The following is a 57,671-nucleotide window of genomic DNA, read 5'->3' as shown; positions in this document are numbered from 1 at the left end:
CCCCTTCACTGATTAATTTTTGCCGTTGTTCAAGGTGTTTACTTGTCCCTTCTGGAAAAGAGATTTTACCTTGGCTATTTACAACACGATGCCATGGAATAATTGAATCACTGGGCATTTCTTTTAATAAGCGGCCAACCAATCTGGCATTTTGCGGGTAACCCGCAAGCGTAGCAACTTGCCCATAACTTGCTACTTTACCTGAAGGGATAGAGGCTATTATTGTAAAAATTAACTCTTCTTTAGTTGCCTGTTGCATGGGCTTGCTCCGTATATTCTTTACTTACCTCACTAAAGGCTTGCCAAATTGATCTTGCAACTGGACCATGATGCACTGAATGTTGCCTAAACACGCGAATTTCTGCGCCAAACTGGTGCTCTCTATCCGTAATTTTTATTTGCTGTAACAAACCTGATTCTATTTCAGCCTGACAGTGTTGCAGACTTATCATTGCCCAACCAGCACCCGAGAGTAAAAACGACTTAACACTGGTAATATCATCTATTTTCATTAAAGCTGAGCCAAGGTTGTAAGATAGCCTGTCAGAGTCAAAACTCAGATCACTTTCAAACATAGCCAGACATGGGTAATTTTGTATCTCGGCAAAACTAATCTCTCTTGGCACGACATGAGGAGCACTCACTATACCAATATCAAACTTACCTATCGGTAAACTTTCGAGGTCCCCTGTTGCATGAAACAAATCAAACCATGGCCCAATGCCTAAATCTGCCTGCAAGCTATTAACTTGTTCTAAAGACACAAATCGTTTTCCTGAAGAAATACTAAACTCAGTACTTGCAAAGCACTTAAAGGTTTCGCTTATCACTTGATTATAACTATGCTGATGACACAGCTGCTCGTAGCAAATTCTGTAACTGGCTTCATTACCCAGCGCAAGTTCTTTTGCTAAAGAAGCCAACTCACTGTTTGCATTGAGTAATTGACGTGCTTCGCGATAAAAAATGCGCCCTTTCTCTGTTAAACATAAGCGATACTGATTTCGGTCTAACAATTCAAAACCAAGCTCTGACTCAAGCTTCTTTATAGCAAGCGTCAATGCAGGTTGTGTTTTGTGTAATGTCACAGCTGCTTGGCTTAAACTAGAGCTTTGCACGATTGCATCTAAAATTGTTAATTGATTTAAATTCATTAATCACCAAAACCATTAAAAAAACTAATGATGTTTCTAAAATTTAATAATTTTTATTTTATATCTTTGCAGCGTATCCTGCATCAAATTTATGCTTTCATATCTATGGAGAAGACAATGAGATTGGCATCCGCCGTATTAATGAGCAGCGTGTTTTTGTTACTTACGGCATGTACAGAGCAAGCAGCACAAAGTGACGTTGAACAAGTTGTTCGCCCTGTTAAACTTTTCAATATAAACAGTAACTCAGATCAAGCAATCCGCAGCTTCCCCGCTGAAGTTGTGGCTAACCAAGGCTCTTATCTTGCTTTTAGAGTTAACGGAGAGTTACTTGAGTTCCCAGCACTTGCAGGTCAACATGTTGAAAAAGGAGAGCTTTTAGCCAAACTCGATCCAGAAGATTTCGAACTTCAGTATGAAGAGCGTAAAGCACGTTTTGAACTTGCTGAATCGCAACTTGAACGTGTACAGAAATTATTTGACCGCTCCATTGCCAGCCAGTCAGAGTTAGATCAAGCCACTGCCAATAAACAAGTGGCAGAATCTGCAATGAAAATTGCCAAAACCAACCTAGATAACAGTGAATTACGCGCTCCGTTTGCAGGCACTGTCGCAAAAGTATTTGTGAAAAACTTTGAGAATATCCAAGCTAAACAAAATATTCTACGACTTGAAACCCGCGACTTAATGGATGTGGTCATTCAAATACCTGAAAAGCTCATCGCTCGTATAGATAAAGACGTGCAATACCAGCCAGAAGTCGTCTTTGATGGTTATCCAGATAAATCTTATCAGCTGACAATAAAAGAGTTTGATACCCAAGCCGACCCGACTACGCTAACCTATAAAGTAGTATTTTCGTTACCTGTGCCAGAAGATTTTAACCTACTTGCGGGTATGACAGGTCGTGTAGATATTGATTTAAGCAAAATCACTAGCTCACAATCAGCCTACACATTACTGCCAGTTGAAGCGGTATTCTCTGAGCCTACAGAACCTGAAGGAAAGAATAGTTATGTATGGGTTTATGATGAAAATAGCGGCCAAGTACATAAACGAGCTGTTAAAGTCGGGCAATTACACCGCGATGGAATTGAAGTACTTTCAGGCATTGAAAAAGGCCAAACAGTTGTCGCGGCAGGCGTTCACTTTTTAGAAGAAGGTATGAAAGTTCGTCCATGGCAAAAAGAGCGAGGCTTATAATGAGTTTTGCAGCACTGGCCATTGAACGTAAAGTCGTAAGCTGGATGTTTGCCCTGTTTCTGCTAATTGGTGGCACAGTGGCCTATTTTGGCTTAGGACAGCTTGAAGACCCTGAGTTCACTTTAAAAAAAGCGATGGTGATCACCGTATACCCGGGCGCCTCTCCCCAGCAAGTTGAAGAAGAGGTCACCTTCCCTATAGAAAATGCCATTCAACAACTCCCCTATGTTGATTATGTAACAAGTATTTCATCTCCTGGTAAGTCGCAAATAACCGTTGAGATGAAAAGTAGTTATCGCAAACAAGACCTACGTCAAATTTGGGATGAACTGCGCCGAAAAATTAATGATCAAGCATCGTCAATGCCTTCTGGGGTATACCCTAGCAAGATCATGGATGATTTTGGGGATGTATACGGTGTAATGTACGCCGTAACCGGTGACGGCTATTCTTATGATGAACTCAAAGATTACGTTGATTATTTAAAGCGCGAACTGGTACTGGTCGAGGGTGTGAGCAAAGTCACCATAGGCGGTGAGCAACAAGCCCAAGTAATGGTTGAAATCTCTACGCGTAAACTTGCCCAGCTGGGTATTTCACCAAACCGTATTTACCAACTGTTACAGACTCAAAATAGCGTCTCTAATGCGGGTAAAGTACGTGTCGGTGATGAATCAATTCGTTTACACCCGACGGGTGAATTCAAGGATGTTAAAGAGCTTGAAAGCCTGCTTATTTCAAAGCCAGGTGAAAACGAACTTATTTACCTAGGTGATGTAGCAACCGTGTTTCGTGAATATGCCGAAGTCCCCACCAACATCATTCGCTACAATCAACAACAGGCTTTATTGGTAGGCGTGTCTTTCAGCTCAGGCGTTAACGTTGTTGATGTAGGCATGAACATTGATGAGCACTTAGCTTCTCTAGAATACCAACGCCCCCATGGTATGGAAATTAACAGTGTATATAATCAACCTGCTGAAGTTGAAAAGTCTGTCAGTGGCTTTATTATCAGCTTACTTGAAGCTGTTGCCATTGTAATTGTCGTGCTGCTGCTCTTTATGGGCTTTAAAAGTGGTGTGTTAATTGGCGTTATTTTGCTTTTGACCGTACTAGGTACTTTCATATTCATGAAGTTATTTGCCATCGATTTGCAGCGTATTTCACTGGGTGCGTTAATCATTGCGCTCGGTATGTTGGTTGATAATGCAATTGTTGTCACCGAAGGCATACTCATCAACCTAAAGCGCGGGCAAACAAAACTACAAGCCGCAACCAATATTGTTAATCAAACAAAATGGCCTTTGTTAGGTGCAACGGTTATTGCGATTACTGCATTTGCTCCGATTGGTTTAAGCTCAGATGCAAGTGGTGAATTTGCCGGAAGCCTTTTCTGGGTACTCTTTATTTCATTATTACTTAGTTGGATTACCGCAATTACACTTACTCCTTTCTTTGCTGATTTAATGTTTAAACAAGCGAAAGAGAAAGAACCGCACCATGACGAAGACCCCTACCAAGGCGTGATTTTTAATGTGTATAAAAGTGTTCTTCACACCTCTATGCGTTATCGGAAAACCACCCTTCTGGTTATGGTTGTGATGTTAGTCAGTGCGGTGTTTGGTTTTAAGTTTATAAAGCAATCATTCTTCCCAGCATCAAACACACCGATGTTTTATGTTGATTACTGGCAAACACAAGGTACTGATATACGCAGTACGATAGACGGTGTTGCTAAGCTTGAAAAATTCTTACAAGCAGACCCGCTAGTTGAGGAAATCACCACCACGGTAGGCCAAGGCGCACCGCGCTTTATGTTGACCTACGCACCTGAAAAATCATACCCAGCCTATGGGCAATTGATTATTCGCGTAACAGATCGAGAAGCCGTTACAACCATGATCGAGAAGGTGCGAGATTATCAACACAAACATGTGCTTGACGCCCAACTAAAAGTTAAGCGTATGGAAATTGGCCCGTCGACTGACGCTAAGATTGAAGCGCGTTTTTCGGGTGCTGATCCTGTCATACTTCGTCAATTGGCTAAGCAGGCTAAAGATATACTGCATCAAGATGCAGGTGCATTTAATATTCGTGATGATTGGCGAGCACGTTCGAAACTTATCCGCCCACAGTTTAACGAGCAAAAAGCGCGTCGCTTGGGTATTGCCAAATCTGATCTAGACCAGCTACTACTCACCAGCTTATCAGGCAAGCAAGTTGGTGTTTATAAAGATGGCACACAAATGCTACCTATCATTGCTCGCTCACCTGCGGAAGAGCGTTTAAACGTTGAGAGCTTACGTGACTTACAAATTTACAGCCCTGTACTAGGTGTATTTGTGCCAGTGACACAGGTGGTTGATGACTTTGTGGTTGAGTGGGAAGACAGCCTCATCATGCGTCGCGATCGCAAACGAACTATTACAGTCATGGCTGATCATGATGTTATTGGCGATGAAACCCCAGCCAAGCTGTTCGCCCGTGTCCGTAAAGATATAGAAGCTATTGATTTACCACGTGGTTATGAGCTGCAATGGGGTGGTGAATATGAATCATCAACAGACGCCCAAAAAGCAATCTTTGGCTCATTGCCGCTTGGCTATCTAGCTATGTTTGCCATTACTGTATTGTTATTCAACTCAGTGAAGCAGCCTCTCGTCATTTGGGCAACCGTGCCGCTTGCCATTGTTGGTGTCAGCGCAGGCTTATTGCTAATGAATGCGGCTTTTAGCTTTATGGCTCTACTGGGCTTACTCAGCTTAAGCGGTATGTTAATTAAAAATGGTATCGTCTTGGTTGATCAAATAAATATTGAACTAGATAGTGGCAAAGAACCATACAAAGCGGTATTCGATTCAGGCGTGAGTCGTGTTCGTCCTGTTGCTATGGCTGCAATCACCACCATTTTAGGGATGATCCCACTGTTATTTGATGTGTTCTTCCAATCAATGGCTGTAACCATTATGTTTGGTCTAGGTTTTGCGACAATACTCACGCTTATCGTCGTGCCTGTTCTGTACACTATGCTGTTCAAAATCAAGGTGCCTAAACAGCGTCATAGCAGCTAGATACGCTCGCTTTAAGTATCCCTTGAAAAGTCGTTTTCAAGGGATACTCTACTCTACAAACTAATAGTATTTATAACCAATTAACTGCTCTATACGATAAGCAATCGCTATTAATTCTTTCTCACTTAATGAGCCACCTGTAACTGATAGCCCAACAGGCATATGATGCACTTTCCCCATGGGCAGAGTTAAGTGAGGGTACCCCGAAACAGCAGGATAACTAGAAAAGCTGCCAGTAAAGTGATCGCCATTAATGCGATCTATTGACCAAGCAGGGGTTAGAGTAACGGTAATAATGGCATCAAGGTCATGCTCCTTGAGCATTTTATCTAGACCGTCTTCTCTGGTCGCTTGGTGAACATTTTGCAATGCCTTTATGTAACTTGGGTCAGTTAACTTGGCTTTTTTCTGAGACTTCTCAAAGATCTCTTGTTGGAAATAAGGCATTTCGTGGGCTGCGTGTGTTTGATTAAATTCGATTAATTTTTTCAGTGTCAGTGTATTGTACTCATTTGGTAATTGAGCGAGGTAGTCGTTTAACGTCGCTTTGAATTCATACAGCAATACATCATAGCTATCTTGATAAAAATTAGCATAAGGCTCTGTCGATAAGCCTTCGACTAATACAGCTCCCTCTTTTTCAAGTACCTTTTTAGTCTTATTGAAAAGTAACTCAACGTGCTCATGAGCGAGTGGCGCAGCATAAAGCACGCCTAAGCGTTTTCCTTTTAGAGAATGTTTTGAAGTTTCAGGCATATAGTCATCGTTCATGCGCTCTTTGGCTATTTTTGTTGCAGCGTCTTTATCATCAACACCTTGCATCACTGAAAGTAAAATAGCTGCATCAATAACCGAACGCGTCATAGGGCCTGCGGTATCTTGCGTATGTGAAATTGGCACAATACCAGTGCGACTTAACAAACCCACTGTGGGCTTGATGCCAACGATCCCATTTGCAGAAGACGGACAAGTAATTGAGCCATTGGTTTCAGTGCCAATCGCTGCCACGCTTAAAAATGCTGCAACAGCTGCACCAGAGCCAGAACTAGAGCCACATGTAGAGCGATTTAAATCATGAGGATTACGTGTTTGGCCACCAATCGCACTCCACCCAGACGATGAACGCTCAGAACGCATATTAGCCCATTCGCTTAAGTTTGTTTTACCTAAAATAATGGCACCTGCATTTCTAAGCTTGGCGATAATCGGCGCATCTCTATGTGTAAAGTTATCTTTTAATGCCAACGAGCCTGCCGTTGTCGCCATCTCTTTAGTTTCAATGTTATCTTTTATTAACAGAGGTATGCCGTGTAGAGGACCACGTGTTTTCCCTTTGCTTAACTCTTCATCCAGTTGCTTTGCAATAGCTAAAGCGTTTGGATTCATTGCAATCACTGCATTGAGTTGCGGATTAAGTGTCTCTACTTGCTGAATAAAAAACTGTGTTAATTCAGTTGAAGTTAGCTGATTAGCTTTCATCGCTTGAATGAGTTGTGGAATAGTACTTTGTTGAACAATTTCTTTTATCGCTTGAGACTTTTGCTCTGTAACGGATGTGTTTTCGTTTGCTGATAATTTAAAACTCAAACACATTGTCATTAAAGATACGCCCAATGTTAACTTTACGAGCATGCGCCTAAACGTGTTTTTTCCTGTGTACATTTTTTGCCCCTTTTTTATAATTTTTATAGGGTTGTTCTGGCAATTACTGCTGCATTGTTCTACTTCTACGCAAGAGCAATCTACAACTTTTAACGCAGTGAGCGTCAAATTAACCCTCTAAAATGATTAAGTATTTTTGCAGATTAGTATCAGTACCGATTTATAGTCTACCCTGATTAGAATGAAGGGCGCTAGTTTTAAGGCTTTAAATATCGAAAAGTAAATAACGAATGGGTGTGGGCTGTTATGCTAAAATATGCTGAATTGGGGCAATGCTAGAGACACCCAGCATTGCTCCATTTTTAGTAGGCTTAAACCTTAAAGAAACTTATAAGTTTAACCATAGCTTGTGTTTGATTTTCAAGTAGTCGCGTTTGTTTGCTGATATCACTTAAGCTCGATGCGTTATCATCCGCAAGCGCCTTTATTTTCACAACATTCGCATCGACTTCTGCGGCAACAGATGACTGCTCTTCAGCCCCCACCGCAACTTGATTATTGGCCTCAACGATATCGTTAATCGAATACACAATTTTCTCAAGTGATGCGGTCGAATCATTTGTTAAAGCTGCAACCATTTGCCCTTTTTCATTTGATGTTTTCATAACATCAACGACATTGTCAGCACCAAGCTTGATTGCTTCGATAATGTTGGTGATCTCGCTAATAGAGTCTTGAGTGCGCTGTGCCAGCGTGCGTACCTCGTCAGCAACCACGGCAAAACCACGCCCCTGCTCACCGGCACGGGCCGCTTCAATGGCTGCATTCAAGGCAAGTAGATTGGTTTGATCTGCTATATTGCGGATCACATCTAATATCCCTTCAATGTTAGCTGTATTTGAGCTTAAGCTTGTTACTACTTCCATCGCATTTAATAACGCATCCGCAAGCTCACTCATTGCAACATCGGTTTGACCCACCACTGCTTTAGACTGTTCTACGCCCTCTTCTGCATTGTGGCTTGTTTGTGAGGCGCCACTTGCACTTTGTGCAATTTGTAACGCGGCTGCAGCCATTTCGTTTATAGCAGTTGCGACCATGTCTGTTTCGAGTTGCTGTTGAGAAACAGAATCTGTTGCGCCCGATACTGAATTCGTTATTTGACAACTTGATGCTTCTATTTCTTTGGTGACTTGAACAACTTGATCTACAACATTACGTAACGCATTCGCCGATTCGCTTAACGCGCTATTTAACTGGCTAAACTCATCGCTGCCTGTAACCTGAATAGTTTGGCTCAAATCACCCTTCGCTATATGAGATGCAAAATCAATAGACAGATTTAACGGCCCCATAATACTGCGAATAATCCACCAGCCAACGGAAATCGCAATGGCAAACGCAATCATCACAACTATAGCCATTATTAACTGCACGGCGTTTTCTCGCTCACTGGCAATCACTTGTTCTTCTTCAACAAGTTTTGATGCTGCCTCTGAAGCGCTGTTAGCAACACGTAACATCTCAGCTTGAATAGCATTTAATTCATCGTAAGTAGCAACCGTCGATTTAAACACTTGATAATAGTGAGTTATATCATCTAATAAGTCATTGAGTAAGGCTTGTGTACTGGCAGCAAGCATTATTTTCTTTAAACTATTAACATTACTTTTAAGTTGGCTAATTTGATTAGAAATATCACTCTCTAGTTGCTGAGTAGGCGCAGTATTATAACGCCACACATTGACACGAATTTCCGCAAAATCGTCCCGTACTTGCTTGGCTTTTAAAAAACGACCAAACTCCGAAAAATCTGATTGATTGGTTGAAAAGTATTGCTCAATGCTGTTTAGCGTCTCGTCTATGCCATTGATGACAGAATGAGCTGCTTGATTAACCTCATCGCGCGCATTGATTTGTTTTTTCTTAGCAGATACGAAACGTTCAAACAATTGCGTGAAATCGTTAATTCCCTGTTTTATTGTATTGACTTGAGTCACACTCTGCTCAACTGCCATTTGGCTTTTAGCCGCATTCAATGTGCTAATTGCTTCTTGCGCTTCGCTCAATACTTTTTTGGTGAAATCAGGGTTTTCCTGAATCATATAATCAGCTTGAGCCAATCGTGATGTATATAAACTTGCATCAGCAAATGTGAGATTTAACATGATGTCTGTTTGTGTTGCTTGAGATTTTAATGAAAATGAAGCGTACACCCCCAACCCCAACATTAAAAACAGCACAGCGGCAAACATTGCATAAAGTTTTTGTTTAATAGTCAATTTTTCGTATCCATCAATAAATTCAGTACGAAAATATTATAAACAAAGATTGATAAAAAAATGACAAAAATTTCAATAAAACTATGTTTTCATTAGAAAATAGCCCAAAAAAGGAACTCGCATATTAGCCAGCAGCAGACCCTTTATTTATAAAAACCATATAATCATTTCCAGCTATATTCATCCCATAAAACTAAGCAACTGATAATAATGCTCTTTTAAATGATCTCGCTCTGAGAAGTTTATTTTTTATTCGAAAATCGAGTACCTAATAAGAAATTACGACCACAACATTTACTTTTTTGAAATTTATGTTAAAAATTAACAGGTGAATATAAAAACAATGTTACTTAGTATCGCATTTTTTTTCACAGACAGGCATAGTCTGTAGTTATGCCTAAAATCGTTACCGTGCAACAAAGTAAATATAATAAAAATCAAAGGACTATAAACATGTCGGCATTTCAGAACAACATAACTACTTACTGTAATAAGCGCACCAAGCTTAGCCTTGCCGTTTCTACCGCTCTATTGAGCCTGAGCTCATTGTCTGTTTTTGCGCAAAACGCGCCACAAAATGACAGCGATGTCATTAATGAAAAAGATGAGCAAATGGAAGTAATAGAGGTTTCTGGTATCAAGGGAAGCATTTTTAGTGCGCAAAACCTTAAACGTTACGCAGATACAGTTAAAGATGTCATAACCGCGTCGGATATTGGCGCGCTACCTGACAAATCGGTTACAGAAGCATTACAGCGTGTTCCTGGGGTAACCATCGAACGATTTGCGTCTTCAGACGATCCTAAACATTATGCTGATGAAGGAACTGGCGTACTTGTTCGTGGCCTAGACCGTGTTCGTTCTGAGGTCAATGGCAGAGATGCATTTAGCGCGAACTCTTCTGGCGGGCTAAGCTATGAAGACTTTCCTGCGGAGTTATTAGGCGCAGTGGAAGTTGTAAAAAATCAAACCGCCGACCTAACAGCAGGTGGTGTTGCAGGTACCGTAAACCTCATTACCAGAAAACCTTTTGATTCTACAGATCAGTTAATATCATTTAATGCCAAAGCAAATTATGGCGATTTTAGAGAAGAAACCACGCCCTCTTTCTCTGCGCTATTTTCAGATAACTGGGAAACACAGGCAGGTAAATTTGGTTTCTTAATTGCGGCTTCATCGAGTGAATATAAAACCCGTGGTGACGGTGTTGGCTTAGGAAACTACCACTCTCGTGGTGACTCATTTGTGCCGACTCTTGACCAATGGGGTGGTATTACGGGGGTTGATCCAAATTCACCCGTAGATGGCCCTGCACTGCCAGGACAACCTGCTGGTAGCACGTGGCATGTACCGGTAGCTATTCATATGAGCACAGCAGAAAATGATCGCAAAAGAAAAGGCTTAACAACCTCTTTTCAATGGGCAAATAGTGATGACACAATTATTGCAACCGCTGAGCATATTCGTTCAAAAGCTTCTTTAGAATGGAATGAAAGACAATTGGGTCAGGCCGCACAAGGTTTTAAAGGCTTCATGGGATCTTCTCAAAACTGGCAAGATGATAGCGAGAATGGCTACCCGCTCACAGTAGACGATAACTTTGTTACGTCGGGAATTGTACTTGGTGTTAGCCCTGAAACCCCATTCTTTTACCGTAGTCGCTGGAACCATAATGAAAATACCGTTGAAGACACTTCATTTAATTTAAAGCTCAAACCGACAGACAGATTAAGCATGGAGTTTGACTATCAGCACGTCGATTCTGAAAAAGTAGTTCATAACTACAGTATGTCGGCACAAACTCGCGGTAATCATGTTCATGCGGTACTTCCTTATTACCTTGATACACGAGGCTCAAGACCAAGCGTTGAATTTTTAAGTAATAATATTTTAACTGCGGGCTGGTCACCCAATGAAGATTGGGACGGACCCGTTCCGAATACTTTTCTAGGAAGTGGTATGGAGCAAGAAGAGCACAATACCGCTAAAGCAAACAGCTATAAATTAGATTTTAAATACGAACTTGATGGCAGCTTTACCAGTGTGCAAGCTGGTGCCTATTACTCAGATAAAGACCTAACGGTACGCGATACTGCTTATGAAGGCTGGTCGGCAATCGGCACGCCATGGATACAAGCAGACCGAAATGCTGCAGCAGCTATTAACCGCCCCGAACTGTTCGAGCGTGTTGATTTCTCAGACTACTATCATGGCCAAGTACTGCAAGGCGATGTGAATAGCTTCCTTTTCCCTAGTATGGATCTGGTAAAAAATTACGCTGACTCACTTCGTCAAGGCTGCCAAGATGGTTGGCATAATGCTACCAATAGCGCAGCTAATAACGGTGTTTGCAGTGGTACCTATGTGCCTTATGAAGACAAACCTAACCGTGTTGAAGGTCCGTTTGCAGCTCATAATATTAGCTCAACCAATGAAAAACGTAGCGAGTTTTATGTGCGTGCAGACTTTGATTTTCTCGTTCAAGACCTACCAGTTGTGGGTAATGTAGGCCTGCGTTACGTGAACTACCAATTAGAGTCAACCGGTGCATTTGTACAACCCATGGAAATAAAGCGTGGCGAGCCTGGCACCTCACTAAATGAAGTGATGCAACAACCTGAATATAAACGCTACTACGATATTGCAACTGGGGAGTCTACTTTAAGTACTGTCGAAGGCACTGATTACAGTACTGTTCTACCAAGTTTTAACTTTAGCGTGGCATTAACAGATGATGTGGTTATTCGTTTTGGTGCCTCTAAAGCACTTTACTTTCCCAACCTGATTGATACCCGAAATATAAACATCGTAAACCTTGATTATACTCGCCGCTTACAAACCCCTGGCGCTGATTATGACGAAGTTAATAATCCTGTTGTAGCTTTGGATGATATTGAACTGACAGCCCTATCTGGTAACCCCAATTTAAAACCTGAAAAGTCAATCAATACAGACCTTTCTGCTGAGTGGTATTTTGCCCCTGCCGGTTACGTTACTGTTGGTTTATTCCATAAACGACTTGACGACATAATTCGCAGCCGTGCATTTGATTTAAATGCAAACTTCAATGGTGAAGACTATGCAATTTCGGCCTACGGACCAGCCAATACAGGTTCAGGTACTATTCGTGGTGCTGAATTCGCTTACTCTCAATTTTACGATATGTTGCCGGGTGCATGGAGCGGACTTGGTTTACAATTTAACTACACCTACATCGACCAAAACGGCTTAGAAGATCCCAATGAAGTATCGACCGGCACACTCGGGTTTGATGAAAACGGTAACCCAATCACTGACAACCGAAATACATTCCGTGTATTTAGTGGTTTGCCACTTCAAGGCTATTCAGACCAAAACATGAATATTGTCGGTATGTACGAGTACGAAAACATTTCGTTTCGTCTAGCTTATACTTGGCGCTCAGAATACCTGTTGACCTTAAGAGAGTCAGAAGAGTACGTGCCAGCCTATGTAAAACCAGCAGGCATGATGGATGCGAGTATTTACTACACGCTGAATGAACATTGGAAAATTGGTTTCGAAGCAAGTAATTTACTCGACACAGAAACTAAAACAGAATATCAAATGGACCAAGCAGGCACCCGCACAGATGCCCTAAGCTTTACGACTGACCGTATGTACGCACTTAGCGTACGAGCTACTTTTTAATTAATGTTAGCCCATCTGGTATTGATTAGATGGGCTTTTAAATTGTAAATGTCCACCTAACTTTATTTGCCGCTAAAAAATAGTTAGAAATTTTTTAGTTAGTTCTGAATTCGAAGCTAAATACGCTTTATGTTATTAGCTATTTTTTAAGACTCAATGTGCCTGCTCGTTTAGTACTACTTCGCTTTGTTTGCGTGTTTTTTGCAGAATGAGTTTTCGTTTGTTTTGAGTCTGTACGCGCTTTTTTTACGTATTTCGAAAAGTCGCGCTTTTTATCGTTTTCTGCACGAGGTTTTGGCGAAGGTTTGGTTTGCTGTTTGTTTTCATCTATGGAACGTTCTTCAGTTTTACCTGAATTTGCAATGGAGTTATTAATTTCAGCCATTTCTTTTTCTGTCAGGTGACGCCATTGGCCTACTTTCAAGCCTTTTAACGTCACATTCATGATGCGCGTGCGTTTTAGAGTCACAACTTCATAGCCTAGGTATTCACACATGCGGCGAATTTGGCGGTTGAGCCCTTGTGTCAATACAATAGTGAATTGCTGAGGGCCAGTTTGTTTGACTTTACATTTCTTTGTCACCGTATCGAGGATGGGAATACCATTTGCCATTTTATTTACAAATTGGCGGTTTAACGGTTTATCAACGGTGACGACGTATTCTTTTTCGTGATTATTACCCGCACGCAAAATCTTATTAACGATGTCACCTTCGTTAGTTAGAAATATTAACCCTTCGGATGGACGATCTAAACGACCAATAGGAAAAATTCGCTCAGGATAGTTTACTGCTTTTACAATATTACTTTGAATTTTACGTTCTGTGGTGCAAGTTATCCCCACAGGTTTGTTGTAAGCGATATAAACAAGTTTAGGCTTTGCTTTGAGTGCTTTGCCATCGATAAGTACGTCGTCGGATTCACTGACTTTAACGCCCATTTCAGGTAAGTTACCGTTAACAGTTACGCGACCTTCTTCAATATATTTATCGGCCTCGCGACGTGAACAGAACCCTGTTTCACTGATAAATTTATTTAATCGCTTTAACTGTGTCATAACGTACTTCTATTGGAATGGTAAAGCCGCTAGTTTATACCAGAATGCTTAGGCAAACCAGACGCAATAGAGGCCGTCTAAAAAGCGGATTCATCAATAGCCACATCGGCGCTTTTTTGCAGCAATAAGGAATGCAGCCGCCCAAAATCGAGCTGATAGGCAGTATTATTTGAACCGCTGAGCAAAAATGCGTCAAAGGGAACCGTAGACCAATCTTCGATGTCTCTTATCCAATTGTAATCGTTTACGTTTTGGTTGGTGATCACACCTAATAAAAACTTTATAGAATTATTATTCGTCCAATATGAGTGACCATTGTGATGATCGACCAGACTTATTAATGCCCATGCCCCCATCATAAAATGCCCACCGGCACTTGCGGTTAATCGTCCTTGTTCAATCAGTCTTAAGTTATCATCAAGCCAGTCCATGCCACCAATAAAGTACTGTTTATTATTTTTCTCTTTAACAGCATCCAGTGCACCAAGCGCCATTAAGTCAGAAGCACACCAAATAACGTTGGTTTGAGGGTAGCGATGTAGTAGCCTGCGCACTTTATCGGTAGCTTCAGTTTTGTTCCAATTAGCATACACCACCTGCTCTAGCTCAACTTGCTGATCTTTTAAAAAGTGCTTTAAGCCGTTACTACGTGTGTCAGATTCGGTGCCATAGTGGCCATTAATAGCAACAAAATGCGCTGTTTGACCTGCATTTTCAGCACTGTCTAGCAGGGCTTTGCCAAGTTGCTCTCCGGCTTTAAAGTTGTCGTGATACACTTCGCCTAACCAATATTTAAAATGCTGTTTTGGCTCACCGACTTGCTCTCTCTCAGCCCCTAGAATAGTTTCTTCTAGGGTAATAAACTTAACTTTGTGTTTTTCTAACAAGCTCATCGACTGCTCAGCGCCACCTGGATAGTTAATTAAGACAACATAATCAGGTGTCGCATTGTATTTGAGGTATTGCTTGAGTTCTTCCAGTTGAATATGGCGATTCGCCCCGCCATAGATAATATCCAAATCGACATTAGTTTGCTTTGCAGCCGCCTGCATTACGTCGGTCACTTTTTGCCAAAATGGTTCTTCTTTAATGGATGGATTTACAAATAACACATTAAATTGCTCGACTGCGCAAAGTGGCATTGTGCATAACATTAGTAAGCTAATTATCCAAAACCGCATAACATCCCCGAACAATTTTCTTTAAGTTAAGTGTAGTACACACAGTGGCGACTATGACGATAATTTACGCCATACATATTCACATGGACCATGCTTAAATAAACGTAAATATAAGGCACTAAAGCTCAGTTGAAGCAGGGCAATAAAAACGCTCAGTAGCCAATAATCAATCCGATTAAAGGTAACTACCCAGGAAGGAAATACAATTCGAAAGCACAACAAAAAGATCACTGTTTGCATTAAATATAAGGTCAATGACATACGACCTGCATTTTGTAAGGCCGTATATTTATTTTTATTATTTCCGACAAGCTTCACAATTAAATGAATATAGAGTAAAGCAGTACTAAGGGCTGCAAACCAGTTAAATGGCTCAGCTAAAGCATATGTTAAAACGCTTGTGCTAGGCTCAACTATTAACCTCAAAAGCGTAAATCCAACGGCAGCTGGTAAAATAAAGTTAAGCTGTTTTGTCGTTAAACCGTTTACAAAAATGCCTTGTTTATAGAGTGCAACACCAATAAGCATAATACCCGCTGCCATCCATAATGTTATAAGCGGGAGCGCTATTAGCATCACAACAAACATGAGTATGTTACTCATAAACCCAGAAAAAAATGATGAATGCCAGTCTTGGTAAGCCTCTACAAAAGTATCTGATTCACGTGTTAAAGGGCTCATGTCAGGTTCAATAAAAGCCAGCAAAAATGAAATGGCTGCGCCAAGCGCTAAAAATCCAATGCCTTGTTTTAGTTGTTGATTATAGGGTTGGTCAATAAACTTTAATGTTAACCAACCTGCACACGCATAAATTAATAGAATATCGCCAGCCCAAAGTAAAAGACCATGTGCTAGACCAATAAAGGCAAGTATTTTTAAACGATTATATTGTTTATCACGTAACTGAGGATGCTGCCGTTGAATAACTAAGCCTGCGCCAAATAACAGGCAAAAGAGTGTTCTGAATCGCCCATCAATAAAAATGAGATCGGCTGTATGAATTATATTATCAGATAAAGGTGGTTGTGGACTTGGCACATATCCATATTCAAAAACACCGAAAAAATAGGCATTCATGAACATCAGGCCAAGTACCGCGATACCCCGTAAAACATCCATATTTATATTGCGCATAAATCACTTATAAGTTTTGCCGACAGCTATCGCTCCAATTTACCGCATTTTCATAGATTTTGGGAAGATCTGCACTATCAATATTAATATAGACAACAGCTTGCTCTAATGCCCACCAACTGCCTGATTCGTAAGCTTTAACAGTCTCAAGTATATAGTAGAGAATGTTCTTTTCCTGCATCAATGCCGCATGGATATCATCAGGAAAAGGTAGTCTATCAAGCAGCTTTTCCATCGGTTGGTCAAGTATAGCATCCAGCAAAGAAAACAAACCTGTTAGAAACGCTTCGCCAGTGTGTTCTTTAGCGACTTGCAAGGCTATTAACTCACAAAAGCGTGCCCTAACAACACAAAGCCGAGTTAACTCGGCTGGTTTTGATTGCGCACTATGGGCGGTAATTATAAGACTTACAAACTTTTTCAGTCGTTCATTACCCAAATAAACAAGTGCCTGTTTCAAAGACCCTATTTTGCTTTTTATTGGAAAAACACCACTGTTGATCAGTCGCAATAGTTTATAGGCAAGGGCTGTATCAAGAGAAAACAAACCTGCCACTTCGTTAATATCGGGTGAAGGTCGCATAACTTCAGCGTAAATCGACAACACTAAGGCGTAGTTATAGTTAATGTCACGCTGCTGAATCATGGTTGGTTTTGCAAAAAAATAGCCTTGGAAAAAATCAAAGCCCATTTCATAGGCTTTTTTGTAATCTTCTTCTGTTTCCAGCTTTTCAGCGAGTAGTTTTATTTTTTTGTGCTTTTTTAGCTTATTGACGACAGGAGAAATCTCTTCGAAAGGCGTTTGTTTTACATCAAACTTTATTAATCGTACTAATTTTAAAAAACGATCCCATTCTGGTTGATAAACGAAATCATCCAGAGCAAGCTTAAAGTTATTATGAAAAAGTTCACGACAAAAAGCGTAGTTTTCGTCTGTTGGCTCCATGGTTTCCAACAGTTCGATAACAACATCTTGGTTAGGCAAAAAAGCGCATAAATCCAGTTTCAAAGACTCTGGACCAATATTAATTAACGCTTTTTTCCCCGATGTAATATGACGTGTACCTAAGTTGAGCTGGTTTTCCATAATAAGTCGTGCTGTCGCAGTACTTTCAGCAACATTCGGAAAACAGTTTTTCTCACTATCACGAAATAGTAACTCATAGGCGACAACTTGTTGACGACGATTAAAGACAGCTTGCCTAGCAACAAATACAGCCACTTTACCTACTTTTTATTTATTATGTAACACTAAGTAATTAATAACTGAAATTGAAACAAAAGTCACCCTATTCCCAATAATAGTCCATTTTTTATTGATATAAGTCCGATAAATAATTTGTGGCGACTTGCTGCCAAGTAAAACGAGCACTTTTCGCTCGCTCGCAAATTGTACACCACAGCTCAGAATCTGTTTCCCTTAACGCTAATACCTCACTAAAACGATTAATGAGTGCACTACTTTGCTCGCTAAGATTAGCGCCTTCAAAACTAAAACCATTTTCTGAATCAACGACTGTATCTTTAAGCCCCCCCACACTATGAACAAGACATGGTTGGCCTGCTCGCATCGCTAGCATCTGGCTTATACCACATGGTTCAAACGAGCTAGGCATTAAGAATAAATCGCCTAACTGGTATAGGTATTCGCCTGTTAAGTGTGCATACCCTTTTAAATATAATAAGTTAACATTTCGTGCCATCGCCGCGGTCATTAATTGCTCAAGCGAGTCATCACCGGAGCCCAATATAATCATATAGCCATGGTATGTACTTAAACGAGCACACAATTCATCAATAACACGATGTTGATTATAAGGTTGCCGCAACAGCAAGGCTTTTTGATCCGTTAAACGGCCGACACTGGTTACTAATGGGCCTGAAAAGGGACGTGTTTTAAACTGTAAAAGCCGTTGATGCGCAATGTAGTGGGTTGAGTCAAGTATCGGACTTTTTGCCATCCATTGAAACAATGCCAACTCGGCATGCTGATACAGGCTAGCCAGTGTGCAATTATCTGGCTCTGCGACTGAGTATTCACAGCCATTGAGTATGCCAACTACTCGCCCTTCTTTATTAGCCGCCTGTAAGTCTTGCTCTAATCCTTCGCCACCAAAAAAACCATTGTCAGCATCGCTTGCTTTAAGGACCTCTTGGCAATAAGTTGGAGACACCAAGTGAACTTTATCAACTAAATTAATCGCTGTGCGCATCGGGTTAAAACAATCTGGGTAGCGAGGATCACACAATGTTTGACCATCGTAGCCTAAACTTGGAAACCATGCTTCTAAGCTCGAGCTATCCCCCTTAAATGGGCGAATACCTTGTAGGGCTAAATTATGAACCGTGTAGGCTAAAAAGAGGTTTGAAAACCGATTAAATCGCTTATCTGTTTTTAATAACAATGCAACACACGCACTATGCCAATCATGTAGGTGTAATACATCTGGGGTATTAATAACCCCTTGTAATAAGGCCTCACAGACTGCCGCATTGAACAGAGCAAACTTACTGGCATCTGTTGCAAATGGGCGGCCTATTTCATCATTACAATACACAGCACCGTGATGTCGGCTAAATTCCCAATGCGAAATAACAAGTTGCTTTATGCCCTGTTCCGACTGAGCTAGCTGCCACACTTCTAATTGCTCTATTTTGCCTGCAAATGAAACCGATATACTGCCTAAGTGCTGACGCTCCAAATAATGAAAACCATAATCAGGTATAACAACATCAACGGTTAAGCCTTTTTCAATCAAAGCCTTTGGGCAATCTCTCACAACATCAGCAACGCCACCTACTTTGGCATTGGGTAACGCATCATTCTCTGCAGCCACCATCAACACATGCATGTTTGCAGTACTCCTTTTGAATATGTTTAAATCATGCAGCCACGGCAATACGCGCTAACTGCATGAGCACGGCATTAAGCAAGACGTTTGTTATCCTGCTCTTGTTGCTTTAGTTTCTTGGCAAGTTCATGCAACATGTCGCGGGTAACAAGCACAATGCCTTTTTTGGATACCCTAAAGCCATTTTCTTTGTCGACCTTATGATCGTAGCCAATTTCCAGTCCTGCCGGAATTTCACAGCTACGGTCGATAATTGCGCGTTTAATTCGACAATTACGCTGAATTTTTGCACCGGGTAGAATCACCGACTGTTCTATTTCACAATAAGAGTGTACATGCACATTCGAAAACAGCAGTGACTTTCTCACTAACGAGCCCGAAATAATACACCCACCTGAAACAGTGGAATCCACTGCCATACCGCGCCTGTCATCATTATCGAAAATAAATTTAGCAGGTGGAAGTTGCTCTTGGTATGTCCAAATAGGCCAACTTGGGTCATATAAATCAAGTTGCGGTTCAGGCATTACTAGCTCCATATTGGCTTCCCAAAACGAGTCTAGGGTGCCAACATCGCGCCAATACGGCTGACCTTCAAAGCCTGGATCTCTAAATGGATACGCATACACATTATGCTCTTCGATTATGGCAGGAATAATATCGTGGCCAAAGTCTCTGCCAGAGCCTTCTGTTTCAGCATCTTTTTTTAGCTGTTCAAACAAAAACTCGGTATTGAAAACATAATTCCCCATTGATGCCAAACATGTGCCAGGTTTGCCAGGTACAGAGCTCGGGTTTGCTGGCTTTTCATCAAAGCGGCGAACCCGTTTAGTATCATCAACTGTCATCACACCAAAAGTATTTGCGGCTTCTTCACAAGGTACTTCAATGCAGCATACTGTCATATCAGCCCCTGTTTCCACGTGCTTAGCTAACAGGCCGCCATAGTCCATACGGTAAACATGATCCCCAGACAAAATCATTACATACTTAGGTAGTTCATGGCGAATAATATCCATATTCTGAAAAACAGCATCCGCAGTACCACAATACCACTCATCACCATAACGCTGAGATGCAGGCAGTATTTCAACTGATTCTCCCAGCTCTTTCTTAAAGTGCCCCCAAGCACGATTTACATGACGAATTAATGAGTGTGATTTGTACTGAGTAGCAATCCCCACTCGACGAATTCCTGAGTTTATACAGTTGGACAATGGGAAGTCGATAATTCGATGCTTACCACCAAAGTACACAGCCGGTTTCGCTCGCCAATCTGTTAATTCGTGTAAACGTGAACCTCGCCCACCCGCTAAAATTAGGGCATACGTTTCTCTTGTTAAACTACTTATATATCGATTTGCATAACTTGGCATAACTCTCTCCGTCTTAAGTTAGCTACTTTTTTCTGTGTGTTGCTGTGTGCGAGTATCCAAAAGTGGTTCCAAATGCCATATGTCGTCACTGTATTGGCTTATGGTTCTATCGCTCGAAAACATACCACTGGCGGCCGTATTCAAAATGCTCATTTTGGTCCAATGTGATGTGTCTAAATAGGCTTGCTCAACATGTTCTTGCGCTTGTACAAAGCTGGCAAAATCATGGGCGACTAACCAAGGATCGTGTGGGCTTTTAATCGCGGCAATGATGTCGTCAAATAAATTGGGTTCAAAAAGATTAAAATGCCCACTTTCAATGAGCTGCATCACCTTATATAAGCTGTCAGTTTGTTGAATAATTTGCTCAGGGTTATAATGGGCTTTAATATCGTCAATTTGTTCTGCGCGGGCACCAAATAAGAAAAAGTTGTCTGCACCAACCGCATCTCGAATCTCAATGTTTGCACCATCTAATGTGCCAATGGTCAGTGCACCATTCATCATGAATTTCATATTACCCGTGCCTGATGCTTCTTTACCTGCTGTTGAAATTTGCTCTGATAAATCCGTTGCAGGGCAAATAGTTTCCATTGCGGTGACATTATAATTAGGCAAAAACGCAACACGTAAGTAGGGCTGAGCGAGTGGATCTTTATTGATAACCTCAGCGACGTTATTAATTAACTTAATGATCTTCTTCGCCATGTAATAGCCAGGTGCTGCTTTGCCACCAAGTAACACACAGCGTGGCACAATATTGTCTGTGTGGCCTTGACGAATTCGATCATATAAATGAATGATATGCAGTACATTCAAAAGCTGGCGTTTGTATTCATGAATACGCTTAACTTGCACATCGAACATCATTGAAGAATCAAACTCAACACCACAGCGGGCTTTAACTAAATCAACTAAACGCTGTTTGTTAGTGCATTTAACTGCTTGCCATTGTTTGTGGAAGGCTTCATCGTCGTAATAACGACGTAGCAGGCTAATTTTGCTGAAATCAGCAACCCAATCATCACCGATTTTGCTGGTAATTAATGTGCTTAACGCAGGGTTACAATGAGCAAGCCAGCGACGAGGAGTTACACCATTTGTCTTGTTATTGAATTTGTTAGGCCATAACTGATAAAAGTCATTAAATAAGCCAGCTTTCAATAGTTCAGTATGCAGGGCTGCTACACCATTGACGGAGTAGCTACCAACAATCGCTAAATACGCCATACGAATTTGCGGCTCGCCACCTTCTTCAATTAACGACAAAGCTTGTTGCTTGCCAACATCGCCTGGCCACGCTTGTGCAACCTCAGCTAGAAAACGAGCATTAATCTCATAAATAATTTCTAAAACACGGGGCAGTAAACGAGAAAATAATGACACCGACCACTTTTCAAGTGCTTCAGGTAACAGTGTATGGTTTGTGTATGCCATTGTTTTTGTGGTAATTAGCCACGCTTCATCCCAATCAAGCTCATAATCATCGACAAGTAGTCTCATGAGCTCTGCTACAGCGATACTAGGGTGAGTGTCGTTTAACTGAAATACATGATGATCGGCAAAGTCAGAAAAGTCTTCACCGTACTGATTAACCCAAATATCAATGATGTCTTGAATACTGGCCGATGATAAAAAGTATTGTTGACGTAAACGCAGCTCTTTACCGTTTTCGCTACTATCGTTGGGATATAGCACCATGGTAATTTGCTCTGCTAAGTTCTTACGTGCCACAGCCTCAGAGTAACTGCCTGCATTGAACTCACTTAAATCAAACTCATCGGTGGCTTCTGACTTCCACAAACGCAAGGTGTTAACTATGTCATTTTTATAGCCAGGAATTGGCACATCATAAGGTACGGCGAGTACGTCTTGGGTATCAAGCCACTGACGATGTACTCGTCCTTGTTTATCTGTATAGCTGTCTAGGTGACCAAAAAATTTAACCCGTTTTGACTGCTCTGGTGCGCTTAATTCCCACGGATGGCCTTCGCGTAGCCAGTTATCTGGTTGCTCAACTTGATGACCATTTTCAAGTGCCTGATTAAACATACCGTATTCGTAACGGATACCATAACCAATAACAGGCAGAGCAAGACTGGCGCAGCTATCCAAAAAACACGCTGCAAGACGCCCTAAGCCACCATTGCCAAGCCCTGCATCGTGTTCAGCTTCTGCAACTTGTTCAAGTTCAGTACAATATTGCTGCAATGCTTTTTCAACTTGCTCATCTAAATCAAGATTCAAAATTGCATTGCCAAGTGCCCGTCCCATTAAAAACTCCAGTGATAAATAGGCAGTTTTTCGACGCTTTTGTTCATGTATTTGCTGCTTAGTTACACGGCAGCGAGCCACCAGCCTGTCACGTATTGTTAATGCTAACGCATGATATAAATACAGTTGTGACTTGCCGACTTTGTCACGCCCTAAGGTGTAGTAAAAATGGCGTGATAAATCATCCTCTAAGGTGCTTTCATCAATAATTGGCGCGTCTTGCCACCCTTTTACAACACATGCTTGCTCAGCATTTTTAGTCATGACTTTAGTCCTCTGAATTGGCGGTAAAAACCCAGCTACTCATTGCAGCTATTTGTTGTTTCATATCTTCATTGGCGGATATTGGATGAATACTGCTAACAGCGAGCTGCCACTTCGCTTTTTCTAAATGAGGAAGTTGACAGCTAACAGCCTCAGACCCTGCATTTAGAATGATTAAGAGTGCTTGGTGTGTATGTTTATCGGTTAAGCTATACATTAGGAACTGACGCTCAGCTTCATGCCAGTCGTCCTGTTGCATTGCGTTACCCTCTTCGGTAAACCATGCGACGTCATACCGCGTGTCATCATCGTGCACAAAGAAACGGTGCTTAAAGACACTAAATTGTTTGCGTAAACGCAGCACATCATCAATGAATCGAGTCAATGGGTGGCTTAATTGAGAATCTTTCCAAGCAAGCCAACTGGTGCGGTTATTTTGGCAATACGCATTATTATTACCGCCCTGTGAGTGAGCCATTTCACTGCCCGACGCAAGCATAGGCACGCCTTTGGAAAGCAATAAAGTTAGCAACATATTTTTTTGTTGTTGTAATCGTAATGAGCTTACTTTTGCATCGTTAGTAAAGCCTTCAACTCCACAGTTAAATGAATAATTAGCACTATGACCATCACGATTTTGTTCGCCATTAGCTTCATTATGCTTTTGTTCGTAACTGACTAAATCTGCCAGCGTAAATCCGTCATGGCTAGTGATAAAGTTAATACTGTTTAAAGGGCCTCGTAAGTTATGCTCAAATAGATCGAAAGAACCATGTAAGCGTTTTGCAAGTTCACCAATTAAGCCTGGCTCTTGTTTCCAAAAACGTCGAACGGTATCGCGGTATTGATCATTCCACTCACGCCAAGGCGCAGGGAAAGCACCAAGTTGATAGCCTCCAGGCCCAATATCCCAAGGCTCAGCAATTAACTTTACTTTATTAAGTACAGGGTCTTGGTTTATTGCCTGTAAAAATGAATGGGCTTGATTAAAACCGTTTGGGTTGCGCCCTAAGATAGTCGCAAGATCAAATCGAAAACCATCCACGCCCATTATTTCAACCCAATAGCGTAAACTGTCGAGTACCAATTGCAATGTGCGTGGAGAGTCAATGTTGAGCGTATTGCCACACCCCGTGTCATTAATATAATGTGATGGTTTTTCAGGCACTGTTCGGTAATAGCCTAGATTATCTAAGCCTCGCAGTGATAACAAAGGACCATCCGTGCCAGCCTCGGCAGTATGGTTGTAAACAACATCTAAAATAACTTCAATGTCTGCTTTATGAAGGGTTGCCACCATATCTTGAAATTCACTGACATCATCTTTAACCAAGTAATCTTTATGGGGAGTGAAAAAGTTTAAGGTGTTATAACCCCAATAATTTTGTAACCCTTTGGCAGTAAGAAACTGTTCACTGATAAAAGCTTGCACAGGCAATAACTCCAAGCAAGTTATGCCCAACGTACGTAAATGCTCAATGAAACGAGGATGGCTCAAGCCTAAAAACTTTCCTTGTAATGGCTTTGGAATGTCTGGGTGTCTACATGTTGCCCCTTTAACATGGCACTCATAAATCACGGTTTTGCCCCAGCTGTGATTTGGTCTTTTACCCGAATATGGCTTAACTTCTCCGACACGCGACTTAGGCATATCAATGGCATTATTCACTTCACTTAAGGTGCCTACCGGCATTTGCCCATAGTGGCGTTCACTCCAAGTAAATTCACCGTAAAAGTCCTGCGCATATGGGTCTAACAGGAGTTTGTGTTTATTAAAAAACACTCCTTTATCAGGTGCATATTCACCATCGGCACGAAAGCCATATAACGCTCCTTTTTTTAATGGGCTGACCAAAAGTGTCCACACACCTCCTTCGTTCATATTCATCGGTAGCGTTAATACTTCCGAGTGACCACTACTATCAAACAAGCACAGTGAGATATGCTTTGCCTGTGGCGCATAGACGGCAAAGTTAACCCCCTCTTCAACAACGGATGACCCCAGAGGCTGCGTAAAGCCGATTTCCAACCGCACACTATGACTCATGATTCACCTTTTTAAGGTAAATTGTGGCAAGGCCAGGTAAAGAAATACTCAAACTTTGTTTAAAGCCGTGACTTAGCGTCGTTTGCGTACTTATTGTTTGATTTGCCATGCCTGTCACTTCTACACCTGAGCCAAAATAATCTTGCTTATCGGTGTTAAAAACAACCTGATAATCACCCGCTTTAGGTACACCAACGATGAAGTCATGATAGACCTGCGGGGTTAAATTGCTGATCACAATTACAAAATCATCGGCTTGTTTTGCATAGCGAATGAAACTAAAAATACTTTGCTTTGCATTGTTGCTATCGAGCCAAGCAAACCCAGCAGGGCTGGTGTCTTGTTCGTACAGTGCGGGCGTATTGCGATAGAGATCATTTAACTCTTTAATGGTTTGCTGCACACCACAATGACTAATATGCTCAAGTAAGTGCCAATCTAACGATTGATCGTGATTCCACTCGTTACGTTGCGCTATTTCAGCCCCCATAAAAAGGAGCTTTTTGCCTGGATGCGCCCACATAAACGCATAATAGGCTCTTAAATTAGCGAATTTTTGCCAATCATCGCCGGGCATTTTTTCAATAAGCGACCTTTTGCCATGTACAACCTCATCGTGACTGAGAGGCAAAATATAATTTTCACTGTAAGCATAAACCATTGAGAAAGTCATTTCGTGGTGGTGATGCGCACGGTATAGTGGGTCTCGCTGCATGTAGTGCAGACTGTCATTCATCCAGCCCATATTCCATTTGTAGCCAAATCCTAAGCCATCATGATCAACTTGGCGTGTAACACCAGGCCATGCTGTTGACTCTTCTGCCACCATCATGATGCCTGGATTGTTTGCGTAGCAGCGCATATTCACTTGCTTTAAACACTCAATGGCCCCGAGATTTTCACGGCCGCCATATTGATTAGCAACCCACTGCCCTTCTTCTCGGCTGTAATCTAAGTAAAGCATTGACGCCACAGCATCAACACGCAGGCCATCAATACCAAATTCATGCAGCCAATACATCGCATTCGCAATCAAAAAACTGCGTACTTCAGCCCGATCATAGTTGTAGATATAGGTATTCCAATCAGGGTGAAACCCCTGACGAATGTCTGCGTGTTCATAAAGGTGAGTGCCATCAAAACAATGCAAACCATGCGGGTCACTTGGAAAATGCCCAGGCACCCAATCTAATATAATTCCTAAGTTTGCTTGATGACATTGATTAACAAAATAAACAAAATCTTCAAAGCTACCGTAACGGCTTGTTGGCGCAAATAAACCTACCGGTTGATAACCCCATGAACCATCAAATGGGTATTCGCTAATTGGCATTAACTGTAAGTGGGTAAAACCAAGTTCTTTGGTGTAAGGGATCAGACAATCGGCAAGCTCTCGCCATGTTAGATATCGATTATTATCTTGTCGCTGCCAAGAGCCTACATGCACTTCATATATACTTATTGGCGCATCAATGCTATTGCGCTTGGCGCGATTAGCCAGTGCGTGCTTGTCAAGGTGTACCTCTGCCTTGCTACACTGTAAAACAGAAGCAGTGCCAGGCGCCTGTTGCATTTTAAATGCAAATGGGTCCGCTTTTTCAAGCACTTCACCACTAAGAGTGGTAATCGCAAACTTATAACATTGGTCTACTTTTAGTGCAGGAATAAATAACTCCCACACACCACTTGCAGGATGAAACCGCATAAAATGGCGGCTGCGTTGCCAATAATTAAAATCCCCAATGACTGAGACACTCGCGGCGTTAGGTGCCCACACTACAAAACGGACTCCTTGTACACCCTGCTGATCTGTAAAATGAGCACCAAAGTGTTTATAAGCATGCTCAAGGCTGCCCTCATTGAACAAATACATTGCCTGTTCGTCGAGTGTGCTTACAAAGCTATATTCATCGTACTGTTGCTCGCACCCTTGCTCATAGTTGACGTCAAGTTTGTACTCAGGAGCAGACTCTGTATGGATTGTCGCAACAAACAAATCACTTTGCCCTTGCCTGTGTGCTGGTACAATGAGTGAATCGAGCACAACGGATACTGTTTTTGCTCCTGGTAAAAAGCAACGTACTTCATAACTTTCACTATTCACTTTATGTGGCCCTAAAAAGCTGAATGGATCTTTAAAGCAGCCAGCAGTTAAAGCCGTGATCTGTGCCTGATAAATCAGTGGTTGTTCAATGTGCTCTTGGCGGACACGACTTTGCATTTATTGCTTCCTTATGGAGATTAAATTGGCTAACAATGATGCTTTAGAATCGATAATATGCTTTGCCGAACGTGACAATAAACGCCGCCAATTTGGGTATTCTTGATCAGTGCCAGGGATGTTTACGGGCAATACTTGCTCGTCTAAATCATCTATTTGAATGGTAAATAACTGTGCAGGAGCCTTAGCAAGACATGTCGCTAATGCTTCATACACTTCTTGTGCCTGTGCATTAGGGCTTAACTCCTTCGCACTTTGACGATAAATAAAATGCAACATCCTTTGTTTTTCAATGTCTCGCGCTGCGATAAGTTCATAGCTCTCGGCCTCATTTATCAATCCATATTGCTGTTTTACAGTGATATCATAACCAGTCCACCAACCAGAAAATGGCGGGACATCATGATTGGCAATCATTAATAAACTGTGCTGCGAAAAATGTTCAGCCAAGAGGAATTCCCCATCCTGATCTTTTTCAAAATAAAACAAACCATTTGAATAAATAGCACTTGCTTCAAGTGCCTCTCTTACTTCATTAGGGACAACCCCTAAATCTTCACCAATTACGACACACTGATTAAGATGAGATTCTATTTTTAAAATGGCAAGAAGATGTTCAAATGGGTAATAAACATAACAACCATCTTGCTGTCCTTGGTTCTCAAAACACCACCATAATCTGCGTATAGCCATAACATGGTCAATTCTCAGTCCGCCTACATCTTCCATATTGGCGCGAATTAAAGAACGGTAAAATGCAAAGTGATCTGTACTGAGTTTTTGTGGGTCTAATGCAGGTAGCCCCCAATTTTGGCCTCGCTCTGCCCAAGGATCCGGTGGTGCACCAACATAAGCACCATGAGAAAATAACGTATATTGACTTTTAAACTCACTGCCATCTCCAGCGCAGCCCACTGCCAAGTCGTTTATTAAACCAATATCCATATAGCAATCAGCAGCTAGTTGTTGGCAAAAGTTTAGCTGAGAGTGCGCAAGCCACTGTAAGTAACTTGCGTATCGGCTATCTTCTGCATCCAGTGTTGCTAGGCTTTGGCTATGTACGTTACAAAACTCGTCGAATTGGGCTTTACGTTCGTCCGATGCGGTATTGCAAAAGTGTGCGTATAAGCAATCGAACACGTTATATTTAAAATCAGTGACTAGGGTGTAATCTATGAACTGTTCTGAGTTGATTGGCAGCTCAGCCAATAATTTTTCAAGCTTAGTATTGTGCTTTGCGTCCTCACATAGAGACACCGCTATATACAGCGGGTTTAACAAAGCACGGCTGTTTGGGCTGTATGGGCTTGCCCGCTCTGGGGCGTGTTCAAAAAGTAAATGTAGTGGGTTGAGTAAAATATAATCCATCCCATGGCTGGCCGCATCACGAATAAGGGAAGCCAAGTCAGCAAAATCACCAATACCAAAGCCTGCATGATTCACTAAACTGTAGAGCTGAATAGATAAACCCAAACGTTTTTTATCTTCAACTTGAAAACATGTTTGAGGGGTTATCCAAAGTTGACTACGACTGTGTTGATCTGCCACAGATATATACGCATCATGATAACCAATAGGCATAGGCGGCACAGGTAGCGCGACCTCGATATAACGAACACCATTTAAACCATAGTCACCTAATACATCTAAACCTACAAAGCTTTCTCTGTTAGCGGTTATTCCGAGTGACGGGATTGATAGCTCACAATGATGCTCAAGTAAGCGCTCATCTATACGCACTTTTAACAGTCGGTTTTCAGCGCTGACAAGGCTTACCGGCGGCAATAAATTGAGCCAATTACCTGCATCAAGCGTAAAGTTTAGCTGTTCAATTGTATTTATGTCGTCAGTATGAATACCGCAGCAACGTAAGGCACAAGCGCGAGTATTCTCATCGAAAACAACATGCTCGCCTGTGTACTTTGTATACTCGTAGCCAATACCATAAAGATAAAATAACTGCGAAAGTGACTGCATTAATGCACCTATTAAGCGCGTTGAGTGTTTACAACACTATTTTCAGTACCAAAAACATTAGGAGTATAAGCGTCAGCTTGATGGTCGTTATCCCAAACATGACCATTGATGAGGTAACGAAAGTGAAATTGTTTATCGAGCGGTAAACGCTGCTTGCACTTGAAAACCTGTTCTTTTTTGTTGTATTTCATTGGCACTGGCTGCCAATCTGTAAACTCTGCAACTAATTGCACATTTTCAGCGTCTGGGTGCTGAAATTCAAAAGTAACTTCGGTTTCGTCTTTGGTTTTAAAAAAACGTTTACTTAACATAGTGGGCTCCAATTCAACCAGATGGTTAATTAATCCTTGCCACAGTGCCGTGTTCAACTACTCAACAGTCGGGGCTGTGTATTACATGCGCTAAAAACTGCCTAAAAGAACATGTACCTTACTCAGTAAATCAAATCTTTGTTTACGCATTATGACAGTGCAAAATATTTGTGCACGCACCATAAAAGTGCATAAAACAAACAAAAACATGATTAATCAAACTTCTAACCTTAAGTCAGCAATAAACGAACCAATTTGAAAGTTAAATTCTCATTTACTCTAAATACTGAACTTGAGTCATTTCTCAGTAAAAAGTAGTTAATAAGTAAGTGTTGGTAAAGTGAATTAAATTGAAGTTAATCGTGTAGTAAAAAGTATTTTTAAGAGATTAAAGACCTGATTATTGCACTCAACAAATACAACTTTTTACTTACTTAACAGATTAACATTCTAATTACATTACAAAAGGTTTGTCTATTTTAGTGACAAGCCATATACTGAAAAAATTAACTTACGGGTTGGTAAACAATATAATAGTGCCCAGGACGGTAGTGAATAATGGCCAATGCTCTTCGTATAGTATGCAGTTGTATGATAACCATAGTAGCTTTTTTTTATGGTTTAAACATTTTATTAGTTAAACAGGTTAACGATCTTTCTTATCAACCAAATACAACTATGCTTTCCACTTTCGCAATCCCCCCATCAGGTATAGCACCGGCCCCTTGGTACAACATTCTTTTAACTGGCCAATACACAGTCACTCATAACAAGCAAAATTACGTTGTCGTTGAAGCCGATACAAAAACAGTCACGGCTATTGAGACAAAGCAGCTCATTACTTCTACTTTGATGGCGCCTATTAATGTTATCATTTTGTTGCTGTTAATTATTGCTATCACCTGGTTGGTCAGCCTAAGACGTCAAAGCGATAGCATGAAACAGACGATTAAAGAACTTAACGTTCAAACTTCAGCCCTACTCTCCAACCTAAACCTTACTAACACACATTCAGCTTCGCAATCTACACTTTGTAATTTACAAGCAAATGTTCACGCTTTGAGCGCGCACATTACCACTTACACCCGTGAATCTCAGGCGAGTATTTGCCAAGACAAATTGACCCTACTGATAGACCGCCATGCATATTTAGAGCATTTAGCCAGACAACTAAGTGTTGCAGAGATAGATAAACTCAATTGTGCGCTTTTATTTATCGATTTAGATGGTTTTAAGCAGGTAAATGATTCATTTGGCCACAGCTTTGGCGATGAAGTACTTATTCAGGTAGCTGCTCGCTTAACGGGTGTGCTTCGCCATCACAAGCTCAACAATATTTCTGCCACCAGCCAGCTTGAACAAAACTTAGCTCGTTTGGGAGGAGATGAATTTTCTATCTTTATTAATCACCTGACCTCAAAAGAGCAAGCACTTGAAATTGCTAAAAATGTTTTAAAAGAAATCGAGAGGGATTTTGTACTCGGTAATAAGCTGATTAAGATCAGCGCAAGCATAGGCATTGCAACTTACCCTGACAGTGCAGCGACACCTCACACATTACTGCAAATGGCTGATGTGGCGATGTATCGTGCCAAAACTGATGGCCGTGGTATTTTTAAAGTGTATTCCCCTGAAATGGGCAATAAAATGCGTCGCTATCATTACTTACTTGAGGAAATGCGCCTTGCAATTGCCTCTGAAAACTTTCATTTATTCTTTCAACCGATTGTAGATGTTGACGATTGCGCAATCGATTATTTTGAAGCTTTGGTACGCTGGGAACATCCAGTTGAGGGCGCTATTTCTCCTGTTGAGTTTATTCCTATTGCTGAAGAATCGAATCTTATTTTAGAACTCGGCGATTGGATCATGCTTGAGTCATGTCGGCAGATGGCTGCATGGTATAACGCGGGGATGAAGAAAGTGAAAATATCGGTGAATATTTCTGGCATTCAGTTAAAACACCGGGCAATTTATGATTGGGTAATGGCCAAACTTTCTAAAACAGGACTGCCAGCAACTGCTATTATGTTGGAAATAACAGAGTCGACATTAATCACCGCAAGTAAAAAAATTATAAACGACCTAGAGAAATTACGCCGTGAGGGTATCACTATCGCCATCGATGACTTTGGTACTGGTTTTAGCTCTTTAAGTACCCTTGCTGACTTACCGATTGATGTAATAAAACTGGACAGACTGTTTATTGCGCAAGCCAATGACAACCCAAAATATAATAAGATACTTCACTCTGTCAGTGAGTTAGGCCATAAACTAGGTTTAAAAATTGTGGCCGAAGGCGTTGAAGAGCTTGCACAATTTGAACTAGTTAAATCAATGGGTATTAGAAGTGTGCAGGGTTACCTTGTTAGCCAGCCCGAATCATCTTTTAATGTAGGCCACAAAGTACTCCACGATAACGTCAATTTTATTGCAACAACAGGCACAAGTGTTTGGAATATACAGAGACAACATTAATAAGCTATAATCACATTTAATATCTAAATCCCAATCCCTTGTTAATGTTGAAAAAAAGTCTATTAATTACACTAACCCTGAGCGTGACGCTCGCCGGTATTTTTATCGGTACATCAATTTATACTTTATACAGTAAAAAACGCTTATCTGTTGATCCTAAAGTCAAGGAAATATCAGGGATAGAATTTGATAAAAAGCATCGCCTTTGGGCAATTAACGATAGTGGCGACCAGCCAAAACTGTATCGTTTAAATGAGGATGGCTCAATCGCAAAAGAAGTGTTAGTCACCAATGCCAAAAACATTGATTGGGAAGATATGACTCAAAATAGGTTCGGGCATTTCTTTTTAGGGGATTTTGGCAATAATAACAATGACCGAAAATGGCTAACCATTTATAAAATAGAAAACCCTATTGATATAAAGGGTAATACAACACAAGCTGAAATCATAAAATTCACCTACCCTGAAATGGATGGCAGCCCAATCCTCCCCAATAAACGTAACTTTGACTTAGAAGCATTTGTTGCTTTTAACCATCATTTGTATTTATTTACCAAAAACCGTACCGAGCCATTCGATGGCATTACCAATGTTTATAAAGTAGGCGACCATGCCGCAAATTTCGATGCCGAATTAATTGACTCATTCAAAACCTGCACGACGATGGAAAAGTTATGCTGGGTCACATCTGCCGCGTTAAGCCCTGACAGAAGTAAACTTGTTTTACTTGATTCGACTAGCATCTGGTTATTTGAAAACTTTAAAGGCGATAAGTTCTTCTCAGGTGATGTGTCACGTATAGACTTAGGTATCGTCACTCAAAAAGAAGCTATCACATTTTACGATGACAACACCATCGTGTTTACCGATGAAGAATTTAAAGGTATCGGTGGCAATGCATATGTTATACAACTTGATGAAGTCGAAAAGAAAGTCATTCGCAAAGCACCTCAAGCAGATACAAATTAAATATCTATAGCCAAAAACTGAATGAGTAATTTCTGAACCGAGTAAAAACAACCTTGATCCAAATTAAGGGTTAACGTTTAAATTTCGTCTCTAAAATCACTGACGATGTAGTACGCTCAACCCCATCTAAGTTACCAATATCATCTAAAAGGTGGCTCAGCTTTTCAAGGTTTTGTGCTTGCACAACTGCAATCAAATCAAACTCACCGCTAATTGCGTAGAGCTGCGAAATGGCATCAATTTGCTTCAACTCAAGATTGGTTTTAGTGGTCAATTTTTGTTTTACTTTAATTGAAACGTGCGCCGATACCATTTGGCTCAAATAGGCATCACCATAGTCAACACTGTAGCCTTTGATCACACCTGTTTCTTCTAGTTTTAACATTCGGCTTTGCACTGTTGAGCGCGATAAGTTAAGCGCCCTGGCTAGGTCAGAGATACTGGCGCGGGCATTTGTTCTTAGTATAGATAATAGCTTTTCGTCTTGTGGCGTTATCACTTTGACTACTCTTTTCGTTAATTTGCTTTTTATTTTAGTCATTTTTCACAAAATAGCACTGCAAATTTAAGTTTCTAACCCAGATAATAGTAAAAATAGATAAGAAAAATAATCTCATCGTGCTTAATTAGGCAGGAACGGCTTAACTGACCTATTTTTTGCAATTTAACTTTTTTCATACTAAGCCATATTTAGGTGCAACAAATGCAAGTAACAAGAGAACTTTTCAACGACGTAATGGTACCAAACTATAACCCATCTGAGGTTATCCCTGTTCGCGGAAAAGGCTCACGTGTTTGGGATCAAAACGGTAAAGAATTTATTGATTTTGCAGGTGGTATTGCCGTTAACTGTTTAGGTCATTGTCACCCTGCTCTTGTCAATGCGCTTAAAGAGCAAGGTGAAAAAATTTGGCACTTATCAAACGTAATGACAAACGAGCCTGCACTTCGCTTAGCTAAAAAGTTAACGGACGCTACATTTGCAGATAAAGTGTACTTTGCAAACTCAGGTGCAGAGGCTAACGAAGCGGCATTAAAATTAGCGCGTCGCTGGGCATTAGATGTACACGGCGAGCAAAAAAACCAAATCATCGCGTTTAACAAAGGTTTCCACGGTCGTACATTTTTCACTGTTACTGTAGGTGGTCAAGCTGCTTACTCTGATGGCTTTGGCCCTAAACCTGCTGCCGTTGATCACTGTGACTATAACGATTTAGCTGCGTTTGAAGCACTTATCAGCGACAACACATGTGCCGTAATGATGGAGCCATTACAAGGTGAAGGCGGTATCATTTCACCAACAAACGAGTTTATTAAAGGTGTTCGCGCGTTATGTGACAAACACAATGCTTTACTTATTTTTGATGAAGTACAAACAGGTGTTGGTCGTACCGGCGATTTATACGCATACCAAGGTTTAGGTGTAACTCCAGATATTCTTACTACAGCAAAAGCGTTAGGCGGTGGTTTCCCAATCGGTGCGATGATCACAACGGCGAGCATTGCAGAGCATTTAAAAGTAGGCACACATGGTTCAACTTACGGTGGTAACCCGCTTGCATGTGCTGTAGCTGAAGCGGCTTTTGATACTGTCAATACTGAAGAAGTACTCGCAGGTGTTAAAGAGCGTGAACAGCTTTTACGCGACGGCTTTGCTGCAATTAACGACAAATACGATGTATTTAGTGAAGTACGTGGTAAAGGTCTATTATTAGGTGCGGTACTTAACAGCAAATTTGAAGGCCGTGCACGTGACTTCCTAGTAGCAAGCACAAAACACGGTTTAATGAGCCTTGTTGCGGGTACAAATGTTGTGCGCTTTACGCCATCTTTAGTTATCCCTCTTGAGGATATTAAAGAAGGTTTAGCTCGCTTTGAAAAAGCGGTTGCAGACGTTGTAAACGGTTAATTCTAGTTGGCGTGCTGCTAAACCAGTGCGCCATCGGAGAGCAATGAATGCAAGTATTACGTCCTATCACAGCAAATGATTTTGCCGCGTTAAAGCAAATAGCGATGGAGTCTGGTCATGGGTTTACCTCATTACCTGTTGATGACACCTTGCTACAAGAAAAAATCGATCGCGCCGAGCAAAGTTTTGCAAAAAACATCAATAAACCACAAGACGAAACCTATTTATTTGTTTTAGAAGACAGTAAAACGGGTGACGTTATCGGCACTACAGCGATTGAAGCCGCTGTAGGTATGTCGGTGCCTTTGTATCATTACCATCTTGGAAAAACTGTTCACCATTCACGTACTCTCAACGTGTATAACACCGTTGATATTCTGAGTATGTGTAATGACTACACAGGCTGCTCTGAGATTTGTACCTTGTTCTTACGTGAACAAAACCGCAAAGGCTTAACAGGTCGCTTTTTATCGCGTTCGCGCTTTCTATTTATGGCGCAGCACAGCGAACGTTTTGCTGATACCATCATCGCAGAAATGCGTGGCGTAAGTGATGAAAAAGGCCATTCACCTTTTTGGCAATGGTTGCAAGAGCACTTTTTTAGCATTGAGTTTCCACAAGCTGATCACCTAGTCGGTTTAGGCGATAAAGTATTTATCAGCGAATTAATGCCTAAATACCCAATCTACGCCAACTTACTGAGCAAAAAAGCGCAAGCTGTGATTGGTAAGGTTCATGAAAAAACAAAGCCTGCACTTAAACTGTTAGAAAAAGAAGGGTTTGAGCACCGTGGGTATGTCGACCTTTTCGATGCAGGGCCCACTGTTGAAGCAAAACTTGGCAATATTCGCAGTGTTCGTGAGTCACAAGTGTGTCCTATCACCATCGGTGAGCTTGCACACATTAATGAGAAAAGCTCAGATACATTAGCTATTTGTAATCAAGGCGTGAATGACTTTAGAGCAACATTCACCAAACATGCTCATTATAACCACGCTAAGCACACGCTAATCATCAGCCAAGAAGTGGCAGATGCACTTAAATTAAAACAAGGGGATGCAGCACGGTTCTTCCGTTTGTAACCACTTAAGGAGTTTAAAATGAGTGTCACAACTCAACTTATCGATAACCAATGGCAAGCTGGCCTTGGTCATGATTTTAGTTCTATCAACCCAAGTAATGGCGAGGTTGTGTGGCAGGGTAAAACAGCCACGGCTGGGCAAGTAGCTGATGCAATTAAAGCAGCTCGTAGTGCGCAGCTAGGCTGGGCTGATATGACCCTTGAAGAGCGTATTGTTATTCTTGAAAACTTTGCAGCAGAGCTTAAAGAGCATAGCGAAGAGTTTGCAACAATTATCGCCCGTGAAACAGGTAAACCACTTTGGGAAACACGTACCGAAGTAGGCGCAATGACAGGTAAGATTGCCATTTCTATTAGAGCCTATCACGAACGTACGGGTACCACAGAAAACCCAATGCCTGGGGCGAAAGCGTTTATACGTCACAAGCCACATGGTGTTGTTGCAGTGTTTGGTCCTTATAACTTCCCAGGTCACTTACCGAATGGTCATATTGTGCCTGCTATTTTAGCGGGTAATACGGTTGTATTTAAACCATCAGAACTCACCCCTCATGTTGCAGAGTTTACCTTAAAACTTTGGCTAAAAGCCGGCTTACCTGCCGGTGTCATTAACCTTGTACAAGGTGAAGTCGACACAGGTATTGCACTCGCTTCTCACCAAGATATAGATGGCTTATTCTTCACGGGTAGCTCAAATACAGGTCACCTATTACATAAGCAATTTGCAGGTCACCCTGGTAAAATCTTAGCGCTTGAGATGGGTGGGAATAATCCACTTATCGTAAAAGATGTTGCTGATGTAAGTGCCGCTGTTCACGATATTATTCAGTCTGGTTTTATTACGTCTGGCCAACGTTGTACCTGTTCTCGTCGTTTATTGATTGAGAACTCGGCAAATGGCGATGCAATTTTAGAAAAGTTAATTGCTGCAACCAAACACATTAAAGTAGCCGACAGCTTCAGCGAAGATCAACCGTTCATGGGTGCAATGATCAGCGAAAAAGCAGCACTCGGTATGGTTGCAGCTCAGCAGCAATTACTTGATATGGGAGCAACCTCTCTTGTCGAGCTTAAGCATCTTGAACCGGGTACTGGTTTTGTAAGTCCAGGTATTATTGATGTAACGGCTGTTAAAGACATGCCTGATGAAGAACACTTTGGTCCGCTTATCAAGGTATACCGTTATACAGATTTCGATAGTGCGATTAATGAAGCAAATAACACCTCATTTGGTTTATCTGCTGGTTTATTAAGTGATGATAGTGATGACTACCAGCACTTCTTAAAACGTATTCGTGCCGGTATCGTTAACTGGAACCGACCAATTACAGGCGCATCAAGCGCTGCACCTTTTGGTGGTATTGGTGCCAGTGGTAACCACAGAGCAAGCGCTTATTATGCTGCTGACTACTGTGCATACCCTGTTGCTTCTGTTGAAGCCGATAAAGTTAACTTACCACAGACCCTTGCGCCGGGCTTAATTATTGAATAATTGTTTGGCGGTCTCGCCGCCTTAATTGAAGGAATTAAACATGCACACAGATGTAAACGCCCTATTTGAAAACCTATGGGACAACTATTTATCAGTTACGCCATCGGCGGTAAAAGTACATGAGCTACTAGGCTCTACACAAAAAGATGACGTGATTAACGATCACATCGCTTTACGTACCTTTAACCATGAAAAAATCGGTTTAGAAAAACTAGCTGCGCACTTCTTAGCAGTTGGCTACAAAGAATGCGGCGAATACCACTTCGAAGCGAAAAAATTATACGCTAAGCACTTCGAACATTCAGATCCGAAGCAACCTAAAGTTTTCATTTCTGAATTACTTGTTGAACAATGCTCAGAAGAGCTTCAAGCTATTGTTAACGATATGGTTGAACAGATTGACGAAAACGCTGTAACAGCGGATAATTTCCTTTACTCAGGTACGCACTGGCAAGTAAGTTCAGACACCTACAAGAAACTGCTAGCAGAAAGCGAATATGCAGCATGGATGTCGGCGTGGGGTTACCGTGCTAATCACTTTACGGTGAGCATCAATGAATTGGCGAAATTCGATGATATCGAAAGTGTTAACCAAGCACTTAAAGATGCCGGTTTTGCACTAAATACATCGGGCGGCGAAATCAAAGGTTCGCCAGAGGTATTACTTGAACAGTCTTCTACGCTTGCTGATGATAGCGAAGTTGAATTTAGCGATGGTGTTGTTGCCGTACCGAGTTGCTTTTATGAGTTTGCGCTGCGTTATGCAAAACCGGATGGCGAACTCTACACTGGTTTTGTTGCAGCATCAGCTGACAAAATTTTTGAGAGCACCAATGCTCGATAAATAATTAAAGGATATGCATGAGACTAGGTTTGCTTTTTTTAATAATGCTGACCTTAAGCACAGCTTTCGCTAGTGATAAGAGTAAGCTTATAATTCTATCTCATGCATATTTCGACAATGAAACTGATAAAAATAGCGTTAACTACCATCTAGTCAAAGCAATTCAGCCAGCACTCGGTAATGAGTTCCATCTTAAGCTACAGTTTACAAATCATGCACGCCAAATTAAACGTTTATCAAGTAACGAACCTAGCTGTACTTTTAATGCGATAAAAACACCAGAACGCAAACAGAACATGTTGTTTTCAACAGTTCCAACATTTATGCATGTGCAACGACAGTTATTTGGTCTTAAAAATGAACTAAAAAGTAAACCTTCTGACATTTCAGTGGAACAACTCCTACACAAAAACTATATTTTCGGAATAATTGGATCCACAAGTTATCAACAACTGGACAAATTGTTTGCAAGTAATGCCTCAAATGTAGCTGTTATATATGGTGAAAACCCATTTTTACAACTAAGTAATCTACTCATGAACAATCGTATCGATTTCATTATTGGTTACCAAGAAACGTTATTTGCTCATTTAACCGTTGAGCAACAGTCTCTTATTGAATCCCGTCCTATTATTGAGTTACCTAAATTTATAAATGGGTATTTTGCTTGTAGTAAAACACCGCAAGGTCGCAGGGCCATGGAATTAATGAACAATTACATGAAAACCCATGATATGGCTGCCTACCTTAAAGAAATCCATACTAATAATAGCCGCCCAGAAGATACCCAAGCAATGCTCGACATTTATACTAAAACATACGGGATAAATTTTAAAAACGCCCCTTCACCTGTTCAAAAAACACACTGAAAATAATTCAAAAAATCTTTGAAATAATGCTTGCGCAAATAAAAAAGCAGATCTATTATCTCGCCGCTTCTTGATGATAGCCAATCCGAGTACATTGCAAACCTAGTTTGTAGCAAGGCGATAGAGCAACTATCCAAGAGTGTATTTGATTGCACAGAACATACGGTGCGCTTAATAACACTCAACTGACTTGGACTTCCATTTTTTTCCGAGCAGTTGCTTAATTGCCGGAGAGTAAAATGGCTATTTCAACACTTACACAAGACTTAACAATCAAAGTACCTGCAGCATCGGTTGCTGCAAACGAATCAATAGCACAACCATCAAATCAATTTATTGAGCAACTTGTTGCCCAACATGGTGCGCCATTAATGGTGCTAGATTGTGAATCTGTACGCCACCAGTACCGTGCACTAAGCCGTGCTTTACCTGGTGTTGTTTTACACTTTGCATTAAAGCCACTTCCTCATGCAGCAGTTGTTCGCACGCTTTTAGAAGAAGGTGCCAGCTTTGATTTAGCAACCAGCGGTGAAGTTGACTTAGTTGCCAGCCAAGGTGTACCAAGTGATCGTACTATTCACACGCACCCTATCAAGCGTGACCGTGATATTCGTGATGCCCTTGAATATGGTTGTAACGTGTTTGTGGTTGATAACATCAATGAACTAGAAAAGTTCATTGCATACAAAGACCGCGTTGAGTTACTTGTTCGCTTAAGTTTTCGTAATGCAGAGTCATTCGCGGATTTATCGAAAAAATTTGGCTGTAGCCCTGCAATGGCTATTGAGATCATTACTTACGCGCAACAACTAGGTATTCGTATCAAAGGTTTGTCGTTCCATGTTGGTTCACAAACAGCGAGCCCTGCTAAATACGTAACAGCAATTGCTGCATGTAACCAAGTGATTAACGATGTAGCTGCATTGGGACTACCTGCACTTAGTACGCTTGATATCGGCGGTGGTTTCCCAGTGCCGTACAACAAAGACGTGCTGCCAATTGATGAGTTTTGTGCGCCGATTAATGATGCCTTAGCACAGTTACCAGAGACAGTTCGCGTCATTGCAGAACCAGGTCGCTTTATTGTTGCCAGCGCTGTAACCAGTGTTGCATCGGTAATGGGTCAAGCTGTACGTGAAGGTAAACCTTGGTACTACCTAGATGATGGTATTTATGGCTCATTCAGTGGTTTAATGTTTGATGAAGCCTCATACCCAATAGAGTCGCTAAAACAATCGAACGAACGTGTAGAGTCCGTATTGGCAGGCCCAACTTGTGACAGCATCGATGTGGTGAGTGAGTCAATCATGCTACCCAAATTAAGCAACGGTGATTTAATCATCAGTCGTATGATGGGTGCTTACACATTAGCAACCGCAACAGATTTTAACTTCTTCAAACGTGCTGACGTTATTGTACTGAATGATGTAGTACAGGTTGATGCACTTACTGGTTAACAATTTCCTCGACTAAAAGCATGTAAGTCAACATGCTTTAGCTTTACAAAACGCAGCTGCTCATTCCAGCTGCGTTTTTATTTCATGCAATTAAACAGTACCTTCTAAACACTGTTTCTTTCTTAGCTGATCTTCGATTACTAAAGGACGTTTCAGCTCCTGGGTAATTACTTCTGAGGCTTGATTACCCGTCTCTTTATCTGCGAACCAAATAGAAATTTTATCTCCCTTTACTTCACGGTTTAACGTGTAGTTTCCGCCTTCTTTAAAGTTCATATCAAATCGAGCAAAAGCATTCTTTTCAGAAGATGGGAAATCTCTTTCACTAATTACGGCTTTAACCCAAAGAACGTGGTCGCCAGCTTCGTACTGCCTTGCTTGCTCCCAAGCTGAAACAGACTTGCTATTACACATTAAGTACACATAATCTCTTTGCTTACCATGCTCATATTGAAAGTTTTCAACTCGAAACTTTCCTTCGTCTATATCCTTTTTAATAGGCAACGCACTACATGCTGTCATTAAAACTGCTGAAACTACTAGGCTTGAATGTTTAATCATATTTTTTCTCCATAAAAAAAGCGCCCTCTTATAAAGTAGGCGCTTTCTGTTTAAAAATCAAGCAATAAGCTTACGTTTTTAGAACGTCATGTTGAAAACCATTTCAACAGTACGTGGTGTCTGCCAAGAAACTGGTGAACCGAACTGTGCATTACCATTGAATGCAGCTTCCGATTCAGCAACCTCTTCATAGTTAGTTACATTGCTCGCATCGAACAAGTTTTCAATTTGAAGAGATACGAAAGCAGAATCAAATACGTCTAAGTAGCTAAGGTCATACTTGAAGTTAACATCTACTGTCGCAGTCCAAGGAGTTCTACCAAAGCTACCACGTGAGAATTTAGTGTCACCTACATAGTAAGTATCACCATAGTGATAGCTTCCTTGGTCTGGGTAGTAACCAGCACCCAGTGCGTTACGAGGACGGCCTGAAGTTAGACGCGTATTCATACCAACGATTAGATTGTCTGATATCGCATATGAACCAAAGATTTTCAGTGAATGGCGACGGTCATTAGGTAAGTAACCATTAGCGCCGTCCATTAGGTATGGGTAATCCCAGTCTGTTGTTAGACCAGCATCATCCTGACCGTTATCAGATTTAACGTAACCTTCCGCATTACCATAGCTTTGTGACCATGTGTAGTTCGCTTTAAGCATCCATTGACCATCCCATGCTCTTTCAAGCATTAAGTCAACAGCGTTGTAGTTACGTTTTGCTTCTGGGTAACCTAGCTGTTCAGCTGTGAAGTTATAGTCCTCTAAAACACCGTCACCGTCAGCGTCATATTGGAAAGATGCGCCTTTACCTGGGTTAAGCAATAAGAAATGATCATCATCAATACCGATGCTTTCAAATGCTTTTTCTGCACTCGCATCATCAATTACACTCTTAAGTTCACGACGAGTATATTTGATACCTGCTGACCAGTCTTCATTGATCATACCTTGATAACCAATGATGAATTCATCTTGATACATTGCTTCAAGGCTTGAAGAACGAACACTTACAGGGCTAGGTGCTGTACCGTCACCAAATACAACTGTGTCACCAAGCTTACCACCTAATTGTGGAACATCATCTGAGCCGATGCTGTCAATTTGGTAATAGTCATGTGTATAAAGCTCTGCACCTGCTAAACGAACGTTAGTATTTGATGCTACTGGTAAATGATAACGACCTGCATTGGCAAATACTTTATGCTCACCATCTGCAAAGATGTCGTATGCGATACCTAAACGAGGAGCAAACTGATTGCTCATTTCAACGAATGTTTCACCGTCAGCATTTAAGTTTTCGAAACTTTCCCAACGGAAACCGATGTTTAGAGTTAGTTGATCATTTACATTCCAAACATCTTCAATGTAGAACGCTTCATTGTTGATATCAAATTCGCCACCAACTTCATAGTTACGTACACGAACATAACGACCAGACTCTTGGATTGTATAACCATTTGGTAATACAGCACCTGCTTCATAGTTTTGGTATGCGTAGTAGATATCACCAGAAAGGTTTACAACACTCGTTGATGTATTTTTCTCAGCGTCGTAACCGAAACGCAAGTTGTGATTGTCTGTTACTAACCAGTCAACGTCAAAACGATATTGCTTACGTTCGTCACTATTATCTTCAATAGTAAAAGACGCCCAACAACCTAAGTTTTGACCAGATGAAAGGTCATAAATTACTGGACAATCTGCGCCATCAGCTGTTGTAGTATCCGTAAACTCAACTTTACCTGCCATTGCAGAGATTGATAAATAATCTGTAATGTTACCGTTATAACGAACAGACCAGCTTTTACCACCAGACAAGGTTTCAGAATTTAGAGCCGTGTCTTTGATGATATTGCCATCTGCATCCAAGTCGTAATCAGTAGTCGCAAGAGTACTTTCGTCTTTGAACATCCATGCAGATAAAGAGTGATCTTCATTAATATTCCAATCTAAACGTGCCAAGTAATAAGGGTCATCATCCTTACGAATACGCATACCGTTACCACGATTGATAAGATCTTCGTATTCATTATCACGCATTTCATAAAGACCATAGAAGAATAATGTATCTTCAATTAGAGCACCACTTGCAAAAATATCTGTTTTGCTTGTTTCACGCGCATCACGGCTATTATCAACAATAACGTCACCAACACGGTTAGCACAAGTCTCAACTATGTCACCGTTTACAACTTTTTGCTGACAGTCATCGGCTTGATAGTACGAACTAGGGCGGTCACCGTATAGCGAGCCAAGATCTTGTCTATGTTGTAGACCAAATTTAAACTCATTAGTACCCGATTTAGTTACAGAGCTTACTACACCACCTGTTGAGCGACCAAATTCAGCTGAGTAACCACCCGTTTTAACTTGGAAAGATTCATAAGCTAAGAAAGGAATAGTCGCACCACCAACACCATTACGGAAGTTTGTCATGTTAAGACCGTTCACGTAATAAACGTTTTCAGCTTGAGATGCACCACCAAAGCTTGCAAGTGAGTTACCTTTCGCATCTTCGAAACGAGAATCACCTAAGTTAACACCTGGAGCAAGTAATGCTACTGATGTGATATCAGGCGCAACTGGTAAACGGTTTAGTTCATCAGCAGAAATATTGAAAGAAGCCTCTGAGCTTGTTGTATCAACGCGAGCAATTCGGCTACCCGTTACAGAAATAACCTCTAAGTTACCCTCTATCATCTCTACTTCAAGCGCTGCAACTTTACCAATTCCGATTGTTACGTCTTTAAGTTCAGATGTTTGATAACCACTTTTTTCAATGCGGATATTGTAAACACCTACAGGAATTGAATTTAAGTTGAACTGACCTCTAGAGTCTACGATAAGCGTTTTCGTGAAACCATTTGTCTCGTTCGTAATAGTAACAGTTGCACCGGCAATTGGTGCATCGCCTTGTTGCTGTGTTACTACCCCTTTAATTGCACCATCAACGTTACTTGCTAGTGACTGCGCACTGTAAAGTGTTAAAGATGAGCAAACGGCAACGCATAAAGCCGCTTTTTTGAATATGTTGTTTTTATGTATCATAATTTTCCCTGAATTATTATTTTAGTTACTTTCGCACTTTCGATGTAACAAAATATTTTTACCATTAACACGTGGTATATACAAGTGTTTATTGAAACTTTCTGATAACATTTCATTAAGAAAAAAACACACTATATTCAACAACATCTATAAAAACACCTTTTGTTCCTAATAACAAAACAATATAAAAATTGTAAATATGAGGTTTACTAAAAAGATTTTCGAGGGAAAAACCAGAATGAATTAGGTATCACTTTATGCTTGAAATGACTTTTTAGTACATAAAGTTAACAAAAATTTTGGTAGTTTGAATTAAATAATCACTTGAAAGTGTGGAGCTAAATAAATTATCGCCACTCCACATTTAAATAGATCAAATAAACAATGGTTTGTAATCGTTTTCTAATTGCTCAAACGACAAGTTGCCAATAAAACGACCAAAGCTCAGCCACGTTGCTAGGCCTCGCAAGTCTTTAAAGTGTGGCGGAATAAATTTAGGGTCTTCAATCACACCTAAATCATGCAATTGTGATATCAGTCTGAAATCATCGATTGAGATTTTACCAACCAATAGCAAGTGCAATTGATCAATTCGGCCTAACTGAATAGCAACTCGTATTAGGTTATACACCAACACGAAACCTTTAATATAGGCAATATCTTTTGTAAAAGGTAAGCCTGTTGCTGTACTTCCTCTAAACACGCGTTGAGTGAGTGTGTAGCTGTCGTCCTTGCTCAAGCCTTGTGCTACATAGTCACGATAAATGTCTACAAATTCAGCGCCATCAATAACCTTGGTAATCCCTTGAATACGGTTAACTAATTTTGCTAAACGTCGAGGCGTCGACTTTAAGGTAATAATTTCGGTCAACACCGCAAGGCCTTCTTGGGTGACCGTAGAGCTCGGTGTGCCTTTACTTAAACAGGTCAAATAAGGCTGCGCAAGACCATTTTGGGTCGTCCCCACATGGATCCAGCCTTCATGCACTTCAAGAATATCAAGCTCCCGCTGTGAAAACTTAACATCTTGATTAAGTTTAATGTTGTTTGCACCCGCTGCCGCATCACTGACAATACCGTCGCTCAGAATGACCTCAACATCGATACCCGGCATTGTTTGAGCCACTTGCGATGCTAAAATTTTAACTGCATCTTCTGCATCAATATTTTTGGGATCATCAGGTAAAATATCGGCATCGAGCATACTCTTTAGCGGCTGCTCAAGCATGGTGGCAAGCTCAGCAAGTGAAGGCTCTCCAGCATGGAATAAATCTTTTGGATGACCAAATAGTTCAACAGAAAGATCATGAAATTCAGGCGTGCCACGATACTCAATCATACTAAGTACAGTTTTATATTCAGTACACATCTTGCTCATGTATTGGGCTATCGGATTGAGTTGCCCTAACTGGCTGATGATATCGCGATTTAAATCAGAAAACGCACGGCGTAACTCACTTGGTACAAAACCAAGATCACGTTGCTGGTAATAAGCTTGATCAACCGTTGGGTTTTTCTGGCATTTATGCTTAAAAAACTCTTCTTTGATCTGTTTATCCCAATTGATCGCATCAAGAATACGAATGGGTGTTTGCAGTGCGATTAATCGGTCAGATAACTCGCGTGTTTTTGCTAATAATGCCTTATCTATCATGCTCTAGGCTCACTGTGTAATGAGCCTAGAGCATAGGCTAAATTTGTATAATTACAAAGCTAAATTAATCGGTTTTTAGCTAAAATTTAGCCTGTGTAGTGGCTAACTTTCCATCGTTGTAGATAAGTAAAGTTGGTACCGAATTAATGCCATTTTCGAGAAATAAATCGTTACCATAATCGATTGAAACCGGCATACTTGCAGAGAATTTATCAACATATTCTTGCACTGCACTTTGATCGGTCCACAGCTGGCTCACTTTAACTTCCACATCAATTCCTTGCTCTGTCAACTTATTAACATGTTGCTGTGCTAATACACATTGCTTTGCCATAGCAGGGCGAGTGTCGGCTAAGTACCAGTCGCACCACGTTGCGGTGAATAGCACTGCTTTTTTGCCTTTTTTCGGAATAGTCAATGGAGTTGCTTGGCCTTGTTTTTCGCTAAGCAGTCGTGCTTTTTCAACTTTGCCATTGTGTGATAACAAACGTAATGTGTTATCAAGCGGCTTATCGGCTTCGTGGCCTTGAAAAATCACTTTCTCATCGCTATCAATTAACACATGAAAAGGGGTGCCCATAAATTCATAATGTTTCGCAACTTGGCCTTTGTGATCCGTAAATAGTGGCATACTAAGTGAGAAACGCTCTTTAACCTTAGCAACAGCGTGTGCATCATCATTGAGGTCGATATTAATAGCTACAAATTGAATTTTATCGCCATATTGCTCATAAGCATGCTGAAAATGCGGCATCTGCTCCATACATGGCTTGCACCACGTAGCCCAAAACTTTAAGTAAACTGGTTTCTTGCCTAAGTAACTGCCAAGTTTAACAATTTGTCCTGCTTCATTTTCTAAAACAAGGGGGGGTGTATTCGCCGATATTCTTTGGCTAACAAGCAACAAGCCTGTTAGCAGCATCAAAGGAAAAAACTTATATTTCATTGTGCGATCCTCAAATAAAACGTAGCTTAAGCGTAAGGTAAGCCAAAGGATTGTAAATTTTCGACATCAGCCATGCTAATGTCATTTTAATGATTTATCGCAAAGTAAAGCTTATTAACACTCAAAACATTAAGAATAGCACTAAACTTTTTATAGATAGTAAACGTATTACACCAAAAAGGAGTCATCATGAAAAACGAGTTAGACGGTAAATTAATTCTTTCTGTGTATGAGAAAATTATTCAACACGGTGAAGATCACGAAGACGGTAAACTCTATGAAGGTATTTGCGCTTTTTCAGATATCGATGGCTATACAGTATATCTAAAAGGCAGCGGTGTATTACTGCGCTTTGGTTTTCACAATACCTATCACCTTGACTATCAACACGAAAAAAATAAAGAAGACTTTTTAAAGAAAGTGCTTTATATCGCAGAAAAGGAACTATGAATACATAATGAAACGACGGGTAAAAGCTGAGTCAAAACAACAGACTGTATTTATCAATGAGGTTATTAATGAACTTAAAAGTAATCCTGATAAGTTAGATATCATCCGCGATAATCTGAGTTACTATCGTGAGCAACAGTTTCTTAAGCGTGGTTTTCTGCTCGCGATTGAGCGCTTTGATTGGGTGTTTGAAGCAAGCAATGATGTAGAGCAAATTTGCGCGCAAATTCTAGCTGATGATTATATTGGTAAACGTTTGCGCCGCTACCCCTTGCTATATAAGGGTGTCATTGAGCGTACTTAGAACGATTCCCACCGCTAAAACATGATCTGTCCGGTAAAAAATGCTAGGTTAGCGCCATTTTGAAAATACGAGAACTGGACATGTCAAAAACAATAAACTCTCACAACACCCATGAGGGTGGTAACAATGGGTTATTTAACCGATTTTTAGCCACCGTTGAATTTCTGGGGAATATGTTACCCCACCCTATTACATTATTTGCAATGTTCTGTGTTGCGATCATCGTATTCAGTGGTATTGCCGATTGGTTTGGCCTAAGTGCCATCGACCCACGCCCAGAAGGTGCTGCCGGTCGCGACCCTGATGGTGTAATTGAGGTTGTCAGCTTACTCAGTGCCGAAGGCCTACAACGTATCGTTACAGGGCTTGTGACTAACTTTACCAGCTTTGCGCCACTTGGTACGGTACTGGTTGCTTTATTGGGCGTCAGTGTTGCAGAGCACTCAGGTTTACTCTCTGCAGCTATGCGTGGCATGGTAATGGGTGCATCTAAACGACTAGTTACCTTTATGGTGGTGTTTGCTGCGATTTTATCAAATACGGCATCAGAGCTTGGCTACGTAGTACTTATTCCACTCGCTGCAATGATCTTTCACAGCCTTGGCCGTCATCCGCTTGCGGGTCTTGCTGCCGCATTTGCGGGTGTTTCAGGTGGGTACAGCGCTAACTTATTACTAGGCACCATTGACCCTTTGCTGGCTGGTATCACTACGCCCGCTGCACAAATGATTGATCCGAACTACCAAGTTGGCGCTGAAGCTAACTGGTATTTCATGATGATTTCAGTATTTTTAATCGCTATTTTGGGTACTCTCGTTACTGAGAAAATCGTTGAGCCGCGGCTTGGCAAATACAACCCAGAAGAAGCTAGTAATGATTTGCCAAAAAATGATATTGCCGGTTTAACCGATAAAGAAAAGTCAGGCCTTAAGTGGGCTGGTGTTTCATTGTTAGTGGTTTCATTATTACTTGCATGGACAATTGTTCCTGACGACGGCATTTTACGCAACCCAGAAACAGGCCTTGTAGCACACTCGCCATTTTTAAAAGGCATTGTAGTATTTATCTTTGTGACTTTCGGTATCCCAGGGTTTGTTTACGGCCGCGTTGTTGGCACCATGAAAAACGATAAAGATGTCATCGATGCCATGAGTAAAAGCATGAGCTCGATGGGGATGTACATTGTGCTGGTATTCTTTGCAGCCCAGTTCGTTGCCTTCTTTAAATGGACCAACTTAGGCACAATTTTAGCGATTAACGGCGCTGCTCTATTACAAGCGCTAAACCTAACTGGTCCTGAAGTTTTCGTGCTATTCATTTTAATGTGTGCGCTAGTAAACTTAAGCTTGGGTTCTTCATCAGCACAGTGGGCTGTCACTGCACCAATCTTTGTACCCATGTTAATGCTAATAGGCTACGCGCCAGAGACTATTCAAGCAGCGTATCGTATTGGTGACTCGGTGACAAACCTTATTACTCCAATGATGAGTTACTTTGGCTTGATACTAGCTGTTGCAACTAAATATAAGAAAGACATGGGTATTGGTACATTGGTTGCGACCATGCTTCCTTACAGCATGATATTCTTTGTTGGTTGGGTCGCGTTATTCTACTTATGGGTATTTGTACTGGGATTACCTGTGGGCCCTGAATCACCGATTTATTATCAGCCTTAAGTGAGCACCTCTTCTGAAGAAAAAAGCCAAGCACTCGCTTGGCTTTTTTGCCTGTGTAATTATCCTGTGGCACTCAGCTTTATAGTAAGAATCAGTTAGCAGCTTCGACAATCGAGTTTGACTTCAATCAAATTTAAGCCCATTTTTTAAACACAATCTATATAAACAGACTATATTCTTATATTGCTCAAAGACATAATTAATAAACAAGGACGCTACACATGAATTATCACCTCGCACTCGCTTGTTCATTACTCGCCTTAACGGCCTGTGATAAAGCCCCTGTGCAAACAGCTAAAACTCTGCCACTGCAAGTTAGCTATGCAGATGCTATTTATTATGGTGGTGATATTCTTACTATGACCGATGATAAACCAGAGTACGCACAAGCAATCGCAACAAAAGGTGAAAAAATTATCTTTGTGGGTAATAAAGATAAAGCACTTGAATATAAGTTTGGCAAAACAAAGCTCATTGATCTGCAAGGTAAAACTTTAATGCCTGGTTTTGTAGATGGCCATAGCCATGTATATGGTGTGGGCTTGCAAGCCATGGTCGCCAATGTTCTACCTAGCCCAGATGGTGATGCCAATAGCGTTGAGCAAATCGTCAACATCCTCAAAGCAGCACAACATAACCCTGACTACACTACATTTATCGAAAAAACAGGGGCAATTTTAGGCTTTGGTTACGATGATGCTGAACTTGATAGGTATCCAACTAAAATGGATTTAGACCTAGTTAGTACAGATAAACCTGTAATTATAATTCATACCTCAGGCCACTTAAGTGTTGCAAACAGTAAAGCGTTAGCCATGGCTGGCATTGATGCCAGCACTAAAAATCCTGATGGCGGACTGATACGCCGAATGCCTAACTCACAAGAACCAAGTGGTGTACTCGAAGAAAACGCACACTTTGCTTTATTGTTTAAACTCATGCAATCTTTTGATCCTGAGTTACAAGACATGATGCTTGAAGAAGGCCAAAAAATGTATACCAAATACGGCTACACAACGGCGCAAGAAGGCCGTGCAACCCAAGAAGCTTATGATTCAATGGTAAGGGCATCAAAAGCGAATAAATTCGTGATTGATGTGGTTGCTTATGCGGATATGGCTACGAGTAGTAGTTTCATGAACTCAACCTATAATAGTAAAGACTACACCAACCATTTTCGCATCGGTGGGGTAAAACTAAATTTTGATGGCTCACCGCAAGGTAAAACTGCGTGGTTAACTCATCCTTATTTAAAAGCCCCTGAAGGCCAAGAGCAGGGTTATGCAGGCTACCCTACTTTTAGCGATGAGCAAGCCTATAAATATGTTGAAACAGCCTTCGCTAATGGCTGGCAAGTTATGACCCATGCGAATGGTGATGCCGCCATTGAACAATTTTTAAATGCTGTTGAAAATGCGAATAACAAGCTTGGCAGAAAAGACCGTCGCCCTGTGCTCATTCATGGTCAAACAATTCGTCAGGACCAAGTTAACCGCCTTAAAGAGTTAGGCGTTTTTCCATCACTCTTCCCAATGCATACCTTTTATTGGGGCGACTGGCATGTAAACTCGGTGCTTGGTCACCCCCGTGCAGATTTTATTTCACCAACCCATGCGGTTCGCAAGCAAGGGCTAATGTTTAGCACCCATCATGATGCGCCAGTGGCACTGCCCAATGCTCTTCGCGTATTAGATGCAACGGTTAACCGCACCACTCGTACTGATCAAGTATTAGGTCCTGAGCAACGGGTTTCTGTGTATACTGCATTGCAAGCAATGACAATATGGCCTGCGTATCAACACTTTGAAGAAACCTCAAAAGGGCAATTAAAACAAGGGATGCAAGCGGATTTAATTATCCTTGATAATAACCCTTTAAAAATAAAGCCTGCAGAGCTTCATAACTTACACGTGTTAGAAACCATCAGCCGTGGTAAAACCGTCTACAGTAAAAATTAAACACATTTGAAGGAATAATATGAATAAGTTCATACAGTTAGTATTAGCCTCTATGCTGTCATTTTCAGTATTAGCAACACAAACAATCACCACAGAGCTAGATATTTATAACCTGAAAGCTCAATCTGAGTATGTATTGACCTCAGGTCAGCCGAATCAAACCGATTTTGCAAAATTAAAAGAGCTGGGAGTTAAAAATATCATTAACCTACGTGGGGATAACGAAACTAATTGGTCTGAGCAAGATTTAGTCACCGAGCTTGGCATGAATTATTACCATATTCCTGTGCAATCGAAAGCTGATATTACGATTGAAAATGCCACTAAGCTACAAAGTTTGCTCAATGAACATCAACAGCAAACAACCTTGTTGCATTGTGCTAGCAGCAACCGTGTTGGTGCACTTGTTGCGCTTTACAATGCTATTACCTTAAAAAAGCCAATTGATGAAGCTGTCGAGATTGGAAAGCAATGGGGCTTAAAAAGCCTTGAAGAGGTTGTAAGAAGTAAAGTAAACGAAGAAATTGGTCAGCCCTAAGCTGACCAATTTTTAACTGAAACTAAAGCTGCCACGCATAACTTAACTTTGTAAAAAAGGTTCGTTGGTCTCTTTCTAGCCCTTTAAGAGAGTCATCCTCATACCCTCTATCTGAGTAGCCTAAGTAAAATAAAGTTTGGGCATTAATTTTGTAGGAATAGACCAGTTGACTACCATAGTCACGATTCGTTTGGCTTACATCATAAAGATAAGCTTCATGATTTCGATCCACATCTTCAAATTGTAAAACGAGTTTCAGCATCGAGCGCATATTAAATTTATAATAAACTCGCAAATCCGTTAAGTTAGCGGTATAAACACGGTCGTTTTGTTCGTTATCTAAATAGCTGTAACTGTGCTCTAATTGAACTTGCCAATGGTCGTTAATGTCCCATGTCATTTCTGGCTCAATTCGTACCATAGTACCAAGGGCGGCATTGCTATAATCTATTTTGCTACCGTATTGCGCATACAATAAGAAACGCACGTCACGAATTGGTCTAAAACCACCGTAGATATAGCCAATATTTTGATTAAAGAACTCACCAGCATAAAACTCATTACGGTGAATAAAACCAATTTCTGTTTGTGACTGCATTTTGCCTTTAAAAGTAATAAAGCCATCGTACTCTTCTTCGAGTAAATCACCATTTTGCGCCCACGTTTTATCCCACTCAGCATTATAACTGTACTCAGTAATTGCATCCTCGGCGTCACGATACCAAGTTTGACCTCCACCAAGTTGAACTTGCTCATAGTCAGCCTTTGCTTGATAACCTAAGTCAGGGCGGTAGTCTTTGCCTATATTTTCATAGTTTGCGTAAAGCTCGTAATCACGTTTATTGCGGCTAAACTCAATATTGTAGGCTTGGTCTGATTGATTTTTTTCAAGACCATACACATCAACTAAATAATCAGAGTTCTTAGTGTCTGTTGTTACAGCTTGATATTGAAGGCTATCCGTTTGATTAAACCAATAACTACCATCAAGGGATAAAACTGTGTTGTGATAATCACCACTTTCACGGTGTGTTGTCATCAACCCAATCGTCCCCTTTTGGCCTATATCAAGTTGATAACGTCCTACAGCTGAATGTGTTTTATCACCAAGATTGGCAAAACCAGAGCCTTGGTTAGTCGGTAGCAAAACGCTGGTATTTTCATCATCCGCATACATAAAGCCATAGCTGTGCGTCCCTGTTTTACCTGTTAACTTAACACCGACTTCTGGCTCTGCAATGGTACGTGTATACAGTAATTCAAGTTGGTTAGTGTCAAAATAAGACGCACCATCTAAGAAGAATGGACGTTTTTCGGCGTAGTAAATTGAATAAGTGGTATTCACATCAAGCTCAAGTGAGTCAGCCTCAACTTGCGAAAAATCAGGGTTAATTGTAGCGTTAATGACCGCATCTTGAGTCACACCCCAACGTAAATCAAGGCCAGCCTCAGTGTCGATATCTCCATTTTGCCAATCTCCTGGCACAGTGTCTTTTGTATCATGGCGAAGTGCTGTTAATGTCGGTGTGAGCTGAATATTTTTACTCTCACTCATATTTCTAAAACCAGTTAATTTATCAAATTGACAAAAACTGCACTTAACATCACGGTCAAAACCGACATTCGACATTTGATAAAATACGTCTCGCGGGTAGTTACGCCAAACAGCAAAGCTCCATGTCAATTGCTCTTGGTTTTTAGGAAAGCGTAATGCAGTAAAAGGGATTCGCATTTCCACCACATAGCCGTTTTCAGTGATCTGCCCTGCACTATCCCAAATTGCATCCCATGAAGGGTCTTCAGCCCAATCATCAGTGTCTGTCATACGCATATCCCCTTGAGCACCAAGTGGATTTACATAAAACTCATACCCTGTACGCTCGTCGTTAAAGGTATCGATCATTAAGGCGACATTGTCATCTTGCCACAGCGTATCACGGTCCCGAAGTGCTGCACGAATTTGACTAGGATCATTATCTTTGGCAACAAATCCAACATACAAATACTTACCATCTTCATACATATAAGCATCAGTTTGTACAGGTGGCTCACCTTTTTCATTGGGTTCGTTTTGATATTTAAGAGGTATCTTAGTTGCGTGCTGCCAATGTGCTTCGTCCATGACACCGTCGACACGAATAGACTCATTGATATGAGCTAATGAAAATTCGACTTTATCATAAGCAACAGCTTTGAGGGGTACATGTGCAAGGCTAAAAAAAATGCCAGGTAGAATAGCACGGGTAATTATTTTTCTTACGTACTGCATAAACATCCATTTAAATACAAGCGTGACCTTCACGCCATTTGAGCTTTTCGAAAAGCGATTGTAATTCAATGAGGTAGAATTGTTAATGATTTTGTCTATAAAAATTAACAAATAAGTAATTTTTATTAGTTTTGAATAGGTAACAAAAAGCCCCGTAGCGTATTCGCGACAGGGCCTTTCAAAATTAACTAAAATTCAATTAGTTATTTTTTTAAGCTTAGTTTTCCGCCTTTTAAGGACTTACGTACATTGGCAATACGCGAGCGATTTTTAGCACGTGCTTCGCCTGTCGCCTGACCAGACGGCTTATTTGTACGACTACGGCGTAGATGCGCGGGCTTTTTACCAATTTTATCAATCAATACATCACGATTACTCACTTCATAGCCGGGTAACACTATGCGTTTAATGCGCTGGCCGATTAACTTTTCGATATCGAATAGGGTATTTTCTTCTTCACGGCTAACGAATGAGATAGCTTGTCCAGGTTTACCAGCACGGCCTGTACGACCGATACGATGTACATAATCTTCAGCAAGCCAAGGCAGGTCAATATTAATAACACGTGGTAAGCCTTCTATATCAATACCGCGGGCTGCCACCTCAGTTGCAACTAATACGCGAACTTTACCCTCTTTAAATTCACGTAATGCACGACGGCGATTGCCTTGGGTTTTATCGCCATGACATACAACCGCAGGAATACCATCTAGGTTTAGCTCTTTAACAAGCTCATCGGCGGTTTCTTTCATGTTTACGAAAACCAAAACCTGTTGCCAATTTTTCTTACCAATAAGCTCTGACAACAACTCTTGTTTACGGCGCTCTTCTACTGGATAAACTACGTGCTGAACGGTTTCGGCTGTACTGTTCGTTTGATCAACATGGATAATTTCAGGTTGCTTAAGTACTTTACTTGCAAACTGCTTAATTGCGGCAGGAAAAGTCGCCGAAAACAGTAAAATTTGACGTGCTTCATCACAGCCATTAATGACTGTTTGCATGTCATTAATAAAGCCCATGTCAAGCATGCGGTCAGCTTCATCAAGTACAAGGTGTTTAACACTTGCTAAGCTGATATTACCTAAACGTAGTTGATCTAATAAACGCCCTGGTGTTGCTACGACAATGTCAACACCTGCTTTAAGATCATTTGCTTGGCCGGCTAGGTTAATTCCACCAAATAAACACACTGTTTTTAACTCAGTGTATTTTGCAAATGCTTTAAAATTATTGGCAATTTGCTCTGCAAGCTCGCGAGTTGGCGCAAGCACTAAGGCACTCGGTGCATTATTATCACTCAGTGTGGTCTCTGACAGCTTTTGAATAAGAGGCAGTGCAAAAGCAGCTGTTTTACCCGTACCAGTTTGCGCACTGACAAGTACATCTTTGCCTTTTCTTATTGCAGGAATAGCACTACGTTGTACGGGAGTAAGCGTTTGGAAATTAAGTTCTTCTAATGCCTGAAGAATCTCAGAAGAAAAACTAAATGATTTAAAATTCATGCTGTATAACCTGCGGCCATCTTATCAAGGGTCGCAAATTATACAGAAAAAAAATGGTTTTAGTTAGTTATAACTTAACTAAAGTGCCTTTTAATGCTACGCCAGCGATAAAAGTACCCGCACCACACTGATATTCAGTCTCACTCACAAACTCGCGCTTTTTATAATAAGATTGAATATTCACGACTGCATTCATGCCTTCACGTTTAGCACGCTCTTGTAGAGCCTTAAGCGCACTTAACATTACCCACTCACATGCTTCGCGGTCACTTTTGTTAAACGCATTGGTTTTTTTATTTGTTATCACTTCACCATAACTGCTTTTGATTTTGCTATGACTTTGACTGGCAAAATAAAGAGGAATATCAAGCAGCGCATTTTTTGCTTTCGTTGTTTGCAATAATGCTTCAACTGGTAGTGTTTGCAGATCATCGCGCGCAGCGCTATTAGCAGAAAATAAACAACCGATAAGAGCCAAAGTGGTAATAATTAATTTCATTTAAAGTTCCTTTTGTGTCGTTTCCATGCACGCTTTAGTGAAATAGAGTTGTTGTTATTCTGTTTCACTAAGACTTGCATACAGTTCGATGTTGTCGATAAATCTCATTTAACATTGCAGTAGGTTATGCCTGCCACTTCTTAAAAATCAGCGAAGTATTAATGCCACCAAATGCAAAATTGTTACTCATTATGTAATTAGTTTGTATGTCTCGGCCACGACCTTTTATGTAATCAAGGTCTGCACATTGACTATCAACTTGACTCAAATTGATAGTCGGTGCAAACCAACCATCATTCATCATATTAATACTTGCCCACGCTTCAATCGCACCACAGGCTCCTAATGTATGTCCTAAGTAGCTTTTTAGTGAACTAATCGGCTTTTTACCAAGCGCATTATAAGTTGCATGAGACTCAGCAATATCGCCTTTGTCTGTTGATGTACCATGGGCATTGATATAACCAATATCATCTGCGGTAAGATTGGCATCGGTCATTGCCATATCAATGGCCACTTGCATTGTATCAGCAGTTGGTTGGGTTACATGCTGACCATCTGAATTACAACCAAAACCAACTAGTTCAGCGTAAATAGCTGCACCACGCGCAATTGCGTGTTCATATTCTTCTAAAATTAATGTCCCTGCCCCTTCACCGATCACAAGACCATCTCTATCTTGGTCAAAAGGACGGGGAGTTGTTTTCGCGGCATCATTTTTAGTACTGGTGGCATATAATGTATCAAATACAGCCGCTTCGGTAATACATAGCTCTTCAGCACCACCCGCTACCATCACTTTTTGACGTCCATACTTAATTGCTTCATATGCATAACCAATGCCTTGTGAGCCTGATGTACACGCTGAGCTCGTTGTAATAACACGCCCTTTTAAGCCAAAAAACACACCAACATTGACCGGTGCAGTATGTGCCATCATTTGAATATAACTCGTTGCTGTCACCCCCGTCATTTCGCCTGTTCGCATCATGTTTGCAAAAGCAAGTAGCGGCGGTGTTGACCCCGTTGATGAGCCAAAAGCGATGCCCGTAGAACCATCGGTTAAACTTGGGTGCTCTAAAAGTCCAGCCTGTTCAAGTGCAAGTTCAGTGGTGCGCGTAGACATCATAGCAACGCGGCCCATTGAGCGTACTTGCTTACGCTTATAATGACTAGGCTTTGTAAAGTGCGTTACAGGCGCAGCTAAACGTGTATTTAAATCAGCAGCACAATCCCATTGCGACATGTATTGAACTGCGTTCTCACCTTTTTTAAGCGCACCTTTAAACTCACCCCAAGTATCACCGAGTGCAGTAATTGCGGACATACCTGTAACAACAACGCGCTTCATTACACCATTCCACCGTTAACTGAGATAACTTGTCGAGTAATATACGCGGCATCTTCAGAGCATAAAAAAGAAACCGTGCCAGCCACTTCGCTCACCGCGCCCATACGCTTCAATGGAATCATTTTTAGCATTTCAT

Annotated in this window: 41 protein-coding genes (2 of these 41 running past the window's edge); 16 read left to right on the top strand and 25 right to left on the bottom strand. The window is 41.0% G+C overall.

Translation table 11 applies throughout. The features are described from left to right. Both L3V41_RS06480 and L3V41_RS06475 read right to left on the bottom strand, forming a co-directional pair. Positions 1 to 259: the 5' portion of an MGMT family protein gene (locus tag L3V41_RS06480; protein WP_062568125.1), read on the bottom strand. The gene continues 50 nt to the left of window position 1, outside the view; only the first 259 of its 309 coding nucleotides appear in the window; its start codon is at positions 257 to 259; the stop codon falls past the left edge of the window. After that, a complete protein-coding gene (locus L3V41_RS06475) occupies positions 243 to 1,154 on the bottom strand; it encodes a LysR family transcriptional regulator (RefSeq protein WP_062568126.1) in 912 nt (303 codons plus the stop codon). Before L3V41_RS06475 ends, L3V41_RS06480 begins: the two co-directional genes overlap by 17 nt. Positions 1,155 to 1,271: 117 nt before the next feature. Here L3V41_RS06475 and L3V41_RS06470 point away from each other — a divergent pair, with 117 nt between their 5' ends. Next, positions 1,272 to 2,357: an efflux RND transporter periplasmic adaptor subunit gene (locus tag L3V41_RS06470; RefSeq protein WP_237127380.1), complete on the top strand. Its 1,086-nt coding sequence runs from the start codon at positions 1,272 to 1,274 to the stop codon at positions 2,355 to 2,357. Then, entirely contained in the window at positions 2,357 to 5,428 is a 3,072-nt protein-coding gene (locus L3V41_RS06465; protein ID WP_237127379.1) for an efflux RND transporter permease subunit, read from the top strand. The genes L3V41_RS06470 and L3V41_RS06465 overlap by 1 nt, the downstream gene beginning before the upstream one ends. Positions 5,429 to 5,488: 60 nt before the next feature. On the opposite strand, the gene L3V41_RS06460 is transcribed toward L3V41_RS06465, so the two are convergent. Together L3V41_RS06460 and L3V41_RS06455 are read right to left on the bottom strand one after the other, a co-directional pair. Beyond that, positions 5,489 to 7,090: an amidase gene (locus tag L3V41_RS06460; RefSeq protein WP_237127378.1), complete on the bottom strand. Its 1,602-nt coding sequence runs from the start codon at positions 7,088 to 7,090 to the stop codon at positions 5,489 to 5,491. A 311-nt stretch (positions 7,091 to 7,401) separates the two neighbouring features. Continuing rightward, entirely contained in the window at positions 7,402 to 9,312 is a 1,911-nt protein-coding gene (locus tag L3V41_RS06455) for a methyl-accepting chemotaxis protein (RefSeq protein WP_062568130.1), read from the bottom strand. Between the two features lie 453 nt (positions 9,313 to 9,765). Here L3V41_RS06455 and L3V41_RS06450 point away from each other — a divergent pair, with 453 nt between their 5' ends. After that, the gene (locus L3V41_RS06450) at positions 9,766 to 12,981 is read left to right on the top strand and encodes a TonB-dependent receptor (RefSeq protein WP_237127377.1); all 3,216 of its coding nucleotides are present in this window, start codon (positions 9,766 to 9,768) and stop codon (positions 12,979 to 12,981) included. A gap of 139 nt (positions 12,982 to 13,120) precedes the next feature. Here L3V41_RS06450 and rluF read toward each other — a convergent pair whose 3' ends face one another. The 11 genes from rluF to L3V41_RS06395 form a co-directional block, all read right to left on the bottom strand. Then, complete coding sequence (gene rluF, locus L3V41_RS06445) at positions 13,121 to 14,038, bottom strand: 23S rRNA pseudouridine(2604) synthase RluF (protein ID WP_237127376.1); 918 nt, start codon at positions 14,036 to 14,038, stop codon at positions 13,121 to 13,123. 77 nt (positions 14,039 to 14,115) lie between these two features. After that, positions 14,116 to 15,219 carry an ABC transporter substrate-binding protein gene (locus L3V41_RS06440; RefSeq protein WP_237127375.1) on the bottom strand — a complete coding sequence of 368 codons (1,104 nt, stop codon included), beginning with the start codon at positions 15,217 to 15,219 and terminating at the stop codon, positions 14,116 to 14,118. A gap of 51 nt (positions 15,220 to 15,270) precedes the next feature. Continuing rightward, positions 15,271 to 16,353 (bottom strand): DUF418 domain-containing protein, encoded by a 1,083-nt coding sequence (locus L3V41_RS06435; RefSeq protein WP_237127374.1) that lies wholly within the window; start codon positions 16,351 to 16,353, stop codon positions 15,271 to 15,273. A 7-nt stretch (positions 16,354 to 16,360) separates the two neighbouring features. Continuing rightward, on the bottom strand, positions 16,361 to 17,575 hold the full coding sequence (locus L3V41_RS06430) for an HDOD domain-containing protein (protein ID WP_237115308.1): 1,215 nt from the start codon (positions 17,573 to 17,575) through the stop codon (positions 16,361 to 16,363). Between the two features lie 91 nt (positions 17,576 to 17,666). Then, a complete protein-coding gene (locus L3V41_RS06425; RefSeq protein ID WP_237127373.1) occupies positions 17,667 to 19,205 on the bottom strand; it encodes a glycogen/starch synthase in 1,539 nt (512 codons plus the stop codon). Positions 19,206 to 19,279: 74 nt separating this feature from the next. Next, a complete protein-coding gene (gene glgC / locus L3V41_RS06420; RefSeq protein ID WP_237115310.1) occupies positions 19,280 to 20,581 on the bottom strand; it encodes a glucose-1-phosphate adenylyltransferase in 1,302 nt (433 codons plus the stop codon). Between the two features lie 18 nt (positions 20,582 to 20,599). Beyond that, a complete protein-coding gene (locus L3V41_RS06415; RefSeq protein ID WP_237127372.1) occupies positions 20,600 to 23,119 on the bottom strand; it encodes a glycogen/starch/alpha-glucan phosphorylase in 2,520 nt (839 codons plus the stop codon). A 4-nt stretch (positions 23,120 to 23,123) separates the two neighbouring features. Further along, positions 23,124 to 25,166 carry a glycogen debranching protein GlgX gene (gene glgX, locus L3V41_RS06410; RefSeq protein WP_237127371.1) on the bottom strand — a complete coding sequence of 681 codons (2,043 nt, stop codon included), beginning with the start codon at positions 25,164 to 25,166 and terminating at the stop codon, positions 23,124 to 23,126. Beyond that, entirely contained in the window at positions 25,156 to 27,387 is a 2,232-nt protein-coding gene (gene glgB / locus L3V41_RS06405) for a 1,4-alpha-glucan branching protein GlgB (protein ID WP_237127370.1), read from the bottom strand. Before glgB ends, glgX begins: the two co-directional genes overlap by 11 nt. Continuing rightward, the gene (malQ, locus tag L3V41_RS06400; RefSeq protein ID WP_237127369.1) at positions 27,388 to 29,364 is read right to left on the bottom strand and encodes a 4-alpha-glucanotransferase; all 1,977 of its coding nucleotides are present in this window, start codon (positions 29,362 to 29,364) and stop codon (positions 27,388 to 27,390) included. It abuts the gene before it with no gap. An 11-nt stretch (positions 29,365 to 29,375) separates the two neighbouring features. Next, positions 29,376 to 29,675: an isoamylase early set domain-containing protein gene (locus L3V41_RS06395; RefSeq protein WP_062567102.1), complete on the bottom strand. Its 300-nt coding sequence runs from the start codon at positions 29,673 to 29,675 to the stop codon at positions 29,376 to 29,378. Positions 29,676 to 30,266: 591 nt separating this feature from the next. On the opposite strand from L3V41_RS06395, the gene L3V41_RS06390 reads away from it, so the two are divergent. Together L3V41_RS06390 and L3V41_RS06385 are read left to right on the top strand one after the other, a co-directional pair. After that, positions 30,267 to 32,153, top strand: coding sequence for an EAL domain-containing protein (locus L3V41_RS06390; protein ID WP_157066142.1), 1,887 nt, complete (start codon positions 30,267 to 30,269; stop codon positions 32,151 to 32,153). A 44-nt stretch (positions 32,154 to 32,197) separates the two neighbouring features. Beyond that, positions 32,198 to 33,124: a hypothetical protein gene (locus L3V41_RS06385; RefSeq protein ID WP_237115315.1), complete on the top strand. Its 927-nt coding sequence runs from the start codon at positions 32,198 to 32,200 to the stop codon at positions 33,122 to 33,124. Positions 33,125 to 33,194: 70 nt separating this feature from the next. On the opposite strand, the gene L3V41_RS06380 is transcribed toward L3V41_RS06385, so the two are convergent. Next, positions 33,195 to 33,623: an Lrp/AsnC family transcriptional regulator gene (locus L3V41_RS06380; RefSeq protein WP_062567105.1), complete on the bottom strand. Its 429-nt coding sequence runs from the start codon at positions 33,621 to 33,623 to the stop codon at positions 33,195 to 33,197. A 204-nt stretch (positions 33,624 to 33,827) separates the two neighbouring features. Here L3V41_RS06380 and L3V41_RS06375 point away from each other — a divergent pair, with 204 nt between their 5' ends. The 6 genes from L3V41_RS06375 to L3V41_RS06350 all read left to right on the top strand — a co-directional run bounded on the left by L3V41_RS06375 (position 33,828) and on the right by L3V41_RS06350 (position 40,776). Further along, complete coding sequence (locus tag L3V41_RS06375) at positions 33,828 to 35,033, top strand: aspartate aminotransferase family protein (protein WP_062567106.1); 1,206 nt, start codon at positions 33,828 to 33,830, stop codon at positions 35,031 to 35,033. A 47-nt stretch (positions 35,034 to 35,080) separates the two neighbouring features. Continuing rightward, positions 35,081 to 36,115, top strand: coding sequence for an arginine N-succinyltransferase (gene astA, locus L3V41_RS06370; RefSeq protein WP_237127368.1), 1,035 nt, complete (start codon positions 35,081 to 35,083; stop codon positions 36,113 to 36,115). Between the two features lie 18 nt (positions 36,116 to 36,133). Next, the gene (gene astD / locus L3V41_RS06365) at positions 36,134 to 37,606 is read left to right on the top strand and encodes a succinylglutamate-semialdehyde dehydrogenase (protein WP_237127367.1); all 1,473 of its coding nucleotides are present in this window, start codon (positions 36,134 to 36,136) and stop codon (positions 37,604 to 37,606) included. 40 nt (positions 37,607 to 37,646) lie between these two features. Further along, the gene (locus tag L3V41_RS06360; protein WP_062567109.1) at positions 37,647 to 38,450 is read left to right on the top strand and encodes a DUF1338 domain-containing protein; all 804 of its coding nucleotides are present in this window, start codon (positions 37,647 to 37,649) and stop codon (positions 38,448 to 38,450) included. 17 nt (positions 38,451 to 38,467) lie between these two features. Further along, entirely contained in the window at positions 38,468 to 39,319 is an 852-nt protein-coding gene (locus tag L3V41_RS06355) for a hypothetical protein (protein WP_062567110.1), read from the top strand. Between the two features lie 239 nt (positions 39,320 to 39,558). After that, positions 39,559 to 40,776, top strand: a complete 1,218-nt coding sequence (locus tag L3V41_RS06350; protein ID WP_062567111.1) for a type III PLP-dependent enzyme — start codon at positions 39,559 to 39,561, stop codon at positions 40,774 to 40,776. Between the two features lie 90 nt (positions 40,777 to 40,866). Here L3V41_RS06350 and L3V41_RS06345 read toward each other — a convergent pair whose 3' ends face one another. The 4 genes from L3V41_RS06345 to L3V41_RS06330 form a co-directional block, all read right to left on the bottom strand. Further along, the gene (locus L3V41_RS06345; RefSeq protein ID WP_062567112.1) at positions 40,867 to 41,337 is read right to left on the bottom strand and encodes a hypothetical protein; all 471 of its coding nucleotides are present in this window, start codon (positions 41,335 to 41,337) and stop codon (positions 40,867 to 40,869) included. Between the two features lie 78 nt (positions 41,338 to 41,415). Further along, a complete protein-coding gene (locus L3V41_RS06340; RefSeq protein ID WP_062567113.1) occupies positions 41,416 to 44,385 on the bottom strand; it encodes a TonB-dependent receptor in 2,970 nt (989 codons plus the stop codon). 373 nt (positions 44,386 to 44,758) lie between these two features. Further along, complete coding sequence (locus L3V41_RS06335; RefSeq protein ID WP_237115323.1) at positions 44,759 to 46,039, bottom strand: flavohemoglobin expression-modulating QEGLA motif protein; 1,281 nt, start codon at positions 46,037 to 46,039, stop codon at positions 44,759 to 44,761. A gap of 79 nt (positions 46,040 to 46,118) precedes the next feature. Further along, positions 46,119 to 46,985, bottom strand: coding sequence for a redoxin family protein (locus L3V41_RS06330; protein ID WP_237127366.1), 867 nt, complete (start codon positions 46,983 to 46,985; stop codon positions 46,119 to 46,121). A gap of 189 nt (positions 46,986 to 47,174) precedes the next feature. Here L3V41_RS06330 and L3V41_RS06325 point away from each other — a divergent pair, with 189 nt between their 5' ends. The 5 genes from L3V41_RS06325 to L3V41_RS06305 all read left to right on the top strand — a co-directional run bounded on the left by L3V41_RS06325 (position 47,175) and on the right by L3V41_RS06305 (position 51,911). Beyond that, positions 47,175 to 47,435, top strand: a complete 261-nt coding sequence (locus L3V41_RS06325; RefSeq protein WP_062567116.1) for a DUF3081 domain-containing protein — start codon at positions 47,175 to 47,177, stop codon at positions 47,433 to 47,435. Between the two features lie 7 nt (positions 47,436 to 47,442). Continuing rightward, complete coding sequence (locus L3V41_RS06320) at positions 47,443 to 47,739, top strand: hypothetical protein (RefSeq protein ID WP_062567117.1); 297 nt, start codon at positions 47,443 to 47,445, stop codon at positions 47,737 to 47,739. An 80-nt stretch (positions 47,740 to 47,819) separates the two neighbouring features. Continuing rightward, positions 47,820 to 49,415, top strand: a complete 1,596-nt coding sequence (locus L3V41_RS06315) for an AbgT family transporter (protein WP_062567118.1) — start codon at positions 47,820 to 47,822, stop codon at positions 49,413 to 49,415. Between the two features lie 221 nt (positions 49,416 to 49,636). After that, positions 49,637 to 51,373, top strand: coding sequence for an amidohydrolase (locus tag L3V41_RS06310; RefSeq protein ID WP_237127365.1), 1,737 nt, complete (start codon positions 49,637 to 49,639; stop codon positions 51,371 to 51,373). 19 nt (positions 51,374 to 51,392) lie between these two features. Further along, the gene (locus tag L3V41_RS06305; RefSeq protein ID WP_237127364.1) at positions 51,393 to 51,911 is read left to right on the top strand and encodes a protein tyrosine phosphatase family protein; all 519 of its coding nucleotides are present in this window, start codon (positions 51,393 to 51,395) and stop codon (positions 51,909 to 51,911) included. A gap of 22 nt (positions 51,912 to 51,933) precedes the next feature. On the opposite strand, the gene L3V41_RS06300 is transcribed toward L3V41_RS06305, so the two are convergent. From L3V41_RS06300 to fabG, 5 genes are all read right to left on the bottom strand, one after another. Then, on the bottom strand, positions 51,934 to 54,186 hold the full coding sequence (locus L3V41_RS06300) for a DUF5916 domain-containing protein (RefSeq protein WP_237127592.1): 2,253 nt from the start codon (positions 54,184 to 54,186) through the stop codon (positions 51,934 to 51,936). 197 nt (positions 54,187 to 54,383) lie between these two features. Beyond that, complete coding sequence (locus L3V41_RS06295) at positions 54,384 to 55,685, bottom strand: DEAD/DEAH box helicase (RefSeq protein ID WP_237127363.1); 1,302 nt, start codon at positions 55,683 to 55,685, stop codon at positions 54,384 to 54,386. 67 nt (positions 55,686 to 55,752) lie between these two features. Then, complete coding sequence (locus L3V41_RS06290; protein ID WP_062567122.1) at positions 55,753 to 56,184, bottom strand: hypothetical protein; 432 nt, start codon at positions 56,182 to 56,184, stop codon at positions 55,753 to 55,755. Positions 56,185 to 56,308: 124 nt separating this feature from the next. Further along, positions 56,309 to 57,535, bottom strand: a complete 1,227-nt coding sequence (locus L3V41_RS06285; RefSeq protein ID WP_237115328.1) for a beta-ketoacyl-ACP synthase — start codon at positions 57,533 to 57,535, stop codon at positions 56,309 to 56,311. Continuing rightward, a protein-coding gene (gene fabG, locus L3V41_RS06280) for a 3-oxoacyl-ACP reductase FabG (protein ID WP_062567124.1) crosses the window boundary here: on the bottom strand, positions 57,535 to 57,671 show its 3' end. It continues 589 nt past the right edge of the window; the window shows 137 of its 726 coding nt (coding positions 590–726); its start codon lies off the right edge, out of view; it ends in the stop codon at positions 57,535 to 57,537. Before fabG ends, L3V41_RS06285 begins: the two co-directional genes overlap by 1 nt.

It is taken from the genome of Pseudoalteromonas sp. L21 (genome assembly GCF_021728035.1).
Taxonomy (GTDB): domain Bacteria; phylum Pseudomonadota; class Gammaproteobacteria; order Enterobacterales; family Alteromonadaceae; genus Pseudoalteromonas; species Pseudoalteromonas arabiensis.
This window is presented reverse-complemented; position numbering and strand designations above follow the sequence as displayed.

What these genes read in the sequence shown, in the direction of transcription:
- L3V41_RS06475 (WP_062568126.1), bottom strand. Translation starts at nt 1,154, where the DNA reads ATGAATTTAAATCAATTAACAATTTTAGATGCAATCGTGCAAAGCTCT.
- L3V41_RS06470 (WP_237127380.1), top strand. Translation starts at nt 1,272, where the DNA reads ATGAGATTGGCATCCGCCGTATTAATGAGCAGCGTGTTTTTGTTACTT.
- L3V41_RS06465 (WP_237127379.1), top strand. Translation starts at nt 2,357, where the DNA reads ATGAGTTTTGCAGCACTGGCCATTGAACGTAAAGTCGTAAGCTGGATG.
- L3V41_RS06460 (WP_237127378.1), bottom strand. Translation starts at nt 7,090, where the DNA reads ATGTACACAGGAAAAAACACGTTTAGGCGCATGCTCGTAAAGTTAACA.
- L3V41_RS06450 (WP_237127377.1), top strand. Translation starts at nt 9,766, where the DNA reads ATGTCGGCATTTCAGAACAACATAACTACTTACTGTAATAAGCGCACC.
- rluF (WP_237127376.1), bottom strand. Translation starts at nt 14,038, where the DNA reads ATGACACAGTTAAAGCGATTAAATAAATTTATCAGTGAAACAGGGTTC.
- L3V41_RS06440 (WP_237127375.1), bottom strand. Translation starts at nt 15,219, where the DNA reads ATGCGGTTTTGGATAATTAGCTTACTAATGTTATGCACAATGCCACTT.
- L3V41_RS06435 (WP_237127374.1), bottom strand. Translation starts at nt 16,353, where the DNA reads ATGCGCAATATAAATATGGATGTTTTACGGGGTATCGCGGTACTTGGC.
- L3V41_RS06425 (WP_237127373.1), bottom strand. Translation starts at nt 19,205, where the DNA reads ATGCATGTGTTGATGGTGGCTGCAGAGAATGATGCGTTACCCAATGCC.
- glgC (WP_237115310.1), bottom strand. Translation starts at nt 20,581, where the DNA reads ATGCCAAGTTATGCAAATCGATATATAAGTAGTTTAACAAGAGAAACG.
- L3V41_RS06415 (WP_237127372.1), bottom strand. Translation starts at nt 23,119, where the DNA reads ATGACTAAAAATGCTGAGCAAGCATGTGTTGTAAAAGGGTGGCAAGAC.
- glgX (WP_237127371.1), bottom strand. Translation starts at nt 25,166, where the DNA reads ATGAGTCATAGTGTGCGGTTGGAAATCGGCTTTACGCAGCCTCTGGGG.
- glgB (WP_237127370.1), bottom strand. Translation starts at nt 27,387, where the DNA reads ATGCAAAGTCGTGTCCGCCAAGAGCACATTGAACAACCACTGATTTAT.
- malQ (WP_237127369.1), bottom strand. Translation starts at nt 29,364, where the DNA reads ATGCAGTCACTTTCGCAGTTATTTTATCTTTATGGTATTGGCTACGAG.
- L3V41_RS06395 (WP_062567102.1), bottom strand. Translation starts at nt 29,675, where the DNA reads ATGTTAAGTAAACGTTTTTTTAAAACCAAAGACGAAACCGAAGTTACT.
- L3V41_RS06390 (WP_157066142.1), top strand. Translation starts at nt 30,267, where the DNA reads ATGATAACCATAGTAGCTTTTTTTTATGGTTTAAACATTTTATTAGTT.
- L3V41_RS06385 (WP_237115315.1), top strand. Translation starts at nt 32,198, where the DNA reads ATGTTGAAAAAAAGTCTATTAATTACACTAACCCTGAGCGTGACGCTC.
- L3V41_RS06375 (WP_062567106.1), top strand. Translation starts at nt 33,828, where the DNA reads ATGCAAGTAACAAGAGAACTTTTCAACGACGTAATGGTACCAAACTAT.
- astA (WP_237127368.1), top strand. Translation starts at nt 35,081, where the DNA reads ATGCAAGTATTACGTCCTATCACAGCAAATGATTTTGCCGCGTTAAAG.
- astD (WP_237127367.1), top strand. Translation starts at nt 36,134, where the DNA reads ATGAGTGTCACAACTCAACTTATCGATAACCAATGGCAAGCTGGCCTT.
- L3V41_RS06360 (WP_062567109.1), top strand. Translation starts at nt 37,647, where the DNA reads ATGCACACAGATGTAAACGCCCTATTTGAAAACCTATGGGACAACTAT.
- L3V41_RS06355 (WP_062567110.1), top strand. Translation starts at nt 38,468, where the DNA reads ATGAGACTAGGTTTGCTTTTTTTAATAATGCTGACCTTAAGCACAGCT.
- L3V41_RS06350 (WP_062567111.1), top strand. Translation starts at nt 39,559, where the DNA reads ATGGCTATTTCAACACTTACACAAGACTTAACAATCAAAGTACCTGCA.
- L3V41_RS06345 (WP_062567112.1), bottom strand. Translation starts at nt 41,337, where the DNA reads ATGATTAAACATTCAAGCCTAGTAGTTTCAGCAGTTTTAATGACAGCA.
- L3V41_RS06340 (WP_062567113.1), bottom strand. Translation starts at nt 44,385, where the DNA reads ATGATACATAAAAACAACATATTCAAAAAAGCGGCTTTATGCGTTGCC.
- L3V41_RS06335 (WP_237115323.1), bottom strand. Translation starts at nt 46,039, where the DNA reads ATGATAGATAAGGCATTATTAGCAAAAACACGCGAGTTATCTGACCGA.
- L3V41_RS06330 (WP_237127366.1), bottom strand. Translation starts at nt 46,985, where the DNA reads ATGAAATATAAGTTTTTTCCTTTGATGCTGCTAACAGGCTTGTTGCTT.
- L3V41_RS06325 (WP_062567116.1), top strand. Translation starts at nt 47,175, where the DNA reads ATGAAAAACGAGTTAGACGGTAAATTAATTCTTTCTGTGTATGAGAAA.
- L3V41_RS06320 (WP_062567117.1), top strand. Translation starts at nt 47,443, where the DNA reads ATGAAACGACGGGTAAAAGCTGAGTCAAAACAACAGACTGTATTTATC.
- L3V41_RS06315 (WP_062567118.1), top strand. Translation starts at nt 47,820, where the DNA reads ATGTCAAAAACAATAAACTCTCACAACACCCATGAGGGTGGTAACAAT.
- L3V41_RS06310 (WP_237127365.1), top strand. Translation starts at nt 49,637, where the DNA reads ATGAATTATCACCTCGCACTCGCTTGTTCATTACTCGCCTTAACGGCC.
- L3V41_RS06305 (WP_237127364.1), top strand. Translation starts at nt 51,393, where the DNA reads ATGAATAAGTTCATACAGTTAGTATTAGCCTCTATGCTGTCATTTTCA.
- L3V41_RS06300 (WP_237127592.1), bottom strand. Translation starts at nt 54,186, where the DNA reads ATGTTTATGCAGTACGTAAGAAAAATAATTACCCGTGCTATTCTACCT.
- L3V41_RS06295 (WP_237127363.1), bottom strand. Translation starts at nt 55,685, where the DNA reads ATGAATTTTAAATCATTTAGTTTTTCTTCTGAGATTCTTCAGGCATTA.
- L3V41_RS06290 (WP_062567122.1), bottom strand. Translation starts at nt 56,184, where the DNA reads ATGAAATTAATTATTACCACTTTGGCTCTTATCGGTTGTTTATTTTCT.
- L3V41_RS06285 (WP_237115328.1), bottom strand. Translation starts at nt 57,535, where the DNA reads ATGAAGCGCGTTGTTGTTACAGGTATGTCCGCAATTACTGCACTCGGT.